Origin of the sequence: Methylobacterium ajmalii (assembly GCF_016613415.1) — a bacterium.
GTDB classification, from domain to species: Bacteria; Pseudomonadota; Alphaproteobacteria; order Rhizobiales; family Beijerinckiaceae; genus Methylobacterium; species Methylobacterium ajmalii.
Window position 1 is genome coordinate 1 of sequence record NZ_JACWCT010000073.1, and the last position, 53,923, is coordinate 53,923.

A 53,923-nucleotide genomic window follows, 5' to 3' on the forward strand; every position below is an offset into this window, starting at 1 on the left:
CGGCGGTGGAGCAGCAGGGTGCGGCGACGCAGGAGATCGTCCGCAACGTCTCCCAGGCCGCGAGCGGCACGAGCGAGGTGACCTCGAACATCGCGGGCGTCGCCCGCGCTTCCGAGGATACCGGCGCGGCGGCCTCCCAGGTGCTCGCCTCGGCCTCCGAACTGTCGCGCCAGTCCGAGCACCTGTCGAGCGAGGTGCAGCGCTTCCTAGCCACCGTGCGGGCGGCCTGACTTGAACGGCCCGCTCGCCCCGGCGGGCCACCGCCGGGCGAGCGGGGTACCGGATCAGAGCGTCCCGTCGGCCACGTCCCGCATCAGCCCCGGCACCTCCCCGGGCAGCTCGCGCGCCAGGAAGCCGATCGGGCCGCGGCTCTCGCCGAGCCGCCGCCCGGCCTCGCCGTGCAGGAAGACGCCCCAGGCCGCAGCCTCGGCCGGCGCCGTGCCGCGGGCGAGCAGCCCGACGATGATGCCGGCGAGCACATCGCCCGAGCCCGAGGTGGCGAGCCCGACGCCGCCACCGGCATAGTGCCAGGTCTCGCCGGCCGGATCGACGATCCAGGTCTCGGCCCCCTTCATCACCACGACGGCGCCCAACTGCTCGGCAGCCTTCCGCGCCGCCGCGAGCGGATCGGCCTCGACGGCCTCGCGGTCGCAGCCGAGGCAGCGCGCCATCTCGCCGGCATGGGGCGTGAGCACCACCCGGCCGGCCCGGGCCCGCACCGCCTCGGCCTGCTCGCACAGGCCCTCGATGCTCGCCGCGTCGAGGACGAAGGGCGCCTCGGCGGGGCCGGCGAGCAGCGCGGCGGTGAGCGCCCGGGTCGGCGCGCCGGCCGTCATGCCGGCGCCGACCAGGATCGCGGCGGCCCGCTCGGTGCGGGGCAGGAGCACCTCGGCGGCGACCCGGTGATCGACATGGCCGTCCGCACCCTCGGGCAGGCGCACCACCAGGGCCTCGGGCACCGCGAGGGCGGCGTGCGGCGCGGTGCCGGCAGCGATCGACATCTGCAGCTTGCCGGCGCCGGCCCGGAGCGCCGCGGTGCCGGCGAGGATCGCGGCGCCCGGAACCTCGACCGAGCCGGCGACCACGAGGGCGCTGCCGCGGGCCTCCTTGGTGCCGGCGCCGGGATCCGGCAGGGGATACCCGCGCAGGGACGCGGCCTGGATCTCGATGGTCATCGGGCGGCCCCCGTGGCGTCGGGCTCGGCGGTCACCGGGGCGCCGGCCTGCCGCAGGGGCGCCACGACATTGTAGCGTTGCAGCACGAGCTTGCCGCTGCTGCCCTGGCGCGGGTCGAAGGCGTATTCGGTGACGCCGCAATTGGCGACGTCGCCCTCCCGGTCGATGGCGAGGATCTCGTCCTCGGTCAGGCCCTCGATGAGGTAGCGCAGGCACAGCACCACGACCTGGTGGCCGACCACCAGCACCCGCCGCCCGCCGTAGTGCAGCGATACGGTGTCGAGGGCGCTGCGCAGCCGCAGGATCACGTCGCACCAGCTCTCGCCGCCCGGCGGCCGGTGGTAGAACTTGCCGAGCAGCTGGCGCAGCTCGGCCTGCTCGGGATGGAGCTGGGTGATGCCCTCGCGGGTGAGCCGGTCGAGGATGCCGAACTCCTTCTCGCGCAGGCGCTCGTCGGCGACGAAATCGAGCAGCGGGTCGGCGACGCCGCCGGCCTCGCGGATCAGCCGGGCGGTGGATTCGGCCCGGCGATAGGGCGAGGTCAGCACCACGTCGGGCCGCTCGGACGCCGGCATCTCGGCGAACCACCGTCCGACCGCCGCGGCCTGGCGCTCGCCGAGCGCGCTCAGCGGCACGTCGACGTCGCGCCCGGCGATGTCGATATGGGTGTGCCCCGCCGCCTGCGCGGCGTCCCGGGCGACGTTGCCGGCGCTCTCGCCGTGCCGCACGATCCAGATCCGGTCCGGCCAGCGCTGCTGCATTGCTCCCCCCGAGTGTCCGGGAGGGTCAGCTAGCGGAGGCGGCAGAGTCAGCAAGCGGCGGTGGCTGCGGCGCTTTCGTTGTCGATCCGTATTGTCGGGATACTAGAGTACTTCACGATCGCGTTGCAATCGTGAAGCTCTCTAAGTCATTGTTTTGTCGCATTTTCTGAGACGAACCGGTTTCCACTTCGTCGGAAAATGCTCTAGGTGGACGCTGCTCCGGCCCGGGTCGCGACCGGCCCGGGATCACCGTCATCCTTCCCAGAGAGCGAGGTCATCGTCCGGAAGCGGTGAGAAGAAGTCCGGGCCGTCACCGAGCCGACCGCGCAGCAGCCCGATCTTGAACGGTGTGCGTGAGCGGGGCGCCGGAACACGATGCTCGATAGTCACGGCCGCCTCACGGTGAGCGGCAGCGTCGAGGCTGATCGCCCGCGGAACTGCGGCTACGTCATCAGGGGGCCTCGTCATGCCGCCATTCCCGAATGCCGTTGGTCGGAGGTCGGGATGATGGTGTCACCGACCAAACGGGCGGTGAACCGGCGCTGCGCCGTCCCGCGGCCTGCCGTCGAAAGGGCTGGCGATCACGCCGACCCCTCGGGTGGCCAGCCTCTTGCAAGCAGCCTCTTGCAAGCGGCACGGTCCAGCGACCGGGTTCCGGTCCGTCCGGAAATCTGTGAGAACAAGGCAACCGGCGACAAGCCGGGTCTCGGGGCAGGACGACGATGCAGGACGAGGGTGGGCCTACAGTCCACGACGCGCGGCTCGCGCCCGCGCGCCACCGGCTCCACGTCAACGGACGCGGCGTGAGCGTGGAGGCGGCGCCCGGCACCCGCCTGCTCTACGTGCTGCGCAACGACCTCGCGCTGAACGGCCCGAAATACGGCTGCGGCCTCGGCCAGTGCGGCAGCTGCACGGTGCTGGTCGACGGGCGGGCGCTGCGCTCCTGCGCGATTCCGCTGCGGGCCGCGGTCGGGCGCCGGATCACCACCCTGGAGGGGCTGGCCGAGGGCGGGCGGCTACACCCGGTGCAGGAGGCCTTCATCGCCGAGAACGCCGCGCAATGCGGCTACTGCCTCAACGGCATGATCATGACGACCGTGGCGCTGCTCGCCGCCAATCCCGACCCGAGCGAGGCTGAGATCCGCGAGGGCCTGCAGGCCAATCTGTGCCGCTGCGGCACCCATGTCGAGATCCTGCGCGCGGTGCGCGCCGCCGCCGCGGGGATGCGCGGGACGGCCCACGCGAGCGCCGCGGCACGGGGGAGCGCCACGGTACGGGGGAGCGCCGCATGACCGACTCGCCCGCCGCGCGCCGGCGCCACTGGCAGGAGGCGGGGGACCTCCTCCTCGTCTACCGCGAGACGATGGGCCGCCCGCCCCGGCTCGGCGACGCGCCGGGCGCCGCGCTGGCCGCGGGGCCGCAGCGCGCGCTCTACCTCGCGGTCGATGCCGAGGGCCGGGTCACCGCCTTCAACGGCCACGTCGATCTCGGCACCGGTATCCGCACGGCGCTGGCCCAGATCGTCGCCGAGGAGCTCGACGTGCCTCTCGCCCGGGTGGCGATGGAGCTCGGCAGCACCGCCACCGCCCCCGACCAGGGCGGCACGATCGCCAGCGAGACGATCCAGATCGCCGCCGTGCCGCTGCGCCAGGCCGCGGCCACCGCCCGCCGGCACCTGATCGAGGCGGCCTCGCGCCGGCTCAACCGCGGCACCGGGGAACTCGCCGTCGCGGCCGGCATAGTCCGGGTCGCGGGGGAGCCGGATCGCGCCGTGGCCTACGGCGACCTCGTGCGGGGCGAGCGCACCGAGCTGACCCTCGATCCCGAGGCACCGGTCAAGCCGGTCGCGGATTACACGCTCGTCGGGCAGCCGGTGCCCCGGGTCGACATCCCGGCCAAGGCCGTCGGCGCCTTCACCTACGTCCACGACGTGCGGGTGCCCGGCATGGTCCATGGCCGCGTGGTCCGGCCGCCGGTTCCCGGCGTCGAGACGGCGTTGGGCACCCTCCTGCTCGGGGTGGACGAGGCCTCCGTCGCCCACGTCCCGGGGCTCGTCGCCGTGGTGACGCGCGGCGATTTCGTCGGCGTGGTCGCCGAGCGCGAGGAGAACGCCGCCGAGGCGGCGCGGGCGCTGCGGGTGACCTGGCGGCCCGGAACGACGCTGCCCGACCTCAACCGGCCCGAGGCGGCGCTGCGCGACAACCCCGCCACGGCGAGGACGCTTCTCGACCGCGGCGACGTCGAGCGGGCGCTCGGCCACGCCGAGGCGCGGCTCGACCGCACCTATGTCTGGCCCTACCAGATGCACGGCTCGATCGGCCCATCCTGCGCCGTGGCGGAGTTTCGCGACGGGGACCTCGTGGTGTGGTCGGGCACCCAGAACCCGCACGTGCTGCGGAGCGATCTCGCCACCCTGCTCGATCTGCCCGAGGACAGGATCGCGATCGAGCGCCACGAGGCGGCGGGCTGCTACGGCCGCAACTGCGCCGACGACGTCGCGGCCGATGCCGCGCTGCTCGCCCGGGCGGTGGGGCGGCCGGTGCGGGTGCAGCTCACCCGCGAGCAGGAGCATGCCTGGGAGCCCAAGGGCGCGGCGCAGGTGATGGACGTGCGCGGCGGCCTCGACGCCGAGGGCGGGCCGGCGGCCTACGACTTCGAGACCCGCTATCCCTCGAACGGCGCGCCGACGCTGGCGCTGATCCTCACCGGCAAGGCGGCGGCGGCCCCCGCCACCTACCCGATGGGCGACCGGACGGCGGTGCCGCCCTACGCCTTCGGCAACGCCCGGGTGACGGTGCACGACATGCCGCCGATCGCCCGCGCCTCCTGGATGCGCGGCGTCTCGGCCCTGCCGAACACCTTCGCGCACGAATCCTACATCGACGAGCTCGCGACAGCCGCCGGCATCGACCCGATCGAGTACCGCCTGCGCTACCTGCCCGATCCCCGCGCCGCCGACCTCGTGCGCGCGGTCGCCGAGCGCGCCGCCTGGGTGCCGCACACCCGGCCCGGCACCCATGGCGGCTCCGGCGACGTGCTGTACGGGCGCGGGTTCGCCTACGCGGTCTACGTCCACGGGCCGTTTCCCGGAAAGGCCGCCGCCTGGGCGGCCTGGGTGGCGGACGTCGCGGTCAACCGGGTCACCGGCGAGGTCGCCGTGACCCGGGTGGTGGTCGGCCAGGATTCCGGCCTGATGATCAACCCGGACGGGGTGCGCCACCAGATCCACGGCAACGTCATCCAGTCGACGAGCCGGGTCCTGAAGGAAGCGGTCGGGTTCGACGCCACCGGCGTCACCAGCCGGGAATGGGGAAGCTACCCGATCCTCGCCTTCCCGCAGGTGCCCGAGATCGACGTGCTGATGGTGCCCCGCCCGCACGATCCGCCGCTGGGCGCGGGCGAATCGGCCTCGGTGCCGAGCGCCGCGGCGATCACCAACGCCCTGTTCGACGCCACCGGCATCCGCTTTCGCGAGCTGCCGCTGACGGCAGACGCCGTGCGCGCCGCCCTCAACCCGCCGCGGATCGCCGGCCCGGACGACCGACCGCGCCGGCGCCGCCGCGGCTTCCTCGCCGGGCTGTTCGGCGCCGGGGCCGGGGCGCTGGCGCTCGCCACCACCCTCCTGCCCTGGCGCCCGACCTATCCGTCGATCGAGCGGCCGGATCCTTCGGCGTACTCCGCCGCCACGATCGCGCAGGGGCGGCTCGTCGCGGCGGCCGGCGCCTGCCTCGTCTGCCATGCCGGGCCGGACGGCCGGAGCTTTGCGGGCGGGCGCGGGCTCGAGACGCCGTTCGGCACGGTCTACGCCTCGAACATCACGCCGGACGTCGGCACCGGCATCGGTGGATGGTCCTACCCGGCCTTCGCCCGGGCGATGCGCGAGGGCGTATCGCGCGACGGGCACCACCTCTACCCGGCCCACCCCTATCCGAGCTTCGCCGGGATCGCGGAGCGCGACCTCCAGGCGCTCTACGCCTACCTGATGGCGCAGAGCCCGGTGGCGGCATCGGCGCCCGAGACGGTGCTGCGCTTCCCCTTCAACCTCCGGCCGCTGATGGCGGACTGGAACGCCCTGTTCCTCCGCCCGGTCGCCACCGCCGACCCGGCCCGCGGGCCGGACTGGAACCGCGGCGCCTACCTGGTCGAGGCGCTCGGCCATTGCGGCGCCTGCCACAGCCCGCGCAACGCGCTCGGCGCCGAGCGCCGGGGCGCGGCCCACCTCGCCGGCGGCTTCGCCGACGGGTGGGAGGCGCCGGCCCTGACCGCCCTGTCCCGCTCCCCCCTGCCCTGGACCGAGGACGACCTGTTCGCCTACCTGCGCACCGGCCGCTCGACCCGCCACGGCAGCGCCGCCGGCCCGATGGCCGACGTGGTCGCGTCCCTGAGCCCCCTGCCGGATGCCGACATCCGCGCCATGGCGGTCTACCTGGCGAGCCTCGCCGGCGCGGCCCCGGCGCCCCGGCCGGTCGCCGCTGCGGCGACCGCGCCCCCGGCCGGCTCCGCCGCCCTGTTCCGGGGCGCCTGCGCGGCCTGCCACGAGGGCGGGGCCGGCGGCGACCTCGTGCCGCTCGGCCTCGTCACCTCAATCCACAGCGCGCACCCCGACAACCTGATCCAGGCGGTCCTCAACGGGGTCGCGGCGGCGGCCGAGCGTTTTCCGGCCCCCGATCCGGCCGCCCCGCCCGCCGCGATGCCGGCCTTCCGCGACACCCTCACCGACCGGCAGGTGGCGGACGTCGTCGCCTACACCCGCGCCCGCTACGCGCCCGACGCGCCGGCCTGGAGCGAGCTGGAGGCAGCGGTGGCGCGCGTGCGGGGCCTGAGGCCGCATGCGGGAGGGTGAAGGCTCGCTCGACCGGGCACCGACGCTGCGGGTCCCCGGGCTCCGCTGAATGTCACCGGGAAGACGCGAAGACCGAAAAATTTCCAGACACAAGATACGTCGTCAGGTAAAATTTCCAATTATAATTCTCACATCGATTTCGATCACAAAGTATGGAAAGTCGAGAGTCGCCGTGGCAACCTGCTGCCGGTCAGGCTGGGCGAGTCTCACCGTGGCGACAACGAAGAAGAGGCCGCCGGTCGATGCGCGTGGCGCCCCCGGCGACCGATCACGCCCGAGATACGCTCGACCGCCCTGCACCCCTGGGACGACCCCGATCATGGGCATACGAGCCGGCCCTAGCCGGCGCGCGACGCCCCGTCCGGCAGGACCGAGGACGACCGGTCGGCGAAGGTCCAGAGCCGGTGGCCGAGGAAGTTCCAGAACACCACAACCCCGGTCGCGACCACCTGGGCCGCGAGGTAGGGTAGGCCGAGGCCGCGGGCGAGACCGGCCATGATCAGCCAGGTCAGGCCGAAGCCGACCGCCGCCACGACCCCGAACCGCCAGGTCGCCTCGGCGTGGGGCCGGTCGCTGGCGTAGGTCAGGCGGCGGTTGAGCCCGTAGGAGACCACGGCGCCGACGAGGTAGCCGGCGAGCGCCGCCGGCACCGGGTCGGCGCGACCGGTCTCGACCAGGGTGGCCAGCACGGCATAGTGGACCGCGAGCGCCGCGAGGCTGACCCCGAGATACGACGCGAACTGGCGTCCCAGCGCGGCCAGCGCCTCGACGGTCCGCAGGTTCGATTCCGGTTCGCTCGCCACGACGCCACTCGACACCACCGGGCGACAGGACTGCGCCCGATCCCTGTCTAGCGCCCGGCACTGAACCGAAGATGACCCGAACCGGGCGAAATCCGGGTCATTCGGCAGGTCCCGGCCGGCAAGTCCGGCCCGGCAAGTCCCGCTCACCCCTGCAGCCGTGCCGCGACCTTCCGGCTGAGCCAGCGCGGCATCAGGCGGGCGGCGATCACCGCCGCCCGGTTGGCCGCGCCCGGGATCACCACGGCCCGGCCGGCGAGATGGCCGGCGACCGCCGCGCGGGCCACCGCCTCGGGGCTCATCACATTGCCGGTGAAGCGCTTCGCCCCGCCGACATCCGCCCGCTGCGAGAATTCCGTCGCGGTGGCGCCGGGGCAGACCGCCGTCACCACGACGCCGTGGGGCCGTGCCTCCTCGTAGAGCGCCTCCGACAGGTTCAGCAGGTAGGCCTTGGTGGCGTAGTAGGCCGCCATGTTGGGACCCGGCAGGTAGCCCACCACCGAGGCGACGTTGAGGATGCCGCCCCCGCCCCGCGCGATTAGGCCGGGCAGCACGAGGCGCGCCAGGATCGTGGGGGCGGCGACGTTGACCGCCACCATCTCGGCCTGGTCGCGCGCCGGCAGGTCGGCGAACCGGCCGCGCAGGCCGAAGCCCGCATTGTTGACGAGGGTGTGGAGAACGACGCCGCGGGCCTCGATCGCCGCGACCAGCCCCTCCGCCCCGCCCGGGGCCGCGAGGTCGGCCGGTACCACGACGGTCGGGACGGGAAGCTCGCCCGCCAGCGCCTCCAGGCACTCGGAGCGTCGGGCAGTCAGCACCAGCGGGCGCCCCTCCCCCGCGAAGGCGCGGGCGAGCTCGGCGCCGATCCCGCTCGACGCGCCGGTGACCAGCGTCCAGCGCGCATCTGGCCCCGTCTGCCCTGCCGTCATGTCCCGGTTCCCGGTCACGCCCTTCCCCTGATCTGCACGCCTATGCTAAGGGCGCCCAACGCAATCCCCGCCGCTTCCGGACGTTCCGCTCCCGCCTCGACGCCACGCGCCCCGAGGACGGGCCTCAGGAACGAGGCAGCGCGCCGCACGAGTCTGAAGCGTCCGATGCCCAAGCGCACCGATCTCTCCTCCATCCTCATCATCGGCGCGGGCCCGATCGTCATCGGCCAGGCATGCGAGTTCGACTATTCCGGCACGCAGGCCTGCAAGGCCCTGCGCGAGGAAGGGTACCGGATCATCCTGGTCAACTCGAATCCGGCCACGATCATGACCGATCCGGATCTCGCCGACGCGACCTACGTCGAGCCGATCACCCCGGAGATCGTCGCCCGCATCATCGAGAAGGAGCGGCCCGACGCGCTCCTGCCGACCATGGGCGGCCAGACCGCGCTGAACTGCGCCCTCTCGCTCAAGCGGATGGGCGTGCTGGAGAAGTTCGGCGTCCAGATGATCGGCGCCACCGCCGAGGCGATCGACAAGGCGGAGGATCGCAGCCTCTTCCGCGACGCGATGACGAAGATCGGGCTCGAGACCCCGAAATCGGCGCTCGCCAACGCCTCGGCCGCCAAGAAGGCGGACCGGGAGAAGTACCTTGCCGAGGTGGCCCGTATCGAGGCCGCGGAGTCCGATCCGGACGCCCGCAAGACGGCGCTCGCCGCCTTCGAGAAGAAGTGGGCGAGCGGAGAGAACGACCGGCGCAAGCGCTACGGCGAGCATGCGCTCGGCCAGGCGCTCGTCGCGCTGGCCGAGGTCGGCCTGCCGGCGATCATCCGGCCGTCCTTCACCATGGGCGGCACCGGCGGCGGCATCGCCTACAACCGGGAAGAATTCCTCGACATCGTCGAGCGCGGCATCGACGCCTCGCCGACCAACGAGGTCCTGATCGAGGAATCCGTCCTCGGCTGGAAGGAATACGAGATGGAGGTCGTCCGCGATCGTGCGGATAACTGCATCATCGTCTGCTCGATCGAGAACGTGGACCCGATGGGCGTCCACACCGGCGACTCGATCACCGTGGCGCCTGCGCTGACGCTGACCGACAAGGAATACCAGCGCATGCGCGATGCCTCGCTCGCGGTGCTCCGCGAGATCGGCGTCGAGACCGGCGGCTCGAACGTGCAGTTCGCCGTCGACCCGGCCACCGGCCGGATGATCGTGATCGAGATGAACCCGCGGGTCTCGCGCTCCTCGGCGCTGGCCTCGAAGGCGACCGGCTTCCCGATCGCCAAGGTCGCGGCGAAGCTCGCCGTCGGCTACACCCTCGACGAGATCGCCAACGACATCACGGGTGGGGCGACGCCCGCCTCGTTCGAGCCGACGATCGACTACGTCGTCACCAAGATCCCGCGCTTCGCCTTCGAAAAGTTCCCGGGCGCCGAGCCGACGCTGACCACCGCCATGAAGTCGGTCGGCGAGGCGATGGCGATCGGCCGGACCTTCGCGGAGTCGCTCCAGAAGGCCCTGCGCTCGCTCGAGACGGGGCTCACCGGCCTCGACGACATCGAGATCGAGGGCTTAGGCAAGGGCGACGACCGCAACGCCATCAAGGCGGCGATCGGCACCCCGACCCCGGATCGCCTGCTCAAGGTGGCGCAGGCGTTGCGCCTCGGCGTCAGCCACGAGGAGGTCCACGCCTCCTGCAAGATCGACCCGTGGTTCCTGGAGCAGCTCCAGGGCATCATCGACCTCGAGACCAAGGTGAAGCGCTTCGGCCTGCCGAAGACCGAGGGCGCCTTCCGCCAGCTCAAGGCGGCGGGCTTCTCGGACTCGCGCCTCGCGGTGCTCGCCGGCATGGACGAGGGGGCGGTGCGCGCCGCCCGCCGGGCGCTGTCGGTGCGCCCGGTCTTCAAGCGGATCGACACCTGCGCGGCCGAGTTCAAGTCGCCGACCGCCTACATGTACTCGACCTACGTCGCGCCCTTCGCGGGCACTGTCGCCGACGAGGCCCAGCCCACGGACGCCAAGAAGGTCATCATCCTCGGCGGCGGCCCGAACCGGATCGGCCAGGGCATCGAGTTCGACTATTGCTGCTGCCACGCCTGCTTCGCGCTGACCGACGCGGGCTACGAGACCATCATGGTCAACTGCAACCCGGAGACGGTGTCGACCGACTACGACACCTCGGACCGGCTCTACTTCGAGCCGCTGACCGCCGAGGACGTGCTGGAGATCATCGAGACCGAGCGCCAGGCCGGCACGCTGCACGGCGTGATCGTGCAGTTCGGCGGCCAGACCCCGCTGAAGCTGGCGCGCGCGCTCGAGGAGGCCGGCGTGCCGATTCTCGGCACCTCGCCGGACGCGATCGACCTCGCCGAGGACCGCGACCGCTTCAAGCGCCTGCTCGACAAGCTGCACATGAAGCAGCCCAAGAACGGCATCGCCTACTCGGTGGAGCAGAGCCGGCTGATCGCCGCCGATCTCGGCCTGCCCTTCGTGGTGCGGCCGTCCTACGTGCTCGGCGGGCGCGCGATGGCGATCATCCGCGACGAGACCCAGTTTGCCGACTACCTGCTCGACACCCTGCCGAGCCTGATCCCGTCGGACGTCAAGGCGCGCTACCCCAACGACAAGACCGGCCAGATCAACACGGTGCTGGGCAAGAACCCGCTCCTGTTCGACCGCTACCTGTCGGACGCGATCGAGGTCGACGTCGACGCGGTCTCGGACGGCAAGGACGTCTACATCGCCGGCATCATGGAGCACATCGAGGAGGCGGGCATCCATTCGGGCGATTCCGCCTGCTCGCTGCCGCCGCGCTCGCTGTCGCCGGAGACCATCGCCGAATTGGAGCGCCAGACCCGCGGGCTGGCGCTGGCGCTGGAGGTCGGCGGCCTGATGAACGTGCAGTACGCGATCAAGGACGGGGTGATCTACGTCCTCGAGGTCAACCCGCGCGCCTCGCGCACCGTGCCGTTCGTCGCCAAGGTGATCGGCGAGCCGATCGCCAAGATCGCCGCCCGGGTGATGGCCGGCGAGCCCCTGGCCTCCTTCGGCCTCAAGCCCAAGACGCTGCCGCACATCGCCGTCAAGGAAGCGGTCTTTCCCTTCGCCCGCTTCCCCGGGGTCGACGTGCTGCTCGGACCGGAGATGCGCTCGACCGGCGAGGTGATCGGCCTCGACCGCGGCTTCGGCGTCGCCTTCGCCAAGAGCCAGCTCGGCTCCGGCACCCAGGTGCCGAAGAGCGGCACGGTCTTCGTCTCGGTGCGCGACGACGACAAGGCGCGCATCCTGCCGGCGATGAAGCTGCTCGCCGAGCTCGGCTTCACGGTGCTCGCCACCGCCGGCACCCAGCGCTACCTCGTCGACAACGGCGTCGCCTGCACCCGCATCAACAAGGTGCTGGAGGGCCGCCCGCACGTGGTCGACGCGATCAAGAACGGCGACATCCACTTGGTGTTCAACACCACCGAGGGCGCGGGCGCGCTGTCCGACTCGCGGTCGCTGCGCCGGGCCGCCCTCTTGCATAAAGTGCCGTACTACACCACTCTCGCCGGAGCGATGGCGGCCGCAGAGGGGATCAAGGCCTATCTCGAGGGTGATCTCGAGGTCCGGGCTCTGCAGGAATATTTCGCGGCTTAAGTCGTAACGCCGCGGACGAGCCCTATCTCATCCCCTCGCGCCCGCGCGAGACATTCGGAAACAGGCCCGGTCGGGAGGCTCACCCTCCCGCCGGGCCGATTATTTGTGACGCGAGACGACGACGATGGACAAGGTTCCGATCACGGTACGGGGATTCGCGGCGCTCGAGGCGGAGCTGAAGCGCCGTCAGCAGGAGGAGCGTCCGCGGATCATCCAGGCGATCGCGGAGGCCCGCGCGCTCGGCGACCTGTCGGAGAATGCCGAGTACCACGCCGCCAAGGAAGCGCAGTCCCACAACGAGGGCCGGGTGCTGGAGCTGGAGAGCCTGATCTCCCGCGCCGAGGTCATCGACGTGTCGAAGCTCTCGGGCACGAAGGTCAAGTTCGGTGCCACCGTCAAGCTGATCGACGAGGACACCGAGGAGGAGAAGACCTACCAGATCGTCGGCGAGCCCGAGGCCGACGTGCATGCCGGGCGGGTCTCGATCACCTCGCCGATCGCCCGCGCGCTGATCGGCAAGGGCGTCGGCGACACCGTCGAGGTCGTCACCCCGGGCGGCGGCAAGTCCTACGAGGTCGTCGGCATCCAGTTCGGCGCCTGAGGCCCCGAAGGCGGACGCCCGGAAGGGGGCCGACGGGCCGAGCCGCCCCGGCCGACCGGCGAAGCGTTGCCGGAGCGGCAGCCGGGGGCTATCTCGACCGTGACGAGGCGGCCCCGCCGGGCGCCGTGGAGACGAGGCCGATGCTGCGCTGGTGCAAATCCCTGCTCGCGGCCGCCCTGGTGGCGGCCGCCCTCCCCGCGGCCGCGCAGGACGCCACCCTTCCGCCGGCGACCCGCTTCTCGTCCATCCAGGTCGACGTCCGCCCCCTGCTCGCCACCGGCTTGAGCGTCTATGCCGAGGGGGTGCGCGGCGAGCTGCAGGCGGCGCTCGCGCAGGCCTTCGCCGGCCGGGTCGGCGGCCCCGGTCCGACGCTGGTGGTGCGGGTGACCGGCCTCTCGCTCAACCCCTATGCCGGAAGCGAGAACCGCGGCGGCCGGGGCGGCAACGCCACCAACACCGACTACCTCGAAGGCGAGGCCCTGGTAGTCGATCGCGCCGGCACCGTGCTGCTGCGCCACCCCCAGCTCTCGGCCACCAATGCCAGCTCCGGCGGCGCCTGGTACGATCCGGTCTCGGAGCGTCGCCGCGTCGCCTACATCGCCGGTCATTACGCGCAGTGGCTGCGGCGCGGGCTGGGGCTGGATTGAGGCTGCGCGGGCCCGTCCCGGATGGTGCCGGCCGCCCGGCGCGAGCCTGAAGGCGCAGGAACGGGACCGTGCGGCTTTGCCCCGTCGGGGGCGAATGGCGAGCGCCGGGCCGCCGCGAGGCTGCCACTGGCCCCCACCGCGCGTCCGCGCTAGCACGGGATCCCTCCCCTCAGCCGGAGCCTGCGCCTTGCCCGAGACCCGCCAGCCGCCGCCCCGCTTCAACGGCGCCCGCTACTGCCTGGAGGCCAATGCCCGGGAGCGCGGCGACAAGCCGGCGCTGATCATGGTGGGCGACGAAGGGCACACCGACGTCATGACCTTCGCGGAGGTCGACCGCGCGGTGCGGGGCGTCGCGGCGGGCCTGCGCGGTCTCGGCCTGCCCGCGGGCGCCCGGGTGATGATCCGCATGGGCAACGACGCGGATTACGTCATCGTCTACTTCGCGGCGCTCGCCGCCGGACTGGTGGCGCAACCCTCCTCGCCCCAGCTCACGGCCGGCGAGGCGGCGTTCCTGATGCAGGATTCCGGCGCCGCGGTGATCGCGGCGGCCGACGACTGCCCCCTCGACCCGGAGGCCAGCCGCGGCCGGATCGTGCTGCGGCGCGACGACATCGCCCGCCTGCGGGCCGGCCCGCCCCTCGAATCGTACGCCGACACCGCCGCCGACGACCCGGCGACGCTGGTCTACACCTCCGGCACCACCAGCCGGCCGAAGGGCGTGCTGCACGCCCACCGCACCCTGTGGGGCCGGCGGCCGATGCACGATTTCTGGCTCGGCCTGCGCGAGGACGACGTGGTGCTGCATGCCGGCACCATGAACTGGACCTACACGCTGGGCGTCGGCATCCAGGATCCCTGGGCGCGGGGCGCCACCACGGTGCTCTACAACGGCCGGCGCAATCCCGCCCTGTGGCCGGCGCTGATCGCGCGCCACCGCGCCACCCTGTTCGCCGCGGTGCCGAGCCTCTACCGCCAGATCCTCAAATACGCCGATCTCTCCGCCCACGACCTCTCCTCGCTGCGCCACGGCATCACGGCGGGCGAGGCGCTCTCGCCCCAGCTCCTCGCCGAGTGGCGGGCGGCGACCGGCACGCCGCTCTACGAGGCGCTGGGCATGAGCGAGATCTCGACCTACGTCTCGACGAGCCCGCTGACCCCGATCAAGCCCGGCTCGCCGGGCAAGCCGCAGCCGGGGCGCCGCGTCGCGATCCTGCCCGTCGAAGGCGCGCCCGAGCCGCTGCCGGCGGGCGAGGTCGGGCTTCTCGCCATCCACCGCTCCGACCCGGCCCTGATGCTCGGCTACTGGAACCGCCCCGAGGAAGAGGCGGCGGTGATGCGCGGCGAGTGGTTCACCGGCGGCGACCTCGCCTCGCTCGATTCCGACGGCTACGTGTGGTTCGAAGGCCGCAACGACGACATCATGAACGCCTTTGGCTACCGGGTGTCGCCGAACGAGGTCGAGAGCGTGCTCATCGGCCATCCCGACGTGCAGGAGGTCGCGGTGACCGAGTTGCCCGTCCGCGACGACGTCCGGGTGATCGCCGCCTTCGTGGTGCCGAAGGCCGGGGCGGAGCCGGCGCGCGACGCACTGATCGCCTGGTGCGGCGAGCGGCTCGCCGCCTACAAGTGCCCGCGGGAGGTGGTCTTCGTCGAGACGCTGCCGCGCACCCCCAACGGCAAGGTGCAGCGCAAGCGGCTGGCAGCGGCCTGACCGGTGCCGCGGCCGCCCTGCGCCGCGGCGCCCCCTCACCCCGCGACGGCCTTTCTCGGCGCCGCGCTGCGGGCCAGCACTACGAGCGCCCGCCCGGGCAGGTGGAGCGTGCCCCCGGCCTTCAGCGCCTCCCGGGCGACGGGCCGTCCGTCCATCGCCGTGGTGTCGAAGAGCGGCGTCCACGGCCCGCCGACGACCCGGGCGAGCTGGAAGTCGATCGCCGCCTCCCCCGCATTGGCCAGAACGAGGAGGCGGCGCCCGTCGGGCGCGTCGTTGCCGATCTGCATCCCGAAGGTCCGGCGCTCGGCGTCGCCCCAGGCGGCCTCGTCCATCTCGGCGCCGCAGGGCGAGAGCCAGTGCACGTCCTTCAGCCCCCCCGGCGCCACGGTCTCGCCGGTGAGGAACTTGCGCCGCCGCAGGGCCCGGTGGTCGCGGCGCAAGCCCAGCAGGTTGCGCACGAAGGCGGTCAGCGCCGGGTCGCCGCCGTCGTTCTCCCAGTCGACCCAGGACGTGGCGTTGTCCTGGCAATAGGCGTTGTTGTTGCCGCCCTGGCTGCGCGAGCGCTCGTCGCCCATCAGCAGCATCGGCACACCCTGCGCGATCAGGATCGTGGCGAGCAGGTTGCGCTTCTGGCGCGCGCGCAGGGCCAGGATGTCGGGATCGTCGGTCGGCCCCTCGACCCCGTAGTTGCGCGAGACGTTGTGGCCGTGGCCGTCGCGGTTGCCCTCGCCGTTGGCCTCGTTGTGCTTCTCCTCGTAGGCGACGACGTCCGCCAGCGTGTAGCCGTCGTGCGAGGTGATGAAGTTGATGCTGGCCGACGGCCCGCGCCCGGAGGCGGAAAAGATCTCCTTGGAGCCCGTCAGCCCCTGCGTCAGCTTCGGCAGCTGGCCGGCATCGCCCCGCCAGAAGCCCCGGGCGGCGTCGCGGAACTGGTCGTTCCAGTCGCTCCAGCCGACCGGGAAGCCGCCGAGCTGGTAGCCGCCCATGCCGACGTCCCACGGCTCGGCGATGAGCTTGACCCGCGACAGGAGCGGGTCCTGGGCCATCGCCTGCAGCACCGCGGCCCGGGGGGTGAAGTCGTGCGGCGAGCGGGCGAGGCTCGAGGCGAGGTCGAAGCGGAACCCGTCGATCCGGTAGGCCTCGACCCAGTGGCGCAGGGAATCGAGCACCATCTGCATCACCCGCGGCACCGCGACGTCGAGGGTGTTGCCGCAGCCGGTGCAGTCGATGTCGCGGCGCGGGTCGTCGGGGTTCAGCTTGTAGTAGCTCGCATTGTCGATGCCGCGGAACGACAGGCTCGGCCCGGTATGGTCGCCCTCGCAGGTGTGGTTGTAGACCACGTCCATCAGCACCTCGATGCCGGCGGCATGGAGCTGGCGGATCGCGGCCTTCAGGCCGGCGGCCCCGGTGGCGCCGTAGAAGCGCGGCTCGGGCGCGAAGTAGTTGAGCGGCGAGTAGCCCCAGAAGTTGGTCAGGTCCTTCTCGACCAGGAAGCGGTCGTCGACGAAGGCCTGGATCGGCAGGAGCTCGACCGCGGTGACGCCGAGCCGCACGAGATGGTCGACGATCGCGGGGTGGCCGAGCGCCGCGTAGGAGCCGCGCCAGGGCAGCGGCACGCCCGGATGGGTCTGGGTCAGGGCCCGGACATGCGCCTCGTAGATCACGCTGTCGACCAGCGGATGGCGCAGCGGCGGGTCGTCGTGGACCGGCGCCTCGGGCGCGGTGACGATCCCCTTCGGCATCATCGGGGCGCTGTCGCGCCGGTCGAGCACGTCCTCGCGGTGGCTGCCGCGGCGAAACGGGTAGAGCGCGTCGTGCCAGCGCACCCGCCCGTGGATCTCGCGGGCGTAGGGGTCGAGGAGGAGCTTGTGCGGGTTGAAGCGATGGCCGCGTGCCGGCTCCCAGGGACCGTGGACCCGGTAGCCGTAGAGCTGGCCCGGCAGCACGCCCGAGAGATGGCCGTGCCAGACGTCGTCGGTGCGGCGCGGCAGGCGGACCACGTCGGTCTGCACCCGGCCCGTCGGGTCGAACAGGCACAGATCCACCGCCGTGGCGAGGGCGGAGAACAGCGCGAAATTGACCCCGCGCCCGTCGAAATGGGCGCCGAGCGGCGCCGGTGCGCCGTCATCGAGTGCGATCATCCGGTCCGTCTTTTCCTCGGGCGCGAGCCTGTCTCGCCCCGACCATGCCCGTGGAGCGGCCGGCTGCCAAGCTGACGCCGGGCCCCGCTCTGCCTCGGCGCCCTCAGGCCGCCGCGCTCGCCGGCTCGCGGGAGACCAGGGCCACCGCCTCGCGCAGGGTGTGAAGGCCGGCATCCGGCCGGGTGCCGGCGACCGAGAGGTGGCGGCGATAGGGCCGCGCGCCGGGCCGGCCGTTGAACAGGCCGAGCATGTGGCGGGTCATGGCGTGCAGGCGCAGGCCCTCCTGGAGCTGCGCCGCGATGTAGGGCTCGTAGGCCTCGATCGCCGCGAACGGGTCGGCCACCGGTGCCGGCTCGCCGAACAGCACGGGATCGACGCCGAGGAGCAGGGCCGGCTCGGCATAGGCCGCGCGACCGAGCATCACCCCGTCGAGGGCGATCCCGTCCCGCGGCGCGAGTTCGGCCGTCGCGGTCGCCAGGTCCTGCAGGCCGCCGTTGAGGGCGACCGGGAGGTCGGGATTGGCGGCCTTGAGCCGGTGGACGCGGCCGTAATCGAGGGGCGGGATGTCCCGGTTCTCCTTGGGCGACAGGCCCTTGAGCCAGGCTTTGCGGGCATGCACGACCAGCGCGTCGACGCCGGCCGCCCGCACCGACGCGGTCAGCGCGTCGAGCGCGGCTTCCGGATCCTGGTCGTCGACCCCGATGCGGCACTTCACCGTGACCGGCACCGAGACCGCCGCCTTCATGGCCGCCACGCACTCGCCGACGAGGGCCGGCTCGCGCATCAGGCAGGCGCCGAAGCGCCCGTCCTGCACCCGATCGGAGGGGCAGCCGACATTGAGGTTCACCTCGCGGTAGCCGAAATCTTGCGCGATGCGGGCCGCCGCCGCGAGGTCAGCGGGATCGGACCCGCCGAGCTGGATCGCCACCGGATGCTCGGCGGCGTCGAACCCGATCAGCCGGTCCCGCGGCCCGTGCAGCACCGCTCCGGTCGTCACCATCTCGGTGTAGAGGAGCGCGCGGGCCGAGAGGGTGCGGTGGAACGCCCGGCAGTGGCGGTCGGTCCAGTCCATCATGGGTGCTATAGAAAATCGCCAAGCGCTGAAATTGCTCGTTTTTTCAACCATGGCAGGCACCTGCTGAACTCCTCATGCTGTACGATTTGAGGCCGTTTCCGGCGTTTTGAGCCGTTTTGTTGTCGAAAGTACAGCAATGCTGTACGTTCGGGACCCATGCTGTACCGCGCATGGGGGCATCGTGGGAACCATCGTCGAACGCAAGCGCAAGGACGGGTCTGTCGGGTACCACGCTCAGGTGGTGATCAGGCAGGATGGCGCCACCCATCGCGAGACGAAGACGTTCGATCGCAAAGCGGCGGCCAACTCGTGGATCGCGAAGCGAGAACGCGAACTTTCCGCGCCCGGAGCGGTGTCGGGCAAGAAGGCCGAGGACCCGACGCTGGGCGCGGCGATCGACCGGTACGTGGCCGAGAGCCGCCGGGCGCTGGGCCGCACCAAAGCCCAGGTGCTGAAGACGATCAAGACGTTCGACATCGCGGACAAGCCCTGCTCGACCATCACCAGCGCCGACGTCGTCGCCTTCGCCACCGAACTCTCCGCCGGACGGCAGCCGCAGACCGTCGCGAACTACCTCGCCCACCTCGGGAGCGTGTTCTCGATCGCACAGGCGGCTTGGGGCTATCAGCTCGACCCCGCGAGCATGCAGGACGCCCGGAAGGTCACGTCCAAGCTGGGTCTTGTTGCCAAGTCGAGGATGCGCAGCCGCCGGCCAACGCTCGGCGAACTCGACACGCTGATGGAGCACTTTGGCGGAGTCCGACACCGGCGGCCTGGCAGTGTGCCTATGCAGGCGATCGTAGCCTTTGCCCTCTTCTCGACTCGACGCCAGGAGGAGATCACCCGCATCGCGTGGGTCGACCTCGACGAGGAGGGATCGCGCGTACTCGTCCGGGACATGAAGAACCCCGGGCAGAAGATCGGGAACGACGTCTGGTGCGAATTACCGCCGGAGGCGCTTCGGATCATCCAGGCGCAGCCGCGCGCCGCCGAAGCGATTTTCCCCTACACCACGGACGCGATCTCGGCCGCTTTCACCCGGGCCTGCGCCTTTCTGGGGATCGACGACCTCACATTCCACGATCTACGCCACGAGGGTGTCTCACGGTTGTTCGAGTTAGGACGGACGGTACCACTGGCGGCATCGGTTTCAGGCCATAAAAGCTGGTCATCACTTCAGCGATACACACACATCCGGCAGGGCGGGGATAAATATGATGGCTGGCGCTGGCTAGCTTCGGTCGCGCCGAGGGATTCAGATGTGTAGACATGTCCGTCTCGCCCAAGGTATGCTGCCGCCACGATCATACTAGCGTGAAATCCATGCGCATATTTCCAATGTTGGTCGCTGTCTGCGCGAGCATGCTGATCTCGACAGGGACATGCCTATCTGCGTCACAAGATAATATTCCAGATCTAATCCAATCCATCATCGCAAGCGTCTCGTCCGAAGATGGTACGATATCAAATACTATGATTGATAGACCGACGCAGAAAGCGCTAAGGAAAATCAAAGCTAAAATTGATAGTCGGACGAAGACTTCAATTACTGCAGCTCGAGATGTAAAAGAAGTTTATGTACGCCTATCTCCAGGTAGAAATTGGAACATCGTCAGTGCCATAGCAAAGCACGATAATGGTCAATCCGATTGGAAATTTTATCAGAATAAAGAAAATGGTATAATTCTGCGCGCTGAATTATTAGAATTTACTCTGAAAAAGCTGCCAGAGCAGATTCGTGTAAAGGTTCGTCAAGTCAGCCGTAAAACTAAATCCGATTACAAAGAGGCAATGGATAGCCCTGATGTCATCGACTATGACAAAACCATTCGGCATAAAAACGGCTATACAAGCAGAAACTATCAGTATGCCCCGCCATCAGACTCTATCAAGCACATAGGTGCGCCATCCAAACGCGGGAAAGAAAGCGCTAGTATCGGAACGAAAATCGATGATAGCGCATCAACAAAGGAAGAAAAGCGGCAAAAAGAGTATGCCGATTTTTTAGCCGGTGCTCAGAAGCCCAAAATAGATATAAAAGTCGGTTCCGCACCGCTTCCTCCTCAAGCCTTAGCGTATGCTCCTGATGAGACAATAGATAAATCTACAGGGCAATCTCAGCGCATTATAGAAATACCCTTTGTCACGACGCGCGAACGCGCTCCTACCAAATCAGATGCCTATTTTAGCGGCAGTAGAGGTAAAGATAATATATATGGCTTAGCACGAGTACGCATTCCAGAAGATCATAAAATCGGCAAGGTTGAACTTCCGTCATACTTTTCCATATTTGGCATAAATCTCCGTAACGAAGAATTAGATGAACGTAAGCACTTCTCATTGAAATCAGTCTACGACGTTCCAATAAGCGAATTCGATAAATATGTTAACAATAAATTATTCGAAAAACCGGGCGGAAACGCACTTGTATTTGTGCATGGATTCAATACAGATTTTCGGTCTGCTATATATAGGACTGCACAAATTGCATGGGACGTTCACCCCGATGGACTCGTGTTTCTGTTTTCTTGGCCGTCAAATGGGCAAACGACTGACTATCTCTATGATAAGGACAGCGCTTATGGTGCGCGCGATGCTTTTATCCAATTTCTGAGACACCTGCGTAACGATCTTAAAATCGATAATATCAATGTAATTGCACATTCTTTGGGAAATGTTGTTGTTCTTGATGCATTAGCAAATTATTCACTATCGCACGAGTCGCTGCACATCGATAATCTCATTATGGCCGCGCCAGATATCGATAAAGACCAATTCATATCGCTCGTTCCGAAGGCAAAAAGCATTGTCTCGAAGATGACTCTATACGCCTCCTCTTCCGATAGGGCACTTACCTTGTCTAAAATGCTCACTAGAGGGATCGCAAGAGCAGGAGATATAATAGACGACAAACCAATTATACTTCCAGGCCTAGAGTCAATCGATGTGACCGCTATAGGGGAAGAATTTTTAGGACTGAATCATAATACTTTTGCTTCAACGAGATCAGTCATGAATGATATTGGACTTCTGCTGAGGGGCCTATCAAGCCCCAGACTTAGTGAAGTGCGCGGCATGCCTCTTAACGTACCACCACCTCAGTTTTTTCGATTCATGAGATAGTAATTAGCCACAGAGTTGACGACACTCCTTGCGCGCAGCTTCAGCCCGGTCATCGACCCAGCGCGCTAGGTCGTTGAGGTGCACGCCCTTAGCCGATTTCTGACTCTCCTCAATGCGGACCAGCGGCAGCGCGATCTCGCCGGCCGAGATTTTCCGGATCAGCTTCTCGGGCGTGAGGTGTGAGAAGTAGTCCCGGCACACGAGGCTGATCGGGATCACGGCCGCGCCGCCGTACTGCGCCAGCAGGAGGAACGACGTGTTCATAGGCTCGGTCCTCGCGGTGGGTTGGACGATCCGGGGGTTGGGAGCACGCGGCATCTACCCCTCCTCTTGTTCTGTGGCCGGGGCGGTGGGGCGGGGGCCTCGCCACTCAATGAGCGGCATTTCGAGCGGCACGCGGCTGCGGCCGCGGGCCAACGGGTGGATCGGTGCGCCATCGCCGGTCAGAGCGAAGGCGTGCAGCGGGTGGGTGCGGTTGAGCGACAACGCCGCGATCACTCCGGCGTGGAGCCCGAGCGCGAGCAGGTTGCCCCAGGCGACGATCCGCACGTCAGTCGGCCCGAGCCATGCAATCTCGGGCTTCGGGGTAGCTGGTTGGCCTGGGTGGACCTCGGCGAGGATCAGCGCGGCGATCGGGCGGCGGTTCGTCACTGCGCCCTCGCCGATGAAAAGACGTGTGCGGACGCTTGCGGAATCAGGGATACAAGCTGCTGATCTGACGCAGCTTTTGTCGGCAAGCGACCCGAAATCAGGGCAGTGGAATCACTGCCGCGCAGGGCGGCCGCGAGGTGCTGCAGGTACTGACCGCCCGCACACATCGGCTCGAATTCCTCGCTCTCCCGGGCGTAGAACTCGGCCAGGGCGAACAGTCCGGCTCGCGTGGTCGGCAGGATAGTGGTCAGCGTCTGGAAGGCCGCCGAACTCGCATCGGCCGCGGCGTTGGCGCGGCGCACCTGCCCATCGTCGTTCTCGTCGAGGCCAGACAGCGCCGCGGTATGGGCCGCCTCCGCGGTCTCGGCCGTGGCGATGGCCCGGTGGATCGGATCATGGCCCACCGCCGGCCACCACGCGCAAGCGAGTACCGTGAGATCTGCGACGCGGACCTGCGCGGCCCTATAGGTCGAGCCGTAGCTGTCAGCGAACGCAACCTCCTCGGCGAGCCACCAGCGCAAGTGCTCGAGGAGCGCCATCGCGCCAGCCGACGTAGTGCAGGCCGTCGTGACCAGGGCGTCGCCGGCCTCGCGGTAGGCCTCCTCGGCGAGGATGGATGCCTCGCCGTCGGGCGCCACCTGGAACGCGTCGTAGGCCGCGCGGTGGGTGGCGATGGCCGCGAGGATGGGATCGGCTCCGGTCATGCCGATCCTCCCGACGCCATGCCGTCCACGAACAGGTCGGGCTTCATCTCGGCCGCGCGTGCCCAGACCTCCGTCACGACCTCGTGGCTGAGGAGTTCCTGGGCGGCGAGGATGAAGGCGCGTCGCCGGCCGTCCTTGGCGGAAGAGGCGGCCAGGGTGTCGGCGGCATGCGCCTGGTCCCGCTCGGCTCGCCGAAGGGTGCCGATCCGTTCCTGCAGCCGCGGGCGGATGCGACGCTTGCGCTTGTGCGCGGTGGTGGCGCGTCGGCGCCACTCCGGGTCCGCGCCGCGCAGGTCGGCGGCGGACAGCTGGTCCTCGATCTGGGCGATCTCGCCGTCGAGGACCGCCAGCAGCTGGCGCCCCTCCTCGGCGGTCGGGATGTCATCGAGGTGGATGGCGCGTCCATCGATCAGCAAAACGTCGATCCCGACGAGGCCGCGGGTGGGAGGAATGCGACCGATCGCGTTCATGCCCGCGCCTCCACCATGAAGTCGGCATCGTCCGGCGCGACCTTGCCGGCCTGGGCCCAGGCGGGCAGCGATCCGCTGCCGGTCCAGGCCGCACGGTCACGGTCATCGTGACCCGGCTCGTCGCCGAAGCCGGTGAACCCCGGCGGCAGGCTCTCCCCGGTGGCGCCCAGGATCGCGCGGGCCGCAAGGGTCAGGTACAGGCCCGCGTCGCTGTCGGCGGCGCGCCCCTCGGCCGCTATCGCCATCGCCAGGCCGGTGACGCGCAGACCGTCCGGGGTGACCGGGGCCGGCAGGGCGAGGATGCGCAGGACTTCTTCGCGCCGCGCCTCGTTCACCGCCAGCGCGGATTTGTGGGCGGAAGAGGTGGGATTCGAACCCCCTTCGATCGGCCGGGCAGCCACGAACCAGGCATAGGCGGTCAGGAGGCGATGCCGGCAGGCGACGTGCGGGTCGGTGATGTGGGTGGTGATCACGACAGCACCCCTTCGTTCGAGATGGTCAGGCGTCCGGCGCGGTAGTCCTCGACCCAGGCCGGGTTCTCGCCGGCCGGGCCGAACAGCGCCGGCAGGGCGGCGGCGACGTCGTCGTAGATCCGGTTCAGCAGGCCCTCGGCCCGCTCAATGGCGGCGCTGCGCTGATCGTCGTCGATGAGCACCCGGTCCTCCTCGGCGTAGGCGGCCCCCGAGAGGAAGTCCTGGAACACGAGGTCGACGAGCGTGGTGCCGAGGGCGTCCCGCGTCTCGCAGGGAAGGCCGGCCCAAGCCGTGGCCGGGTGGAGCGGCGGGACGTTCGAACGCGATGATTGGGGTGTGTCAGTAGTAGCCCGCCGATCGACAAGGGTCATGCGGCTTCTCCTCGGTCAGTCGTGACAGTTGAACGCTGATCGAATGTCTCGAAGCCGAGGTCCCTGCGCAGCAAAAGCTCGATATACTTGGATCGTGAGAAGCCGATGCGTGTTGCCTTCTCATCGGCTGCGAGCACGACGTCACGAGACAACCATAGCGATGACTTGAACGTCTTACCCTTATCCACTGGACGCGTCATACCAATCTCCCGAGTGATGCACCTATTGTAGGGCGATTGTAGGGATATGTCGAGTTAAAAACAGACAAAAACGACATGTGAGATCGGGCGTGTCTGCGCCTCAGAGCGGGCGCGAGGAGCCGCATCATATCGTCGGCGGCGTCGCGCAGCTAACGATGGTCAGTCGCGATATGATCGGAGCGCAAGTCGTGCGCCGACGGCCAGTTGAGATCGGGCGAAGGCTAGGGCCAAGTGGCTAGCCGAGGTGCTCGGGAAAGGGCGTATGATGAAAGTTACGGGTGAAGGGTCCGAAGGGATTGTTCTAGATGTCGAGGCTGGGGACCGCGTTCTGTTACCCTTAAATGCTGACGAGCGCACCGCAGCGTTTGAGGTTTTAACGGACGCACTCGCTTCTCTGTCAGGTATTATGCTGTACGACGTAAGGGCAGCAGATCAAGATTAGTTCTTGAAAGCGAGCCAGTTATCCGCCGGGCGCCAAAAATCAGGCGACGTTGCGCACCGCTCGCATGCATCATCGCGAGAGAGCGGTCGGGGTAGGCCCGGGGAAGAGCGAGGGGGTCTCGCCGGCATGGAACGCGCCTTAATGCTCAGCAATCTCGGTAACAGCGATAGCGCCGTCGAAACTACGCTTGAACATGCTAGTGCACTGACACCGACATTCGCAACAGGCTCTCGCTAGCCAACATACTGTGGCAGCTGCAGAAATTTTCGCGTGAGGTGCACCTTTTGAGGGCGTCAGTGCACTAGCGGAAAGGGTACCTCAGCTGGTACGGCGCCGCCTTGATACAGCGTTGGTTATGGCAGCGATGAGTCGCCAAGAAAATTTTTATAAATTTAATATTTGTTGTAAATTTCTTCAAGTCTATCTATGTCCATCTGAGAATAATCTGGCACGGCGTTCTCATCATCAGGTGCATATTCTTCTAATATATCAGGAGCATCAAAATATAATATACATAGTTTATACTCATCATCAAGCAATAGATGGCCAGCGCGAGAAATAGCCTTTAAAATGAATGTTTGTATGTAATTATCTAATCCGTTATCATATATGACCTCGTTATCTATTGCGCCCCGGCAGATTTTTGCCCAATCATCAGATAAAAGTCCGCCATCTAGAGCGTCAAGCATCTCTATAGCATGGCAAACATCGTCAAAATCTTTTGCATTTTGAAATTCTTCAAAAGCTTCATACTTTTTCCTCGAGTAATCAAAGATTAGTCTTAGATTATCTATATCGACTTGATGTGAGTAGGTAGCAATTTCATTTTCGATAGCAAATTTTCCTCTTTCCACCACTAAAGAAACATAAAGACTTAAAAAGCTGCGTATTTCTGAATGCAGATAGACCCCGAAGCCTGTTCTGCTTTTCCACTCATGAGAAAGCACAACATGAGGCTTGCCAGGCTCTAACACAGAACTAAAATCTCCATCTTTGGTTATCAAATGCAAATCGCATCCAGATGTCGCATGCGATAAAATTATTTCCCAATTTAATCTATCGCCAAACGAATCTGATTTACCAGGAGGCTCTCCAAGCTTCAGTCGCAAATCAGTCTTACGGATAATTTCGTCGGTCTCGGCATAAACGCCTGCTAATTGCATAATTTTTCCGATAAAGATATCTGCATTTGTTGCAATATTAGCAGCTTCTGATTTTGCTTTTTTCAGAGCGGCTGTTCGAGCTATCCTTGCGGCGGTTAGATATTTTTTAAAATCTTTAGTTTCTTGATAGCCCATCATGAACCTCGGAATTGATGGTTCCTTGAGGGAAAACTTCTCAAAATCAGTGAGGGCGGAAGCGATTTTGTTATCTCTGTTTCTAAACCACTCTCTCTCAACCTGCGAAGTAACTATGAGCTTGATTTGTTTGTCTGCGACAAGCTTATAAATTCCTTCAAGCTGAGCTGTATCATCGTGCGTCGTCGCGTAAAAGCTTAAAAATATACTTGTATCGATAAACACGCAAATTGACATCGCGGTCGCCTTTAATTGCTTTACCGGAGTCTATCAATCACCTCTGGCCGCGAAAAGATCATTCCGGACTGAGTGGCGCCAGGTGTTGCTCGTTCGTCCGCTCCACCTCCAAAGCGAAGGTCACAAGGGCTCGGACGGCTTCCGGCTGCGAAGGCTTGGGATCCGGCTGACCGCATACCGGTGTCCGCGTGCTCACTTCAGGTAGCCCTTCGCCTTTAGGTGATCCGTCAACAGCTTCTCGACAAGCGAGGTAAGCGAGCGCTGGTCCTCGGCCGCAGCCTTGTCGGCAGCCGCTTTGATCGCCGGATCGATCCGGAGATTGAGAGTCGCGGTCTTTCTGCGTTGCTCTGCCATCTAAAATGTAACGCCAGTGGCTTGACATCGATGCGGCCAAGCGTAACGTAAGTGGCGTTACAAGGCAACGGCTCGGCCGGAGGATCCTACCCCTCCCGCCGAGCCTGACCCCAACCGTCTCGTGAGGACGATCATGGCTACCCGTCATTCTACAGCACCGGCCCGCGCCGGTGAACGCGGCCCCGCGCGTTGTTCGCTGCCCGTCACCTCTCAGCCACCCAAGGCCCGCAGCTATTTCTCTTCGCACGGCTACAAGCGCGCCGACCGCCAGCCGCTGCAAGGGCTCGACGTGTCCGATCAGATCGACCCGTGGGATACTATCTTCGGCGCCTCTGCGACGCGGCCGGATACACCGCATGTCCGCGCCCTGCGCTTCCTGAATAGCACCGGCGAACTGCTGTCGGCCGTCATCCTCGTGGCCGGCACCATCGCCGGTTACGGCGTCCTACACCCGTTCTGAACCGAGGGAAGATCGACGATGGCGAGCCACCGTAAAGCCTCTCCCGTGGCGCCCCAGGGCAATGCGTCCGGCGTCCCTCTCCGCGAACGTGCTGCGAGAACCCGCGAGGCGACCGAACGAGTCTGCAATTCGCGTAAGGCCAGCGAAACCACGGGCGACAAAGTATCAGCGTCTGGACCTTGTGAAGAGAAATATGAAGCACATCATGCCCCCCTGCGGGCAAATCCGGGCAGGCGCAGCAATACTGCTGACGCTAAAGGGGTGCCTCGCAAGGGGGATGTCATGTCAGTGCACGCAGTCTCGCGAGCGAACTTTGCGTCTAGGGTGAGGCAAGGTGGCGTTTTGTCGGTCGACAAAGCCGACGCAGCTTCTTCATCGCCGGAGAAAAGGCGGATGCGGATGGATCTGGCGGCTAAGACGCTCCTGGACCTGATCGCCCTTTATGACGTCTACGAGCATGCCCGAAAAGGGCTTGCGATGAGCACCAGTCGCGGGTTCGGCCGGTCGTGCGAGATCATGGTGGCCGACGAAGGCGAGCGCCTGGGATCGGTGCGTGAAGCGATCTACGATGAGCTTAAACGCCGCAACCCTGCAGATGTCTACGAGGCGGAGCAGCGGGGAACATGTCTCGCCCGCTTCGCTGCTGACTGCTGCGAATGGGACGAGGTCGCGGAGATCGCCGCCGAGACAAAGGCGTGGCTTCACCGGCTGTCTATGGAGGCGGCCGCGTGAGCAACGTGATCCACTTTCCCCGCACAGCGGCCGGGATCCCGGCCGCGCCCATTCTCCGCGAGCAATTCGAGCGTCTGGCTGGGCTCGCCCTCGATGTCGTCGATCAGATCGTTCTCTTGCTCGACGAGGCGGACGACAATCCTGATGCAATGGACGTCGAGAACCAGCCGGCGGAAGCTGTCCGGCAGCACCACCATGACAATTTCACCGCGGATAGGGGCGGTGAGAGCCGATCATAGGCTGCGAGTGTTGGGCGGATATAGCACCGGCGGCCGACCCCGCCGGACGTCACCCACCCTAGCTGCACGGCGGGCGATCACGCCAAGCCCGCGTCTTGTTGTGTACGGCTGTATGACCTACAAACGCCATACAGAGCCGAACGCGTCTTGCGGTGCGATCGGCGCCCGGCCGAGACCCAAACCTCATGACCTCGAAGAGCAAAGAAGCGGCTTCCGCAACTCCCCTTGACATCGTCAAGGAGCAGTTCGGTCGCCGCCTCTACGAGCTCATGCTTGAGAAGGGCTGGACCCAATCGGAGATGGGTAGGCAGGCAGACATCCCTCGGGACGGCATATCGAGCTACGTTCGTGGCCGGGCCTTGCCCACCCGACAGAATCTGACAAGGCTCGCGCGGGCGCTCAGCGTGCCAGAAAGCGATCTGCTCCCGAGTCGCATCAGAAATGCGAGTGACCCGGATGGGTCAGAAGTGTCGGTGCGCATCAGCCCGGACGACCCGACGCGAGCATGGCTGCGCGTCAACCAGCTCGTTTCACGTGAGGCGTCGACCCGCATCCAGGAGATCTTGGCCAACGATCGCGCGTTCCTGGCGGAACAGGATCGGCAGCGGTCATCCTCGTGATCGACCGCGCCGTCAGTACAATCATATCTATCTCACCCAGCTGATCCGCATGGCGCGGTAGACTGAACGACGCCGAGCGGCCGCACGCCCGTGTCCATTTTGTAGGTTTTGTCTGGTGTTGTCGGCCTACGCCATGCTACGGTGCAGGCCCTTTCGACGCGGAGCTGTGTCGTGAAGCCCCACAATCCCCGCCCCAGTTGAAGAGATGAAAAAGCCGGCCCTGCTGTGCGCGGAGCCGGCTTTTCTGATGCCCACCCGCAGCGAACGGGTTGAGCGAAATCCCTTGGCAGGACTGGCATATGTATAGCGCAAATCTGCCCCAGCAACAACCGTCAACCTCAGCGATTTTGTGGATTTCTACGGCCGCTGTCGACTGGTTGGTGCTGCCATGAACATGCACCGCCCTTCCGGTGTGCAGGAAGCGATCGCGTTCCTGAAGCTGATCGACCCGATCGGCCGGCACCACCTCGACGCCTTTCATCCCGAAACCGGATCGACCGAGGGCCGGACCTTCGAACCCGGGGCCTGGGACGAGATGGCGGATTGGATCCGCCCGCGGATCGGCCAGCGAAATCTCTATTTCAGCGTCAACGAGCCGAAGCTCGGGGCGCCGCACAAGAAACTGACGAAGGCCGACATCGCGGCGATCCGTTGCGTGTTCGTCGACGCCGACCCGCACGGCGATCGGGAGACTGCCCGGCACGAGCTGGCGCAGCGCGCCGAGGAAGTCGAGAGCGGCCCCCTACCCGCCACGGTATCGATCGACAGCGGCAACGGCCAGCAATGGTTCTGGAAGCTCGACGAGAAGATCGGGGCGCTGACCGGCGGGCAGTGGGCCGAGGATCAGAGCCGGACGCTGGGTCGGCTGTTCAAGGGCGATGCGGTCCAGAACATCGACCGCATCATGCGGCTGCCGGGCACCGTCAACCTACCGACGCCGAAGAAGCTCGCCAAGGGGCTGATGGGCGGCGTGGTGCGGGTCACGCACAGTAGCGGCGTCACCTACACGCCCGAGCGGCTGGCCGCCTATTGCGCCCCGACCGGCCCGCTGGAGCGCAAGGAGGCCGCTGCGGCGGTCCGCGCCGCAATGGACGACATCGACGTTGACGAGGCCCATTCCTACGGCGACTTCGACGTCCTGCCCGATGCGCTCAGGGCGCGGCTGGTGACCGCCGGGGCTCGGGATGGGCGCTTACGCGGCATCCTGGACGGCACGATCGACCCGCCCGACGATGGGTCCGGGTCGGCTTGGCGGGCGGTGCTTGCCGCAGCTCTGGCTCGGCATGGCTTCTCTGCGCAGGATTATGCCAACGTCGTCTGTGCCTGGCCGCTCGGGTATCCGCAGCACAGCGGGCTCGACGGGCTTACCCTGCGGGTGCTGTCACGGGACTGGGGCCGCTGCGGCGCGCCGGCTTCGCAGGATACCACGGCTGAGCGCTGGTTCGACGCGGAAGCACCAGGGGCGCAGGCGGCGCAGACGAGCGACACGGATTGGCGGAAGGACTGCCTGCGGAACGATAAGGGCGAGGCGCTGCCCGTCCTGGCAAACGCCATGGCGGCGTTGCGCTCGGCGCCCGAACTCGCCGACGTCTTCAGTTACGACGAGATGCAGTGCGCCACGATGATCAGTCGTGTCGTGCTGGCATGGGGCTCGCCGCCGGGTGAGGCGATGCCGATGCGGCTCGCGACCGACACGGACATCAGCCAGGTGCAGGAGTGGCTGCAGAAGGCCGGCCTGCCCCGGCTCGGCAAGGAGATCACCCACCAGGCCGTCGATTACCGCGCCGTCGAGCGCGCCTTTCATCCGGTCCGCCAACACCTCGAAGGGCTGGCCTGGGACGGACGGGAGCGCCTGTCAGAGTGGCTGTCGACCTATCTCGGCGCCGAGCAGACGCCGTACACCGCCGGGATCGGGGCGATGTTCCTGATCGCCATGGTGGCGCGGATATTCGAGCCTGGCTGCAAAGCCGACTACATGATGGTGCTCGAAGGCCCGCAGGGTGCCAGGAAATCGACGGCGTGCGCCATCCTGGGTGGAGAGTGGTTCTCCGACAGCCTGCCCGACGTCACGGCCGGCAAGGATGTATCGCAGCATCTCCCGGGCAAGTGGCTGATCGAGATCGCCGAGATGTCGGCCATGTCGAAGGCCGAGAACGCGGCGCTCAAGGCCTTCATCAGCCGACCCGTCGAGCGATACCGCCCGAGCTACGGTCGCAAGGAGGTGATCCAGCCGCGCCAGTGCGTGTTCGTCGGGACGACCAACAAGAGCGCATACCTGCGCGACGAGACCGGCGGGCGCCGGTACTGGCCGGTCAAGGTCGGCCGCGTCGATACGGATGCGCTGGCGCGGGACCGGGATCAGCTCTTCGCCGAGGCGGTGCGCCGTTACTGCGCTGGTAATCGGTGGTGGCCTGACGAGGCCTTCGAAGCCGAGTACATTCGGCCGGAGCAGGAAAGCCGCTTCGAGGCAGACGTATGGGAGTCTCCAATTCGCAATTACGTCGCCGAATTGTCGAGTGTTCTTGTGGGTGATGTGGCCCGTTGGGGGTTGATGATCGAAACCCCAAGGATCGGTCGCGCAGATCAGAACCGCATCACCGCGACACTTCAGCGGTTGGGCTGGAAGCGGGCCGACCGCAAGGACACCAAAGGAAACATCCCATGGGTCCGCGAGCAAGCTTAGCCACCGGACGACCGGACGACCCGGACGACTTTCCAACGAGCGGTAATGCGCACGCGCGCGTGTGTGCGCGCATACACCTTCTATTGAAAGTCGTCCGGGTCGTCCGGTCGTCCGGTAATTCGATTAAATCAGAGAGGAGTTATGCCATGAGCGTGACCACGAAATCCGTTGCCATCGACCAACTGCCTGCCATCGACAAGGCGCTCGACACGCTGCTGAGCGCGATCATCGCACATGATGCCAAGCGAGATGCGCAGCCGAGTGAAACCCCGCTGCGCGCGAATTTTGTCAGCTTCGATGATTTGGCGAGCTTTCCCCCTCGGCAGGCGGACTTGGGCGAGATGCTCGCCGACCCAATCCGCTACGGCCTGCGAGAGACGGTGATTCATCTTGGCCGGCAGATCTTCCGCTTGAGCGGCAGCACTGACGCGATGCGCGATGCGCTTGAGCGCGTCGCCGAGATGGATCCCCGCCACTACGGCTACCGCGCGACCATCATGGACAAAGCCTGGGACGGCATTGGCGACGACAAGGACCGCTGGTGGAGCTGACGGGCTGCCGCTCTCCCTTCGTACAACCCAGAGGTCTTCCTGATGTCCCGCCGCTCAATCGCTCTTGCCCAGGCCGCCGGTGAAGCGACGGACGCGCCGGTGCTGCCCGCCACACCTGCTCTGCGGCTGGGTGACCGCTGCCGCTGGCCCCGGGATAGCCGCCGGGAAACAGCGATGGCTCAAGCCGCCGGTGAGCCGAACCCGGTCCGCTGGCATGCTGGCGTGACCAATCCGGGCTGCGAGGTCATGGTGCGCGACGCCATGGCCCGCAGGGGCGTGGACACGGTGCTGCCGATGCTCAGGTTCTGGCGGGTGCGGAACCGCAAGCGGATCATCGCCGAGCGCCCCCTGATGGCCCGCATCGTGGTGTTCGGCCTCGACCGCTCCACGCAGCACATCGCCGGCATCTACGGCCTGGAGCGCATCGTGAGGGGTGCGTCGGACCGGTGGGCGGTACTGGCCCAAAGCGAGGTGGAAGACCTGCGCCTGCGCATCCTGCGGGGCGAGTTCGACGCCACGCTCAGGCAGACCGACCCGCAGATGGAGGTGCCGCCCCTGATCCGGCACTTGGTCGCGATCGGGGCGCTACCGTACTCGGCGACCTGCACCCACAAGGCCGCGCGGAACTTAGGCTTGAAATTCAAGGACGTGGCATGATATTCGAAGACGTCCGTACGGTAGGTTGCTCTGCACCTGCCGTGCGTTAGCTTTGGCAGCTCGCAGCAGGTCGGTCTCAGGCGCAGCCCGGGACTTGGGATCTCGGCGCCTTTCAGCAGCATTAAAAAAAGGCGGGTTGGACTCTGGAAAGGACGTCCGCAGGATGTCGGAGCCCAACCCGCCAGCCACTCGGGGAGGCTGAATTCCAGAGTGGATGGCAAACCCTAACGGGCCTGTGGATATCCGCATCATCTTAGGATTGTTTTCTGATGCCTCAAGGCGGGGTGATGAGCCATACCGCCCTGGTGAGGGGGCTCAGTTGAGCCCCACCCCCTGCCAGCCCGCCGGCACCACCACGAAGACCGAGACCTTGAGCAGGTCGTTCAGCTGAGCGGCCATCGTGTCGGCCAGGGTGCGGGAAGTGGGCTGGCTCTGCTTCTGGTTGGTCAGGGTGTTGATGACGAGGTGGGTGCGGGCCGGGTTGGTCTTGGTCATCTGCGTCTCTCCTCTGTCTGTGCTTATGTTGTACTTCTCATTACTTGTGGCGTCAAAAGTAAAAGCGCAGATGAGGTGAAATTTGTCGAAGCACAGGCGAGGTCGTCATGTTCGGCTGGTTCAGCAAACGGCGACGTGAGGAAGAGCAGAGGCGCCGGGAGCAGGAAGACAGGCTCCGCCGCGCAAGGCTGCCGGACGCGCCCGAGTCTCGCACCTCCCGCTCCTCATGGGACGACAGCCCGATGAACCCCGCCTCGCCCTCGGGCATGATCCTCAGCCCGCTCAGCCCCCTGTCGCCGCTCTACGGTGGGCATGCCGCCCCCGACACCTCGTCCTGTCACAGCCACCACGACAGCGGATCGTCCTGGGGTGGGTCGAGCGACAGTGGGTCGTGCTCCTCGGCGTCGGACAGCGGCGGGTCGAGCGGCGGTGGTGGGGACTGACCTGCCCCGCCCCGAAGTGTCAGGGCCCCTGGGGCCTCCGGACCTATACGGGTGGTCGGGGCCCCCGAGTTTCCTAGCGCCAGGGTGCCAAAACCCGTGAACGGTGAACGGTGAACGCCCCGAGTGAACGCTCTTCGACGATGACCCAGGCCGAGTTCGCCCGGCACCGCGGCGTCTCGAAGGCGATCGTCACCAAGTGGAAGGGTCAGGGCCTGCTGGCGGTCACCGCCGATGGCCGGGTCGAGGTCGAGGCTACCGAATGGAACCTCGACCAGAGGCCGGCCACGAACCGGGGCGGCACGACACACCGCCCGATCCGCGCCATCCCGAGGGCCGAGCCCGATCCCCGCGAGCGCCCGGCGCCGCAACCGAGCAAGGCGAGCCAGGGCGCACCGCCCCGGCAGGCGCCCCCGCCCGAGCCTGACGATGAACCGGGGGATCCTCCGGAGTTCGACCCGGAGAACCCGAACCTCTCGCTCGCCGCGGCGGCGCAGCGGAAGGAGAACCACCTCGGCCTGCTCCGCCGGCAGGAGTACCTGACCAAGCAGGGCAAGCTAGTGGACCGCGCCGAAGCCGAGGCCGCCTTCTTCGACGAGGCCCGGGCGATGCGCGACGCCTGGCTCGCGTGGCCGGCCCGGGTCGGCATCGAGATGGCGGACGCGCTGAAGGTCGATGCCCGGACGCTGACCCAGGTCCTCGCCAGCTATGTCCAACAGCACCTCGCCGAGCTTGGCGAGCCCAGCAGCCCCGATCTCGGCTCCCCTGAGACCGGCTGACGTCGGCAGCCTGCGCCGGTCCTGGCGGCGCGGCATGACCCCGCCGCCGAACCTCGACGTGGTGCAGTGGGCGGAGCGGTACCGGAAGCTGAGCAAGGAGAGTTCGAACGGCGGCAAGTTCTTCGTGTCGCGGGTCGAGGTGGCCCGCGGCCCGATGCTCTGGGCGACCGAGCCCGGGGTCAGCAAGATCACGCTGATGGCGTGCACGCAGCTGCTCAAGACGACGCTCATCGAGAACGTCATCGGCCGCTTCGCCCACGTCGATCCCTGCCCGATGCTCGGGGTGTTCCCGAAGGACGACGCGGCCGAGACCTTCTCGAAGGACCGGCTGGCGCCGATGATCCGGGACACCAAGGTGCTGACCGACCTGTTCGGCGAGGCCAAGTCCCGGGACGCCGGCGCGACCCTGTCGCACAAGCAGTTCCCGGGCGGGCACATCACCCTGGTGGGCGCGAACAGCCCGACCAACCTCGCGATGCGGCCGATCCGGCTCCTGGTCTGCGACGAGATCGACAAGTACCCCCTCTCCGCTGGTGGAGAGGGGCCACCGATCGACCTCGCCGAGGAGCGGCAGGCCGAGTTCAAGGCGAACAGCCTGACGGTGGTGGCCTGCTCGCCGACGATCGCCGGGCGCTCGGCCATCGAGGCGAGCTACGAGGAGAGCGACCAGCGCAAGGCCTTCGTCCGCTGCCCGCACCCGGGCTGCGGTGCATGGCAGTCGCTGGAATGGGAGCGGGTCCGGTTCGAGAAGGACGAGGCCGGCAAGATCGATACCCACACGGCGCGGTATGAGTGCGAGGCCTGCGAGCGGCCATGGACCGAGGCCCAGCGCCTCGTCGCGCTGAAGCGCATCGAGTGGCGGCAGACCCGGTCGTTCACCTGCTGCGGTGAGCCGCAGACGCCGGAACGGTGGGCGCCCCTGGCGCACGGGGTGCGGCGGGCGCTCTGCCGGCACTGCGGCGGGCAGGCCGTGCCGAACGACCATGCCGGCGGCGTCGCCTCGAAGCTCTACGCGCCGAAGCAGACGATCCGGGAGACGGTGACGAAGTTCGCGAGGGCGCTGCGACGCGGGCCGGAGACGTTGCGGACCTTCTTCAACACCCAGCTCGCCCGCACGTGGAAGGAGGGCGCCGACGCGCCGGACTGGCACGACGTCTACGCCCGGCGGGACACCTTCCTGTCGGGAACGGTCTGCCGGGCAGCGCTGATCCTGTTTGCCGGGGTCGACGTCCAGAAGGACCGCCTCGAGGTCGGGGTCTGGGGCTTCGGCCGGAACCGGGAGCGGTGGCTGGTCGAGCATCGGGTGCTGCCCGGACCGACGAACCGGCCGGAGGTCTGGGCCGACCTCGAAGCCATGTTCGGGGAGACGTGGCAGCACGAGGCCGGCGCCGAGATGGCGGTGCGAGACTGGGGCATCGATTCGAGCGGCTTCACCGCCGAGGTCTACGCCTTCGTCCGCTCGCAGGGCGGGCGCGGCAACGTGCACGCGGTCGACGGTCAGGACAGCTACGCGTCGGCCTTCCTCGGCGTGGGGGCGAAGGACACCACCCCCGCCGGCAAGAAACTGCGGCGCGGGCTGAAGACGATCCGGGTGGGCGCCTCGTTCGCCAAGCAGGAGCTGATGGGCTGCCTCGCCCTGCAGCGCCCGGCCGAGGGCAATCCCTTCCCGGCCGGCTTCGTGCACCTGCCGCGCGACGTGCCCGAGGATCAGGTCAAGCAGCTGACCGCCGAGGAACTGGTTACCCACGTCACGCGCGGCCGCACCCGCCGGGAATGGGTGCCGATCGGCGGCCGGCGCAACGAGGTGCTGGACTGCGCGAACTACGCCCGCGGCCTCGCGGCGATGCGCGGCTGGGACCGGTGGCGGGAACTGCACTGGCGCGATCTCGAGGCGGCGCTGGGCATCGAGCGGGCCCGCCCGACGATCGACGAGGCGCCGCTGCCGCCCGCGGTCTCCGCCGGCACGCTGGCCGCGCGGAACCTGCAGCGACGCGCCGTCCGGCGCAGCCGGGTCAACAACAGGCCCACGAGGTGAGCATGGCCGACACGCCGGAACAGGAACTCGCGAAGCTGCGCGCCCAGCGGGTGAAGCTGCGCGCGGCGATGGCGAGCGGCGTGCTCACCGTCGAGGGCGCCGACAATACGGGTCGCGTGACCTACCGCAGCTACGACGAGATGAAGAAGGCGCTGCGCGACCTGGACCGGGACATCGCCGCGCTGGTGGCCGCGACCGGCGGCACGGTCGTGCGGCGCACCACCCAGGTCGTGATGACGGGGCGCAGCGGGTGGTGAGCGTCGCCCCGCCGGTCCGATTCCGGGTCAAGGGCACCGGCCAGTACGTCGCGCCGGTCGCCATGGACCTCGACGGCGAGCCGGCCGGCATGCTCGAGGCCCCGGCCTACGATGTCGCGGGCGGGCGCGGTCGCCGCTCGCGCTCCTGGCGCGTCGGTAGCTACGGCCCGAACAGCGCGATCACCTACGCGCTCGACGAACTGCGGCGAAAGAGCCGCGACCAGACCCGGCGCAACCCCTATGCCGGCGCCGCGGTCGAACGCCTGGTGTCGAACATCGTCGGCACCGGCATCGTGCCGCGCTCCACCGCGGCGCGCGCGACCGAGGGCCTGTCGAAGGCCGAGGCCCGCCGGATCAAGAAGGAGGATGCCGCGTTCCGGGCTGGGTTGCAGGCACTATTCCTGGCCTGGACCGACGAGGCCGACAGCATCGGCGCGCACGACTTCTACGGCCTGCAGGCCATCGCGGTGCGCGGCATGGTCGAGGGCGGCGAGACCTTCACCCGCCTGCGCACCCGTCTGCTCTCGGACGGCCTGTCGGTGCCGCTCCAGCTGCAGGTGCTCGAGGGTGACCACTGCCCGCACCTCAAGACCGAGCCCGGCAGCAACATCCGCCAGGGCATCCGCTACAACGCGATCGGGCGGCGCCAGAGCTACTTCCTCTACCGGGAGCACCCGGGCGACGGCGTGATGGTGCCGGCCGGCCTCGAACTCGCCGAGGTGCCGGCGGACGACGTGGCGCACCTCTACAGGGCGATGCGCCCCGGGCAGGACCGCGGCGAACCCTGGCTCGCCCGAGCGCTACGCACGCTCTACGACCTCGACGGCTACCTCGACGCCGAACTTGTCCGCAAGAAGAACACGACGCGCCTCGTCGGCTTCATCAAGCGGTCCATGGAAGAGGGCGCGGACAGCCCGGCCGGCTCCGGCCCGCTCGGCACCGACGGCGCGGACGACGATGGTGCCGTGTCGCTGGAATTCGAGCCCGGCACCCTGCAAGTCCTGGCCGACGGCGAGGAGGTGCAGTTCTCCGACCCGAAGGACGTCGGGCCGAACTTCGACATGTTCGTCCGGGAGGCCAAGCGGCAGATCGCGGCGGCCTGCGGCCTGCTCTACGAGATCCTGAGCGGCGACTACAGCACGCTGGACGATCGCACGCTGCGCGCCGCGCTCAACGACTTCCGCCGCGGCGTCGAGGCGCTGCAGCACCACCAGGTCGTGTTCCAGTTCTGCCGCCCGGTCTGGCGCCGGTGGATCGACCTCGCGATCATGTCGGGCGCCCTCAAGCCGCCGGCCGGGATGCCGCGTGCTGCGGTCTACGCCGCGAACTGGGTGCCGCAGGCCTGGCCGTACATCCACCCGGTGCAGGACGTCGAGGGCAAGACGAAGGAGATCCAGGCGGGTCTCTCCTCGCGCGCTCGCAAGGTCGCCGAGGGCGGCTTCGACGCCGAGACGATCGACGCCGAGAACCAGGCGGACAACGAGCGGGCCGACGACATGGGCCTCGCCTACACCAGCGACGGGCGGAACGCGGTCAAGCCGGCGTCGCCGGCCGACGCCGCGCCTGGCGGCAGCGAGCCGCCGCCGAAGCCGTCCCCCGCGCCGACCCAGCCGGAAGAGTGACCATGATCAGCGCGCTCCACGCCCTGACGGCCGAGCCGTGGGCGATCCGTCCCGACTACCTGCACTTCATGGCGAGCCTCGCGAGCCTGGACCGGGCCGGCCGTGCCGATCGCCGTGCCGCCGAGGGCGAGGACTGGTTCCGCCTCGACCTGCAGGCCGCCGCCGGCCCGACCGCGCAGCGCCTCGACGGCGCCCGCTATGCCATGCTCACCCGCGAGGGTGTGGCCGTGATCCCGATCGTCGGCCCGATCTTCCCGCGCGCCAACTTGATGACCGAGATGTCCGGCACCGGCGCCTCCACGGCGATGCTGGCCCGGGACTTGTCGCTCGCCCGCGACAGCGCGGACGTCGGCGCCATCATGCTCCTAGTGGATTCGCCCGGTGGCTCGCCGACCGGGATCAATGCCCTGGCCGATCAGCTCTACGCCCTGCGGGGCGTCAAGCGCGTGGTCGCTCACGTCTCGGGCTCGGCGGCCTCGGCGGCCTACTGGATCGCCTCGTCCGCGGGCGAGCTCGTGACCGACAAGACCGGCATGCTCGGCTCGATCGGCGTGGTGGCGGCGCTTTCGAAGCAGGTCGAACCGGACGCCACCGGCAGCCTGTCCATCGAGATCGTGTCCTCGAACGCGCCGAACAAGCGGCCCGACCCGCAGTCGGAGGACGGTGCCGGCCAGGTGCGGGCGCTCCTCGACGGCATCGAGGCGCAGTTCATCGCCGACGTGGCGCGCGGTCGGAAGACCACCCCGGCGCGAGTCCGCACCGACTTCGGCGCCGGCGGCATGAAGGTCGGCGCCGATGCCGTCGCCGCCGGCATGGCCGATCGCGTCCGGACCCAGGACGCCACCCTCAAGGATCTGAGCCGGACCGCCGCCAACGAGCGCGCCGTCCGCGCCACGCGGCGGTAGCCGCGCCTCCCATCCCGGCCGAGCCGGGCCAGGGCACATCGCCCGCCCATCCGCCCACCCCAGGAGTACCGAATGCCGCGTGATCTCGCGGGCCTTCGCCATGATCGCGCGAAGGCCTCCTCCCGCATGACCGAGCTTGCCGCCGCCGCCCGCGGCCGCTCGATGACCGACGACGAACAGCGCGAGTTCGACACCGCCGCCGGCAAGGTGACAGACCTCGATCGCGACATCGCCGCCGCCGAGGCCGAGGCGGATCGCTCGACGTCGAGCGCCAGCACCCGCGCCGACGCGGCGGAGATCGCCAAGCTCTGCGTGAACGGCGGCGTGCCGTCGATGGCCTCCGCCCTGATCGCCGAGGGCGTCTCGGTCGACGAGGCGCGGACGCGCATCAACGCCGCCGGCGAGATGAAGACGGTGGTGGAGCACGCCCGCCGCGTCGATCCGACGATCCCGGCCGACGCCGCCGACAAGCTCCTCGCCGAGGGCAAGACGGTCGAGCAGGCCCGGGCGAGCTTCTTCGAGCGCTTCGTCGCGGCCGAGGAGAAGACCTCGATCCGCTCCCACATCCCGACGGCCCAGGGCAACGCCGGCCTCACCGCCTCCGCCAGCAGCATGGAGCGCGAGCTCCGCCGCGCCGGCCTGAAGAAGGACGCCTGACCCATGGCCCTCCTCGAGACCGCGATCGTCGCTTCCGACTGGCTGAAGGCGGAGGACGGCTCCTACCGCAGCCGCGACACGGCGATCATCGCCTCCGGCGCCGGCAAGCTCGTTTCCGGCACCGTGCTCGCCAAGGTCGCCGCGACCGGCAAGTATGTGCCGGCCGCTGCCGCCGGTTCCGACGGCTCGCAGACCGCCGTGGCGGTGCTGCTGTTCCCGGTCGACGCGACGAGCGCCGACGCCAAGGCGGTGATCGTGTCCCGGCACGCCATCGCGAGCCATAACGGCCTCACCTACGGGGCCACCATCAACGATGCTACGAAGCGCGCAGCGGCGAACGCCCAGCTCGGCGCGGTCGGCATCATCGTCCGCCAGGGGGCCTGATCCGCGATGCCCGAGATCCTCGACATCTTCAACCAGGACGCCTTCTCGGCGTCCGCCCTCACCGGCAACATCACGCTGGTGCCGAACGCCTACGGGCGCATCAACGCGCTCGGACTGTTCCGGCCCGAGCCGATCGCCACCACCACGGTGACGGTGATCCTCGAGAACGGCGTGCTGAACCTGCTGCCCACCCGGCCGCGCGGCGCCCCGGCGTCGCTCGGCACCCGCGGCCGGCAGAAGCCGAAGGCGTTCCCGGTGCCGCACATCCCGCACGAGGACAGCGTCCTGGCGACCGACGTCCAGAACATGCTGGCGCTCACGCCGAACGGCATCGCCGGCCTGGAGACCGTGCTGGGCTTCCTGAACCGGAAGCTGATCGTGATGCGCAACAAGCACGCGATCACGCTGGAGAAGCTGCGGATGGACGCGCTGAAGGGCGTGATCCGCGACTACGACGGCTCGGTCATCCTCGACCTGTTCGCCGCGTTCGGCGTGACGCAGCAGGTGGTGGACTTCGCCCTGGGCACCTCCTCGACCGACGTGCTCGGCAAGTGCCAGGACGTCACCGGCTACATGGAGGACAACCTCCTCGGCGAGACCATGACCGGCGTGCATGCGCTCGCCTCGCCCGAGTGGTTCCGCAAGTTCACCTCGCACGCGAGCGTGAAGGAGGCTTTCAAGTACTACCAGTCGGGGCCGCAGATCCTGCGCGAGGACGTCCGCAAGGGCTTCACCTTCGGCGGCATCACCTTCGAGGAATACCGCGGCTCGGCCTCCTACGTGCAGGAGGACGGGACCACCAGCGTGCCCGAGCGGTTCGTGCCGGCCGGCGACGTGCGGTTCTTCCCGCTCGGCACCACCGACACCTTCACGAACTACTGGGCGCCGCCCGACTTCTGGTCGGCGGTGAACCAGGCGCCGGCGATCGGCGACGCCGAGGTGTTCGTGGCGCCGCTCGAGCCGAAGAAGTTCGGCAAGGGCATGGACATCCACACCGAGTCCAACCCGCTCCCGCTCGTGAAGCGCCCGGCGCTGCTGGTGCGCGGCACCACCTCGAACTGACCGGCACAGCGTGCGGCCCGCCCGCATGTTCGTCACCGACGAGGTCGACCACTGGCCGCCCGGCATCCTGGGCGGCTCCATCGTCCTGACGCCTGCACAGCAGGCCTTCATCGAGAGGATGCGCCATGAAGCTGCGCGAGAAGGGCAAGACCGACGCCGAGCCCGTCACCATGGGCTGGGACGAGGCGCAGGCGGCGCTCGCCGCCGGCACCCACGAGGTCGCCGAAGGCTCGGACGCCGGCGCCGGTGTCGATGCCCCGGTGGCCGATAGCGAGGGCGGCCCGGGCGCCGACCAGGGTAAGCAGGTCGGCGATAACTCGAAGGCGAAGACCGAGGCCGACGCCGGCAAGGGGCAGCGCGCCGCACGATGAGCGTTCTGTCGATGGCGGTGGACGCCCTCTTCGACGATCCGAACCTCAGTCGTGACGCCGTGTGGCGCGCGGGCGGTGCCGGCAATGGCCGGCTCGTCCGCATCCGCCGGCGCTCGCCGGAGGCGGTTATCGGGGTGGGCGACAACCGCTTCGACCTCGACGCCATGCTGATCGACGTCCGCCTGTCCGAGGTGCCGGCCCCGGCCAAGGGCGACACCTTCCAAGTGGAAGCGGAAGACGGCGAGCCCGGGGGCCTGTTCGAGGTCATCGGGCTCGCCACGATCGACAGCCACCGGCTGGTGCGGACCTGCGAGGTGGCGCCCATCGCCGAGGACGATCCGGAGGACGAGGGGCCGTGAGGCTCACCGCCGGAGCGCCGGACATCCGCGGCGCGCTGTCTGGCGCCGAGGTGCAGATCGCCCGCTCGGTCACCGCCGGCATGCGCCAGGTCACCGACGGGCTGAAGGAGGACCTGCGCGCCGAGGTGCGCGACGCAGGGCTTGGCCCGCGCCTCGCCAACACCTGGCGCGGGCAGACCTTCCCGAAGACCGGCGAGAGCGCGGACGCCGCGTCCTACGTCTCCTCGAACGCCCCGAAGCTGATCGACGCCTTCGATCGCGGCGTGACGATCACCGCGAAGGGCGGCAAGTACCTCGCGATTCCGACGCCCAATGCCGGCGTCCGGCAGCTGTCGAAGCGGCGCACGAAGGGCTCGACCGACAACACCCTGTCCCCCGCAGCGTGGGAGCGGGAGACCGGCACGAAGCTGCGGTTCATCCCGACCCGTAGCGGCGGCGTGCTGGTCGCGGATGCCTTCTACCGCCGGCAGGCCGCGCGCTTCCAGCGCCGCAAGGGGTTCCGCCCGATCCGCGAGGCCGGCCCGGCGAAGGGGCGCACCTTCGTGGTGATCTTCGTCCTGGTGCGCCAGGCCAAGCTCCGCAAGCGGCTCGACATCGACACGACGGCCAGGGCCTGGGCCGAGCGCGTGCCCGCCGCCATCGCCGCCAACTGGCAGGCCTGATCCGAGGACGTCGCCATGGCGCGCTTCTCTCCGTTCGTCGCCCTGCTCCTGCTGCTCATCGCGCCTGCCTTGGCCGAGCCGCCGCCGACCGTGGCGCCCGGCGCGGCGCAGAGCGTGCAACTGCAGCCGGTCGCGATCTACGGCGCCGACGGCCGCGTGGTCTCGTTCCCCGATCCGAACCGGACGATGGTCATGCCGTTCGTTCGGGCGACCGGCAGCGGCTTCATCTTCCCGGCGACCTCGTCGCCGCAGCAGTTCCTGGTCACCCAGCCGGCCGGCACCACCACCTATCGGGCCTACAACCCGTGCGCCGCGGCGGACGTCCGGATCACCAGCGTGTCGGCGATCGAACCGCTGGTCGCGGTCGCGACCGAGTACCCGGGCGTGGCGCGGGTCACCTCCCGCACGGGGACGATCGACCGGTTCAGCGGAACGCGATTCGGCCGCGGCGCAGAGACCCTGGGCAGCGCCGCTAACCCGATGGGCGGCCCGAACCGAATCGTCTCCATCATGATCGTGCCGATCCCGGGTTACCCGGCTGACCTGACCGGCATGACTTGCGAATTCGAGCTCATGTACGGGAACGGTGGCTGATGCGTGCGCTCCACATCGCGCTCTGTGCCGCGTTCCTGGCGACGCCCGCCGCGGCCCGGGTGCCCGGCACCGCCGGCCCGCCGGGGTTGCACGGCGAAAAGGGCGAGCCCGGGGTACCTGGCCCGAAAGGAGATCCTGGTGAGCGAGGACTTCCGGGAGCGCCTGGACCGAATGGCGAGCGCGGCCCCGCAGGACTTGCTGGTCCACAGGGCAACCCTGGACCTCAGGGCGTGCCTGGTCCGGCCGGGGCCGCAGGTCGGGCGGGCGACACTGGCCCCGCCGGTCCGGCTGGCCCCACGGGCGCCGACGGCAAGCCGCGGCGCGTCGAGCGCTACACCCAGCCCGCTAACGCGAGCGGCGTCGCCACCTTCACCTGGCCCGCCTGTACCGCGACGCCCGACGTGGACGTGATCCCGGGGTGGATCACGATCGGCGGCGTGCAGCAGATGGTGACCGGCGGTGTCACCTCGCAGACCGCATCGGGTGCGACGGTCGCGGTGAAGATTTCGCAGGGCACGATTGCCCTCTCCGGCACGCCGTTCCGGCAGGCCGACACCGGCACGGCCTCGACCGTGCGCGTGATCTGCAACTGACCGGACGCCCATGCCGAGCAAGCGTGAACAGGTCCTGCAGGGCGTCTCAGACCTGCTGAAGGCCGCCCTGCCGAAGGCCTCCCACTTCCGCAACGAGGTGAAGCCCGAGGCCATTCCGGCGAACGGCTTCGTCAACATGGACGACGGCGACCCGGGCGAGCCCGAGGTCACGCTGAATCCCACCACCTGGATCTACGAGCACGCCATCCCGGTCGACGTCGCTGCGCTCAAGAGCCGGACCGTCAGCGCCGAGCTGCGGCTGGACGCCATGCTGCAGGCCATCGGCGCGGCCGTGGCGGCGGATCGGACCCTCCGCGGCCTCTGCGACTACCTGATGGTGCAGGCAGCCACCACCGAGCCCCTGACTGCGGAAGGCGCAGCCGTCTCGCGCCTGGCGCTGGTCGAGATCGTCGCCGTCTACGGCACCACCGATCCCCTGAACTGAAACCCGAGGAGAAAACCATGGCTCGCGCCCGCGGAGCGAACGCCATCATGGCGGCTGCCTTCGAGACCACCTACGGCGTCCCGCCCACCAGCGGATTTCGCAAGCTGCCCTTCGTCTCGTCCAACCTCGGCGAGGAGCAGGGCCTGATCGCCAGCGACCTTCTCGGCTACGGCCGCGAGCCGCTGCCGCCGACCCGCGACGTCGTGAACAACGACGGCGACGTGGTCGTGCCGATCGACCTGCGCAACTTCGGCAACTGGCTGAAGCTGTTCATGGGCGCGCCGTCGAGCACCGATGCCACCGGCGTGCGCACCCACGTGTTCACGTCCGGCGCCGTCGCCCTCCCTTCGATGACGGTGGAGGTCGGCCTGCCGGAGGTGCCGAGCTACGGCCAGAACTTCGGCGTGCGCGGCAACACCATGCGGGTGCAGATGCAGCGCTCCGGCCTGCTCACCGCGACGCTCGGCCTGATCGCGCAGGGCGAGAACAAGCTGGTGGCGTCGGCCGCCGGCACGCTCGCCGAGGCCAGCGTGGAGCGGTTCAGCCCGTTCCAGGGTGCCATCACCCGGGGCGGCCAGCCGCTCGGATCCGTCGTGTCGGCCGACTTCACCTACACCAACAACCTCGACAAGGTGGAGGTCATCCGCGGTGATGGCCGGATCGAGGACGCCGACCCCGGCATGGTCGGCATGTCTGGCAACATCGCGGTGCGGTTCCGGGACACCACGCTACTCGATCAGGCGACCTCGGGCGCGCCTGTGGAGCTCACCTTCGGCTGGGTCACCGACGCGGCGCGCTCGCTCGTGTTCACGGCGCACGCCGTCTACCTGCCGCGCGCCAAGACGCCGGTGACCGGCCCGAATGGGGTGCAGGCCACCTTCGCGTGGCAGGCGGCGAAAGATATGACGCTCGGCAAGACCGTCACCGCCACGCTCATCAACAACGTCGCGACATACTGAGCCTGGTACGGACCGCGTTCCGGCCGGCAAATCCCTTGCCCTCCGGGCGCGGCCCTCGGTACAACGGCATGACCCCGCTCGTGCGGGGATGGATCGCACGGCAGTGGCTTCGCACCTGCCGTGCGTTAGCTTTGCTCGCCACTCTGAGCGAAGTTCCCCGCGGGCCTGGGGATCGTTGCGAACCTGCCGACCGGCAAGATGATCGTACATCAGCGTCCGATCGCTTCTTTCTCCGCGAGAAAAAATGCTCAAGCTCTCCCAGTCGGTCGAGCCGTTCTGGCTCGACATCTTGCCGGGCGTCCGGATCCGCTTCCGGCCGATCACCGTCGCCTCGATGCTGGTCGCCCGCGAGGCGGTCGGCAAGGTGTTCCGCGACGAGGATCAGGACGACGTCGGCCCCCGCGCCAACATCGCTCTCGTGCGCGAACTCGCCCACCGCGGCATCATGGAGTGGGAGGGCGTCGGTGATGCCGACGGTCAGCCGATTCCAGTCACTCGTGAGGCGGTCGATCTCTTGATGGAGAACTGGCCGGCTTACGACCAGATCGACAACCTCTACGTCGCGCCGGCCCTCGCGAGGGACGCGGAAAAAAACGCATCGTCGAGCTCGTCCGGTGGCACTTCGGTGGCGGCGCCGGATACTGCGACGCCTGCGGCGTAGAGTGTGAGGCCTGCCCGTACCGCGAGCACGCACCCGCCACGGATGAGGGCCTGACGGCCTGGGCCGTGATTCGTCGCTGCGGCGGGCAGGTCCGGGCCGGCATGGGCGCTCCTTACGCCCTCGACTTCGGCGCCGTGCTGGCGCTGGCCGACGCCATGGGCGCGACTTCCGCGCTCCTCGCCGACGTCCTGCCGCATGTCGAGCCCTTCATCGTGAAGGCCTACCAGGAGCAGAGCGAGAATGCCGACTAGCGTCGCCATCCGCCTCGGCATCGAGGGTGGAGCCGAGGTCAAGCGCGTCCTTACCGAAACCGGTCAGGACGGCCAGGCCGCCTTCCAGAAGATCGCAGCCGCGAGCGACGCGGCCGGCGCTGCCGTCGACCGGCAGACCGCGAAGTTCCAGCGACTGGCGGCGGCTGCGCGCGAGGCGGAGACGCAGGCCCGGGCGCAGGCGAACATCAACGCCGTGCTCGGCATCGGGCAGGGCTCGGTCGGGGCCGCGCGCGATTCGGCTTCCGTGTTCGAGCTGCAGGCCCGGGCCGCCGACGAGGCGGCGCGCCGGGCGGAGGTGCTGTCGCGCGAGGTCGCGACGCTCCAGAGCCGCTTCGATCCGATGGCGGCGGCAGGCGCCCGCTACTCGGCCGCGCTGGCGGATATCGCCCGGGCGGAGGAGATCGGCGCCCTCTCGGCCAACAAGGCGGCCGCGGCGCGGCTCGCGGCGGTGCGCACGTTCGAGGACAGCACTCAGCGCCTGGAGCGTGCCGGCCTCGCCCAGAAGGCCAGCGCGCAGGCAGCGATCGCCGGCCAGATGATCGTGCCGAACCGCGGCGCCGACGTCGTGGCCTACGGCGACGAGCTCGACCGGCTGCGGGCCAAGTACAGCCCGCTGTTCGCCGCTCAGCGCGAATATCTGGGGCAGCTCGCCGAGATCCGGCAGGCGGTGCGGACCGGTGCCCTAACGCAAGCCGAGGGCGCGGCGGCGATCCAGTCCACCAAGGATGCCTTCGCCCGGCAGGTGACCGACCAGCGCGCCCGCGGCGATGGCCGGCTGACCGGCTTCCAGGCGCAGAACCTGCTCTATCAGGGTACGGACATCGTCGCCTCGGCGGCGAGCGGCATGTCCCCGCTCACCATCCTGCTGCAGCAGGGCGGGCAGATCGCGCCCGTGTTTGCCGGGCCCGGCTCAGCCAGCATCAAGGGTGCGCTCGGGCAGGCGAGCGAGGCGGTGACCGGCTTCGTCTCCCGCATCGGCTTCGTCGGCGGCGCGCTTGGTGTCGTGACCACCGCGGCGGTCGCCGGCACGGCCGCGGTCCTGTCCTATCAGAACTCGATGCGCGAGACCGAGCGCGCGCTGTCCGGTGTTGGCCGGGCCTCCGGTGCGAGCGCGACGCTGATCAACGCTGCGGCCCAGGCCGCAGCGGCCTCCGGCGAGGTCTCGGTTCGGCAGGCACGGCAGTTCTCGGCCGAGTACGCCTCGACCGGCCGCATCGGCGTCGAGATGTATGCCGGCCTCGCCCGGACGGCACGCGACTATGCGGCCTCAACCGGTCAGGACGTGGGCGACGCCAACACCGACCTCGCCAAGGCGTTCGGCAATCCGGATCTGGTCCGCGGGCTCGACACCCTGAACGAGAAGCTGGGTTTCCTGGACGATCGCACCCGGGAAACCGTCCGTCGGCTTTCCGAGCAGGGTGACCGGCTCGCCGCCCAGCGTGTGGGGTTCGACGCCTACGCTGCGGCCCTGACCAAGGCGAGCGAGCTGACCGGGGCCTTCGGCGACAAGACCTCGGCGTTCGGCCGCGTGTTCGGCAACGTCTGGGACATGGTCGGCGAGAAGCTGGACAAGGTGCTGACCGGCGGCTCGCTGGACGAGCGGATCAAGGATCTCCAGGCGCAGCTTGAGCAGACCGAGAGCCTGCGCGGCCGGTTTGGCGGGCTCCTCGACTACAGGGTAGACGCCCCGGCCAATGAGCTGCGGGAGGAGATCGCACGCCTGCGCGGGATCCAGGCCCGGCAAGCGCAGCAAACCGAGCGGGCGCAGACGGCACAGCGGTCGCGAGAGATCGGTGACCTTGTCCGCTCGCTCGATCCCGAGCAGACGCAACTCGACAAGCTCCAAGGCACGGCGGAGCGCCTGCGCCGCGCCCTCTCCGACCCGATCACCTTCGGTCTCGGCCCGCGGGCCCTGGCGGAGACCGAGGGCGCCTTCGGGCGCGTGTCGGCGCAGCTGCGCACGATGACCGAGGATATGGAGCGCTTCGGCAGTGCCACCATCGCGGCACAGGTGCGTGCGTCGGAATTTGCCAACCGGGCCGCGACCCAGCGCCTGAACCCTGTCGATCGCGCACTGGCCGATCGTCAGGAGCAGTACAACAACGAGGTGCGCAAGCTCGGCATTGACGTGACCGGGCCATCCTCGGCGCAGGTGCGCGCCGATTACGAGGCCCGCATCGGCAACGCCGACGCCCGAGATCTTGTCGGCATGACAGCCGCGCGGGACGCTGCCTTGAAGAACGCCTTGGCGAGAGAGGGATTGCAGCGCTCCCTCAACCTCGACACCGACACGATCCAGAAGGAGACTGCCGTCCGGGCCGAGCGCTCGCAGAACGTCAGCTCCTACATGGACCGCGTCATCGGTGCCGAGAGCGGCGGCGATCCGAATGTGCGCAACAGCCGCTCGACGGCGACCGGCCTCGGCCAGTTCATCGAAAGGACTTGGCTCGCCCTGTTCAAGGAGCGGTTCCCCGAGCGGGCCGCCGGCATGTCCCGGGACGAGATCCTGGCGCGCCGGACCGACCGCAGCGACAGCATCGAGCTGATCCGGGCCCTGACCGAGCAGAACTCACGAGCCCTGGAAAAGGCCGGCCTCGCCACCACCGACCGCAACCTCTACCTCGCGCACTTCGCCGGCGCTCAAGGGGCAGTCGATCTCCTGCGGGCGGATCGCGGCGCCTCGGCGGCATCGATCCTCGGCAGCGACGCGGCGCGTGCCAACCCGACCATCGTCGGCGGCGGTCGGACGGTCGGCAACGTCCTCGACTATGCCGAGAGGGTCATCAACAAGAGCGCGCCGAACATCCGGGCCTCGGACCGTGAGACCGCGGACGTGCGCAGTCGGACCACGCTGACGGAGCAGACGACGGAGGCGGAGGCGCGCCGGCAGAAGGTTCAGGAACTCCTGAACGATGAGATCCAGCGTGGCACCGCCATCGGGCGCACCTTCGCGACGGCGCAGGACCTGGTCAAGGCTTCGGCCAGCCAGATGACCCCCGAGATGGAAGCGCAGCGCAAGGTCATCCTGGAAACCGCCGACGCCTACGCCAAGGCGCAGGCGAACCTGCAGCGCAGTCAAATTGGCAAGGACATCCTGTTCGATCGCGCTCAGATAGGCCGCACCCAGTCCGAGCAGGCGGTTGCCTCTCGGCTGCGGGGGACCGGGCTCGGCCTCGACTCGCAGGAGGCAGACGGGCTGCGCCTCAACGACAATCTGAAGCAGACCAAGGATCTTGCCAGTTCCGCTTTCTCGGGAATGCTTGGCGATCTGCGCCAGGGCGTATCGCTCACTTCAGCGCTCACAAACGTGACCGGGCGCTTCGCCGACAAGCTCCTGCAGACCGCATCGGATCGCACGATCTCGGCGTTCTTCGACGCCTTCACCAAGGGCGGAGCAGCCAACAGCAACGGCTTCCTGGGCACGATCGCCTCGGTGATCGGGGGCGGGAAGTTCGACGTCGGCGGCTACACCGGCCCTGGCGACCGGTACGACGTTGCTGGCTTCGTGCACCGCGGTGAGGTGGTCTACTCGCAAGACGACGTTGCGCGGCATGGTGGCGTTGCGGTCGTTGATGCCATCCGCCGGGGCGGTCTGCGAGGCTATGCTGATGGCGGCGTTGTCGGCCGCGGTACCTTTACGATGCCGAGCCGGGCGATGATGGGACCCAGCAACGACGCGATCCCCGGCATCGCCTTCATCAACACCGGCACGCCCCAGGAGCAGAAAGCGCCCGCGCGCTGGGGCACCGATGAGCAAGGCCGTCGCCGCATCGAGATGACGATCGGCGACACCTTCGTGGCCGGCGCCGGCACTCCTCAGGGTCGCGAGGCGCTGGCGCAGAGCGGGCGGAGGATCCAGCGTTGATCGTCTGGCCTGCCGAGCTGCCGCAGCGCGTCCTCGCCTCAGGCTACAGCGAGAGCCTGGGCGATGGCCGGCTGCGCACGCAGATGGAAACCGGCCCGATGAAGGTGCGCCGGCGCTTCTCCGCGGTGGCGCGCCCGATCGCGGCTTCGTTCCGCGTCTCGCCCGATGGCAAGGCGCGGATTGAACGGTTCTGGTGGGAGGAAATCGGGGGCGGCAGCCTGCCGTTCCTGATGCCCGACCAGACGCATGATGCGCTGGCTTTGCTGGCTGACGATGGGCTGCAGCTGCTGGACGATCAGGGCCGGCCGCTGATCAACACCGCCTGGTGGTTGGTGATGGCCGGGGACGCTCCGCCCTCCTTCACTCCGCTTCAGCGCGGCATAGCCTACACGGCCGCTTTCCCGCTGGTGATCATGCCCTGATGCCTCGGCTGATCTCCCTCAACGCCCGCACGGCCGCGAACGCGGCGCAGACGGACCAGATCCCCGTCATGCTGACGACGATCCGGCATCCCGAATTACCGGAGCCGATCCTGCTCTCAAGCGACCCCACGGTGCGGATCACCACCGACCCGCTGGTCTACGGCACCAGGCACCAGGGCGAGGACTACCTGTTCGTGCTGATGGGCGCGGTCTGGCCGGACGATCAGCGCGGCTCGGCGCCGAAGACCACGCTGGTGTTCGAGAACGTCACCTCCGGCATGATCGAGCCGCTGCGGTCCATCCTCTCGCCGCCGTCGGCCGACCTCACCATCGTGATGGCGGCGACTCCTGACGTGATCGAGGCCCGATACCTCAACCTCAAGGGCACGCTCGGCACCTGGGATGCCGGGCGGATCTCGCTGGACGTGTCGCGCGAATCGTTCGCCAACGAGCCGATGCCGTCCGGGCGGATGAGCAAGGCCCGGTTCCCGGGGCTGTTTCGATGATGCACTGGTCTACCCCCTACGTCGGCCTTCCCTGGGCCGAGACCGGCGACACGCCCGACGGCGTGTCCTGCTGGGGCCTCTGCGTCCTCGTCTACCGCGAGGTGCTGGGGATTACCCTGCCGTCCTACGCCGGTCTCTGCGCCTGCCCGGCCGAGCGCCAGCAGATCGCGGCGACCATCAGCGGCGAGGCTGCCGGCGCTCTCTGGCGCCCCGTGCCGGTCACGGCTGCGCGTGAGTTCGACGTGGCGGTGTTCCGCGTCGGCGAGCTCGACTCGCACGTTGGCCTCGTCTGCACCCCCACCCAGGCGCTGCACATCACCCAAGGCCACGACAGCGCGGTGCTCGACCTGCGCGCGCGCCGGTGGGCCTCGCGCTTCTCCGGCCTCTACCGGCACGCCGAGATGATGGACCGCTCCTGTGCAGCGTGACGTCTCGGTCCTCGCCCTCGATAGCCTGTTCGACGCCAGCCGTCGGCGCGAGATGGTCTCGCCGCCCGGCTGCAGCATCGCGGAGATCGTCGCGCTTGCCTTCCCGGGCCTCGCCGAAGAATTGCGCGACCGCCTCCGGGTGACGATCGACGGCCGGGTGGTGCCTATCGGGATGTGGCGCAGCACCCGCCCGCGGGCCGGGACGCACCTGCTGATCCAGCCGATCCCGGCCGGCGACGCGGCGCGCAACGTGCTCACCATCGCGGTGACGGTGGGCGCCCTCGCCCTCGGGCAGTTCTACGGGCCGCTCCTCGCCGGCAGCTTGCTCGGCCTGCCGGGCGCCGCCAGCGGCTCGCTCGCCACGCTGCTATCGGCAGGCATCACCGGCACGACGTTGCTGGCCGGCACGCTGCTCATCAACGCGTTGATCCCGCCGCGGGCCGATGCGAAGGACAAGCCGAGCTATTCCATCCAGGGCCTGCAGAACCAGCTGACGCCGGATGCGCCGGTGCCGCTGGTCCTGGGCAAGGTGCGGTTCGCGCCGCCCTACGCCGCCACGCCCTACACCCAGGCCGTCGGTGATGAGCGCTACGTCGTGGCGGCTTTCCTCCTCGGCTACGGTCCCCTCGCGGTGCGGAACTGGCGCATCGGTGAGACGCCGGTCGAGCGCTTCACCGACATCACCCTCGAAACGCGCCTCGGCGGCGTGGACGATGAGCGGCTGACTCTCTACCCGCAACAGGTGCTCGAGGAGGCGTTGTCGGTCGCGCTCAAGACGAGCGTGGTGCCGACGGGCGGCCCGCAGATCCGCACAACGGCCTCGGACTGCACCGGCTGCGAGATCGACATCACAAGTACCGGCATCTACCAAGTCAACAAGGACGGCGCCTACCAGAATTTCACAGTCAATATCGGTGTACGCTACTGCAAATCCGGCACAAACAATTGGGTGAACGGCCCCGCGATCAGTATCACATCGAACAAGGCGAAGGCGCTTACCCGCACGACGCCGATCATCTTCCTGGAGCGCGGCCGATACGACATCGAGTTGACCCGCTCCACCACCGATTGGGACGAGGCTGACCAGTCGAACAAGACGATCCAGCGCCACGGCGCCACGGTATGGTCGGTGCTGCGCTCGTTCCGCCCCGAATACCCGATCGACTTCCCGCAGCCGCTGGCGCTGGCCGCCTGCCGGATCCGGGCGACGGGGCAACTCAACGGCACGCTCGACGCCCTGAACGCCGACGTGACCTCCATCTGCCCGGACTGGGACGAGGCCAGCGGCACGTGGATCCCTCGCGAGACCAACAACCCGGCCTCGCTGTTCCGCTACGTGCTGGCCGGCCCCGCCATCGCCTATCCGCTGACGCTGGCCGAGATCGGCGCGCTCGAGGACTGGCACCGGTTCTGCTCCGCCAAGGGACTGACCTACAACCGCGTGCACGACTACGAAGCCAGCGTCCTTGAGGTGCTGGGCGATATCGCCGCCGCCGGCAGGGCAAGCCCGCACGATACCGGCGAGGTCTGGCAAGTGGTGATCGATCGGGCACTGTCGGTGGTCTCGGCCCACATCAGCCCGCGGAACAGCTGGAGCTACCAGGGCAAGAGGCCCTATGCTGTCTTCCCCGATGCCTTCCGGGTCAGCTTCCTCGACGAGACCAACGGGTTCGCCAAAGCCGAGCGGCTGGTGCCCTGGCCGGGCCACAGCGGCGACATCCGGATCACCGAGAAGCTGGAGATGCCGGGGGTCACGAACCCCGACATGGTGTGGCGCGAGGCCCGGAAGCGCCAGTACGAGCTGATCCACCGGCCCGACACCCACACGGTCAACCTGGATTGGGAGGCGCTGACCATCCGCCGCGGCGACCGCGCCCAGCTGAGCCACGACGTGCTGGAGAGCACGATGGTCTCGGGCCGGGTGACGGCGGTCACGTCGGTGGGCGGCAGCGTCATGGTCTACCTCGACGAGGCCGTGACCATGGTGGCGGGCCAGTCCTACGCGCTCCGGTTCCGACGCGCCGACGGCGCCAGCCTGCTCCGGACTGTCGCCACGTTGCCCGGGACGACGCACGCAGTTCGTCTGACCGGCACCGGTGATGTGCCGGCCGGGCCGACCGACGACGATCCATCGGGTGAGCTCGCGATGTTCGGCCCCGCCGCTCGGGAGAGCTTCCCGGTGACGGTGAAGGGGTTCGAGGCAATGGAGGACTTCGCGGCCCGCCTGACCCTGATCGACCACGCCGCCGAAATCGAGGCCCTGGTGGATGCCGAGGTGCCGCCGCCGTGGAGCGGCCGCGCCGGCGGGCCGGCGCAGCAACAGACCGGCACGCCTCTGGCGCCGATCATCGACAACGTGGTCTCGGGCGTGCTCGCGTCGGACGCCATCACCCCGACCAACCCGGTGCCGGTCGTCGTTCTCGTCCGAGCCTTTCCGCTCGAGACCCTGACCAGTGCCTCGTTCGAGGTGCGGCACCGCAAGATCGGGTCCGGCACGTGGATGTCGGCGCCCGGTGCGGCTGCCGCCGGCGCGGTGATGCTGCCCGGTTACCAGAAGGGCGAC

Annotated in this window: 52 protein-coding genes and 1 pseudogene; 38 read left to right on the forward strand and 15 right to left on the reverse strand. The window is 68.3% G+C overall.

Annotation, left to right across the window (positions count from 1 at the left end; translation table 11 throughout):
- Nucleotides 1-230 (forward strand): annotated as a pseudogene (locus HPY23_RS13970) (methyl-accepting chemotaxis protein); the annotation flags it as partial.
- Nucleotides 231-284: 54 nt separating this feature from the next.
- Here HPY23_RS13970 and HPY23_RS13975 read toward each other — a convergent pair.
- Both HPY23_RS13975 and HPY23_RS13980 read right to left on the reverse strand, forming a co-directional pair.
- Nucleotides 285-1,175 (reverse strand): NAD(P)H-hydrate dehydratase, encoded by an 891-nt coding sequence (locus HPY23_RS13975; protein ID WP_060849825.1) that lies wholly within the window; start codon nt 1,173-1,175, stop codon nt 285-287.
- Entirely contained in the window at nt 1,172-1,936 is a 765-nt protein-coding gene (locus tag HPY23_RS13980; protein WP_060849824.1) for a histidine phosphatase family protein, read from the reverse strand. The genes HPY23_RS13975 and HPY23_RS13980 overlap by 4 nt, the downstream gene beginning before the upstream one ends.
- 722 nt (nt 1,937-2,658) lie before the next feature.
- Between HPY23_RS13980 and HPY23_RS13985 the strand changes: the two genes are divergently transcribed.
- Nucleotides 2,659-3,228: a (2Fe-2S)-binding protein gene (locus tag HPY23_RS13985; protein WP_091890143.1), complete on the forward strand. Its 570-nt coding sequence runs from the start codon at nt 2,659-2,661 to the stop codon at nt 3,226-3,228.
- Nucleotides 3,225-6,779, forward strand: coding sequence for a molybdopterin cofactor-binding domain-containing protein (locus HPY23_RS13990; RefSeq protein ID WP_236017672.1), 3,555 nt, complete (start codon nt 3,225-3,227; stop codon nt 6,777-6,779). Before HPY23_RS13985 ends, HPY23_RS13990 begins: the two co-directional genes overlap by 4 nt.
- Nucleotides 6,780-7,117: 338 nt before the next feature.
- Here the strand turns inward: HPY23_RS13990 and HPY23_RS13995 are convergent, their stop codons facing one another.
- Entirely contained in the window at nt 7,118-7,582 is a 465-nt protein-coding gene (locus tag HPY23_RS13995; protein ID WP_244533707.1) for a GtrA family protein, read from the reverse strand.
- A 143-nt stretch (nt 7,583-7,725) separates the two neighbouring features.
- Complete coding sequence (locus tag HPY23_RS14000) at nt 7,726-8,508, reverse strand: SDR family NAD(P)-dependent oxidoreductase (protein ID WP_091890137.1); 783 nt, start codon at nt 8,506-8,508, stop codon at nt 7,726-7,728.
- A 165-nt stretch (nt 8,509-8,673) separates the two neighbouring features.
- Here HPY23_RS14000 and carB point away from each other — a divergent pair, with 165 nt between their 5' ends.
- The 4 genes from carB (at nt 8,674) to HPY23_RS14020 (ending at nt 15,106) form a co-directional block, all read left to right on the forward strand.
- Complete coding sequence (gene carB / locus HPY23_RS14005) at nt 8,674-12,147, forward strand: carbamoyl-phosphate synthase large subunit (RefSeq protein WP_091890133.1); 3,474 nt, start codon at nt 8,674-8,676, stop codon at nt 12,145-12,147.
- Nucleotides 12,148-12,271: 124 nt separating this feature from the next.
- Nucleotides 12,272-12,748, forward strand: a complete 477-nt coding sequence (gene greA, locus HPY23_RS14010; RefSeq protein WP_060849819.1) for a transcription elongation factor GreA — start codon at nt 12,272-12,274, stop codon at nt 12,746-12,748.
- A gap of 140 nt (nt 12,749-12,888) precedes the next feature.
- Entirely contained in the window at nt 12,889-13,395 is a 507-nt protein-coding gene (locus tag HPY23_RS14015; RefSeq protein WP_091890129.1) for a hypothetical protein, read from the forward strand.
- A gap of 187 nt (nt 13,396-13,582) precedes the next feature.
- Nucleotides 13,583-15,106 carry an acetate--CoA ligase gene (locus tag HPY23_RS14020; protein WP_236013022.1) on the forward strand — a complete coding sequence of 508 codons (1,524 nt, stop codon included), beginning with the start codon at nt 13,583-13,585 and terminating at the stop codon, nt 15,104-15,106.
- Nucleotides 15,107-15,141: 35 nt separating this feature from the next.
- Here HPY23_RS14020 and glgX read toward each other — a convergent pair whose 3' ends face one another.
- Together glgX and dusA are read right to left on the reverse strand one after the other, a co-directional pair.
- The gene (gene glgX / locus HPY23_RS14025; protein WP_091890124.1) at nt 15,142-17,247 is read right to left on the reverse strand and encodes a glycogen debranching protein GlgX; all 2,106 of its coding nucleotides are present in this window, start codon (nt 17,245-17,247) and stop codon (nt 15,142-15,144) included.
- 103 nt (nt 17,248-17,350) lie between these two features.
- Entirely contained in the window at nt 17,351-18,373 is a 1,023-nt protein-coding gene (dusA, locus tag HPY23_RS14030) for a tRNA dihydrouridine(20/20a) synthase DusA (RefSeq protein ID WP_091890121.1), read from the reverse strand.
- A gap of 130 nt (nt 18,374-18,503) precedes the next feature.
- On the opposite strand from dusA, the gene HPY23_RS14035 reads away from it, so the two are divergent.
- Together HPY23_RS14035 and HPY23_RS14040 are read left to right on the forward strand one after the other, a co-directional pair.
- Nucleotides 18,504-19,589, forward strand: coding sequence for a tyrosine-type recombinase/integrase (locus HPY23_RS14035; protein ID WP_091890158.1), 1,086 nt, complete (start codon nt 18,504-18,506; stop codon nt 19,587-19,589).
- Between the two features lie 56 nt (nt 19,590-19,645).
- A complete protein-coding gene (locus HPY23_RS14040; protein WP_236013024.1) occupies nt 19,646-21,445 on the forward strand; it encodes an alpha/beta hydrolase in 1,800 nt (599 codons plus the stop codon).
- 3 nt (nt 21,446-21,448) lie between these two features.
- On the opposite strand, the gene HPY23_RS14045 is transcribed toward HPY23_RS14040, so the two are convergent.
- From HPY23_RS14045 to HPY23_RS14080, 8 genes are all read right to left on the reverse strand, one after another.
- Nucleotides 21,449-21,709, reverse strand: coding sequence for a pyocin activator PrtN family protein (locus HPY23_RS14045; RefSeq protein ID WP_091890152.1), 261 nt, complete (start codon nt 21,707-21,709; stop codon nt 21,449-21,451).
- Nucleotides 21,710-21,763: 54 nt separating this feature from the next.
- Complete coding sequence (locus HPY23_RS14050) at nt 21,764-22,096, reverse strand: DUF1643 domain-containing protein (protein WP_091890118.1); 333 nt, start codon at nt 22,094-22,096, stop codon at nt 21,764-21,766.
- Nucleotides 22,093-22,800 (reverse strand): hypothetical protein, encoded by a 708-nt coding sequence (locus HPY23_RS14055; RefSeq protein WP_200602168.1) that lies wholly within the window; start codon nt 22,798-22,800, stop codon nt 22,093-22,095. Before HPY23_RS14055 ends, HPY23_RS14050 begins: the two co-directional genes overlap by 4 nt.
- On the reverse strand, nt 22,797-23,270 hold the full coding sequence (locus tag HPY23_RS14060) for a hypothetical protein (protein WP_091890112.1): 474 nt from the start codon (nt 23,268-23,270) through the stop codon (nt 22,797-22,799). The genes HPY23_RS14055 and HPY23_RS14060 overlap by 4 nt, the downstream gene beginning before the upstream one ends.
- Nucleotides 23,267-23,743: a hypothetical protein gene (locus tag HPY23_RS14065; protein WP_091890109.1), complete on the reverse strand. Its 477-nt coding sequence runs from the start codon at nt 23,741-23,743 to the stop codon at nt 23,267-23,269. Before HPY23_RS14065 ends, HPY23_RS14060 begins: the two co-directional genes overlap by 4 nt.
- A complete protein-coding gene (locus HPY23_RS14070; protein WP_139235043.1) occupies nt 23,740-24,114 on the reverse strand; it encodes a hypothetical protein in 375 nt (124 codons plus the stop codon). The genes HPY23_RS14065 and HPY23_RS14070 overlap by 4 nt, the downstream gene beginning before the upstream one ends.
- Nucleotides 24,115-25,148: 1,034 nt before the next feature.
- Nucleotides 25,149-26,279, reverse strand: coding sequence for a PIN domain-containing protein (locus HPY23_RS14075; RefSeq protein ID WP_139235042.1), 1,131 nt, complete (start codon nt 26,277-26,279; stop codon nt 25,149-25,151).
- A 204-nt stretch (nt 26,280-26,483) separates the two neighbouring features.
- A complete protein-coding gene (locus HPY23_RS14080) occupies nt 26,484-26,645 on the reverse strand; it encodes a toxin-antitoxin system HicB family antitoxin (protein WP_175540055.1) in 162 nt (53 codons plus the stop codon).
- Between the two features lie 133 nt (nt 26,646-26,778).
- Here HPY23_RS14080 and HPY23_RS14085 point away from each other — a divergent pair, with 133 nt between their 5' ends.
- The 7 genes from HPY23_RS14085 to HPY23_RS14115 all read left to right on the forward strand — a co-directional run bounded on the left by HPY23_RS14085 (nt 26,779) and on the right by HPY23_RS14115 (nt 32,587).
- A complete protein-coding gene (locus HPY23_RS14085) occupies nt 26,779-27,105 on the forward strand; it encodes a hypothetical protein (RefSeq protein ID WP_091890149.1) in 327 nt (108 codons plus the stop codon).
- 393 nt (nt 27,106-27,498) lie between these two features.
- Nucleotides 27,499-27,837 (forward strand): hypothetical protein, encoded by a 339-nt coding sequence (locus HPY23_RS14090; protein WP_091890103.1) that lies wholly within the window; start codon nt 27,499-27,501, stop codon nt 27,835-27,837.
- Entirely contained in the window at nt 27,834-28,076 is a 243-nt protein-coding gene (locus HPY23_RS14095; protein WP_200649629.1) for a hypothetical protein, read from the forward strand. Before HPY23_RS14090 ends, HPY23_RS14095 begins: the two co-directional genes overlap by 4 nt.
- A 185-nt stretch (nt 28,077-28,261) precedes the next feature.
- Nucleotides 28,262-28,696: a helix-turn-helix domain-containing protein gene (locus HPY23_RS14100; RefSeq protein ID WP_091890097.1), complete on the forward strand. Its 435-nt coding sequence runs from the start codon at nt 28,262-28,264 to the stop codon at nt 28,694-28,696.
- Nucleotides 28,697-29,084: 388 nt separating this feature from the next.
- Nucleotides 29,085-31,379, forward strand: coding sequence for a virulence-associated E family protein (locus tag HPY23_RS33075; protein WP_236013019.1), 2,295 nt, complete (start codon nt 29,085-29,087; stop codon nt 31,377-31,379).
- 146 nt (nt 31,380-31,525) lie between these two features.
- Complete coding sequence (locus HPY23_RS14110) at nt 31,526-31,930, forward strand: hypothetical protein (protein WP_091890093.1); 405 nt, start codon at nt 31,526-31,528, stop codon at nt 31,928-31,930.
- A 174-nt stretch (nt 31,931-32,104) separates the two neighbouring features.
- Nucleotides 32,105-32,587: a transcription termination/antitermination NusG family protein gene (locus HPY23_RS14115; RefSeq protein WP_091890090.1), complete on the forward strand. Its 483-nt coding sequence runs from the start codon at nt 32,105-32,107 to the stop codon at nt 32,585-32,587.
- 315 nt (nt 32,588-32,902) lie between these two features.
- On the opposite strand, the gene HPY23_RS14120 is transcribed toward HPY23_RS14115, so the two are convergent.
- Complete coding sequence (locus HPY23_RS14120; RefSeq protein WP_091890087.1) at nt 32,903-33,082, reverse strand: hypothetical protein; 180 nt, start codon at nt 33,080-33,082, stop codon at nt 32,903-32,905.
- A 583-nt stretch (nt 33,083-33,665) separates the two neighbouring features.
- On the opposite strand from HPY23_RS14120, the gene HPY23_RS14125 reads away from it, so the two are divergent.
- From HPY23_RS14125 to HPY23_RS14230, 22 genes are all read left to right on the forward strand, one after another.
- Complete coding sequence (locus tag HPY23_RS14125; RefSeq protein WP_091890084.1) at nt 33,666-34,301, forward strand: hypothetical protein; 636 nt, start codon at nt 33,666-33,668, stop codon at nt 34,299-34,301.
- A 34-nt stretch (nt 34,302-34,335) separates the two neighbouring features.
- Nucleotides 34,336-36,336 (forward strand): phage terminase large subunit family protein, encoded by a 2,001-nt coding sequence (locus HPY23_RS14130; RefSeq protein ID WP_236013018.1) that lies wholly within the window; start codon nt 34,336-34,338, stop codon nt 36,334-36,336.
- Nucleotides 36,337-36,338: 2 nt separating this feature from the next.
- A complete protein-coding gene (locus tag HPY23_RS14135; RefSeq protein WP_060850539.1) occupies nt 36,339-36,593 on the forward strand; it encodes a phage head-tail joining protein in 255 nt (84 codons plus the stop codon).
- A 62-nt stretch (nt 36,594-36,655) separates the two neighbouring features.
- Nucleotides 36,656-38,215, forward strand: coding sequence for a phage portal protein (locus HPY23_RS14140; protein ID WP_175540057.1), 1,560 nt, complete (start codon nt 36,656-36,658; stop codon nt 38,213-38,215).
- 2 nt (nt 38,216-38,217) lie between these two features.
- Nucleotides 38,218-39,120 (forward strand): S49 family peptidase, encoded by a 903-nt coding sequence (locus HPY23_RS14145; RefSeq protein WP_091890075.1) that lies wholly within the window; start codon nt 38,218-38,220, stop codon nt 39,118-39,120.
- 126 nt (nt 39,121-39,246) lie between these two features.
- Nucleotides 39,247-39,777, forward strand: coding sequence for a hypothetical protein (locus tag HPY23_RS14150; protein ID WP_236013017.1), 531 nt, complete (start codon nt 39,247-39,249; stop codon nt 39,775-39,777).
- Nucleotides 39,778-39,780: 3 nt separating this feature from the next.
- Nucleotides 39,781-40,161, forward strand: a complete 381-nt coding sequence (locus HPY23_RS14155) for a head decoration protein (RefSeq protein WP_091890070.1) — start codon at nt 39,781-39,783, stop codon at nt 40,159-40,161.
- Nucleotides 40,162-40,167: 6 nt separating this feature from the next.
- Nucleotides 40,168-41,223: a major capsid protein gene (locus HPY23_RS14160; RefSeq protein WP_091890067.1), complete on the forward strand. Its 1,056-nt coding sequence runs from the start codon at nt 40,168-40,170 to the stop codon at nt 41,221-41,223.
- Nucleotides 41,224-41,348: 125 nt separating this feature from the next.
- The gene (locus HPY23_RS14165; RefSeq protein WP_091890063.1) at nt 41,349-41,594 is read left to right on the forward strand and encodes a hypothetical protein; all 246 of its coding nucleotides are present in this window, start codon (nt 41,349-41,351) and stop codon (nt 41,592-41,594) included.
- Entirely contained in the window at nt 41,591-41,953 is a 363-nt protein-coding gene (locus tag HPY23_RS14170; protein WP_091890060.1) for a head-tail joining protein, read from the forward strand. The genes HPY23_RS14165 and HPY23_RS14170 overlap by 4 nt, the downstream gene beginning before the upstream one ends.
- The gene (locus HPY23_RS14175) at nt 41,950-42,615 is read left to right on the forward strand and encodes a DUF6441 family protein (RefSeq protein WP_091890057.1); all 666 of its coding nucleotides are present in this window, start codon (nt 41,950-41,952) and stop codon (nt 42,613-42,615) included. Before HPY23_RS14170 ends, HPY23_RS14175 begins: the two co-directional genes overlap by 4 nt.
- 15 nt (nt 42,616-42,630) lie before the next feature.
- Nucleotides 42,631-43,209 (forward strand): hypothetical protein, encoded by a 579-nt coding sequence (locus tag HPY23_RS14180; protein ID WP_091890054.1) that lies wholly within the window; start codon nt 42,631-42,633, stop codon nt 43,207-43,209.
- Between the two features lie 230 nt (nt 43,210-43,439).
- Nucleotides 43,440-43,802 carry a hypothetical protein gene (locus tag HPY23_RS33080; RefSeq protein ID WP_236013016.1) on the forward strand — a complete coding sequence of 121 codons (363 nt, stop codon included), beginning with the start codon at nt 43,440-43,442 and terminating at the stop codon, nt 43,800-43,802.
- 10 nt (nt 43,803-43,812) lie between these two features.
- The gene (locus HPY23_RS14190; RefSeq protein ID WP_091890047.1) at nt 43,813-44,247 is read left to right on the forward strand and encodes a hypothetical protein; all 435 of its coding nucleotides are present in this window, start codon (nt 43,813-43,815) and stop codon (nt 44,245-44,247) included.
- 17 nt (nt 44,248-44,264) lie between these two features.
- The gene (locus HPY23_RS14195) at nt 44,265-45,206 is read left to right on the forward strand and encodes a phage tail tube protein (protein ID WP_091890043.1); all 942 of its coding nucleotides are present in this window, start codon (nt 44,265-44,267) and stop codon (nt 45,204-45,206) included.
- A gap of 244 nt (nt 45,207-45,450) precedes the next feature.
- Nucleotides 45,451-45,867 carry a hypothetical protein gene (locus HPY23_RS14200; protein ID WP_091890040.1) on the forward strand — a complete coding sequence of 139 codons (417 nt, stop codon included), beginning with the start codon at nt 45,451-45,453 and terminating at the stop codon, nt 45,865-45,867.
- Nucleotides 45,868-45,968: 101 nt separating this feature from the next.
- Complete coding sequence (locus HPY23_RS14205; RefSeq protein WP_210344697.1) at nt 45,969-46,118, forward strand: DUF7697 family protein; 150 nt, start codon at nt 45,969-45,971, stop codon at nt 46,116-46,118.
- A complete protein-coding gene (locus tag HPY23_RS14210) occupies nt 46,108-50,004 on the forward strand; it encodes a phage tail length tape measure family protein (RefSeq protein ID WP_091890034.1) in 3,897 nt (1,298 codons plus the stop codon). The genes HPY23_RS14205 and HPY23_RS14210 overlap by 11 nt, the downstream gene beginning before the upstream one ends.
- Nucleotides 50,001-50,426: a hypothetical protein gene (locus HPY23_RS14215; RefSeq protein WP_091890031.1), complete on the forward strand. Its 426-nt coding sequence runs from the start codon at nt 50,001-50,003 to the stop codon at nt 50,424-50,426. Before HPY23_RS14210 ends, HPY23_RS14215 begins: the two co-directional genes overlap by 4 nt.
- Nucleotides 50,426-50,932: a hypothetical protein gene (locus HPY23_RS14220; protein ID WP_091890028.1), complete on the forward strand. Its 507-nt coding sequence runs from the start codon at nt 50,426-50,428 to the stop codon at nt 50,930-50,932. The genes HPY23_RS14215 and HPY23_RS14220 overlap by 1 nt, the downstream gene beginning before the upstream one ends.
- The gene (locus HPY23_RS14225) at nt 50,929-51,360 is read left to right on the forward strand and encodes an NlpC/P60 family protein (protein WP_091890025.1); all 432 of its coding nucleotides are present in this window, start codon (nt 50,929-50,931) and stop codon (nt 51,358-51,360) included. The genes HPY23_RS14220 and HPY23_RS14225 overlap by 4 nt, the downstream gene beginning before the upstream one ends.
- A gap of 139 nt (nt 51,361-51,499) precedes the next feature.
- The coding region (locus tag HPY23_RS14230) for a host specificity factor TipJ family phage tail protein (protein ID WP_200649630.1) at nt 51,500-53,923 on the forward strand (2,424 nt) is incomplete at its 3' end.

What these genes read in the sequence shown, in the direction of transcription:
- HPY23_RS13975 (WP_060849825.1), bottom strand. Translation starts at nt 1,175, where the DNA reads ATGACCATCGAGATCCAGGCCGCGTCCCTGCGCGGGTATCCCCTGCCG.
- HPY23_RS13980 (WP_060849824.1), bottom strand. Translation starts at nt 1,936, where the DNA reads ATGCAGCAGCGCTGGCCGGACCGGATCTGGATCGTGCGGCACGGCGAG.
- HPY23_RS13985 (WP_091890143.1), top strand. Translation starts at nt 2,659, where the DNA reads ATGCAGGACGAGGGTGGGCCTACAGTCCACGACGCGCGGCTCGCGCCC.
- HPY23_RS13990 (WP_236017672.1), top strand. Translation starts at nt 3,225, where the DNA reads ATGACCGACTCGCCCGCCGCGCGCCGGCGCCACTGGCAGGAGGCGGGG.
- HPY23_RS14000 (WP_091890137.1), bottom strand. Translation starts at nt 8,508, where the DNA reads ATGACGGCAGGGCAGACGGGGCCAGATGCGCGCTGGACGCTGGTCACC.
- carB (WP_091890133.1), top strand. Translation starts at nt 8,674, where the DNA reads ATGCCCAAGCGCACCGATCTCTCCTCCATCCTCATCATCGGCGCGGGC.
- greA (WP_060849819.1), top strand. Translation starts at nt 12,272, where the DNA reads ATGGACAAGGTTCCGATCACGGTACGGGGATTCGCGGCGCTCGAGGCG.
- HPY23_RS14015 (WP_091890129.1), top strand. Translation starts at nt 12,889, where the DNA reads ATGCTGCGCTGGTGCAAATCCCTGCTCGCGGCCGCCCTGGTGGCGGCC.
- glgX (WP_091890124.1), bottom strand. Translation starts at nt 17,247, where the DNA reads ATGATCGCACTCGATGACGGCGCACCGGCGCCGCTCGGCGCCCATTTC.
- dusA (WP_091890121.1), bottom strand. Translation starts at nt 18,373, where the DNA reads ATGGTTGAAAAAACGAGCAATTTCAGCGCTTGGCGATTTTCTATAGCA.
- HPY23_RS14040 (WP_236013024.1), top strand. Translation starts at nt 19,646, where the DNA reads ATGCGCATATTTCCAATGTTGGTCGCTGTCTGCGCGAGCATGCTGATC.
- HPY23_RS14045 (WP_091890152.1), bottom strand. Translation starts at nt 21,709, where the DNA reads ATGAACACGTCGTTCCTCCTGCTGGCGCAGTACGGCGGCGCGGCCGTG.
- HPY23_RS14055 (WP_200602168.1), bottom strand. Translation starts at nt 22,800, where the DNA reads ATGACCGGAGCCGATCCCATCCTCGCGGCCATCGCCACCCACCGCGCG.
- HPY23_RS14060 (WP_091890112.1), bottom strand. Translation starts at nt 23,270, where the DNA reads ATGAACGCGATCGGTCGCATTCCTCCCACCCGCGGCCTCGTCGGGATC.
- HPY23_RS14070 (WP_139235043.1), bottom strand. Translation starts at nt 24,114, where the DNA reads ATGACCCTTGTCGATCGGCGGGCTACTACTGACACACCCCAATCATCG.
- HPY23_RS14080 (WP_175540055.1), bottom strand. Translation starts at nt 26,645, where the DNA reads ATGGCAGAGCAACGCAGAAAGACCGCGACTCTCAATCTCCGGATCGAT.
- HPY23_RS14085 (WP_091890149.1), top strand. Translation starts at nt 26,779, where the DNA reads ATGGCTACCCGTCATTCTACAGCACCGGCCCGCGCCGGTGAACGCGGC.
- HPY23_RS14090 (WP_091890103.1), top strand. Translation starts at nt 27,499, where the DNA reads ATGCGGATGGATCTGGCGGCTAAGACGCTCCTGGACCTGATCGCCCTT.
- HPY23_RS14100 (WP_091890097.1), top strand. Translation starts at nt 28,262, where the DNA reads ATGACCTCGAAGAGCAAAGAAGCGGCTTCCGCAACTCCCCTTGACATC.
- HPY23_RS33075 (WP_236013019.1), top strand. Translation starts at nt 29,085, where the DNA reads ATGAACATGCACCGCCCTTCCGGTGTGCAGGAAGCGATCGCGTTCCTG.
- HPY23_RS14110 (WP_091890093.1), top strand. Translation starts at nt 31,526, where the DNA reads ATGAGCGTGACCACGAAATCCGTTGCCATCGACCAACTGCCTGCCATC.
- HPY23_RS14115 (WP_091890090.1), top strand. Translation starts at nt 32,105, where the DNA reads ATGGCTCAAGCCGCCGGTGAGCCGAACCCGGTCCGCTGGCATGCTGGC.
- HPY23_RS14120 (WP_091890087.1), bottom strand. Translation starts at nt 33,082, where the DNA reads ATGACCAAGACCAACCCGGCCCGCACCCACCTCGTCATCAACACCCTG.
- HPY23_RS14125 (WP_091890084.1), top strand. Translation starts at nt 33,666, where the DNA reads ATGACCCAGGCCGAGTTCGCCCGGCACCGCGGCGTCTCGAAGGCGATC.
- HPY23_RS14130 (WP_236013018.1), top strand. Translation starts at nt 34,336, where the DNA reads ATGACCCCGCCGCCGAACCTCGACGTGGTGCAGTGGGCGGAGCGGTAC.
- HPY23_RS14135 (WP_060850539.1), top strand. Translation starts at nt 36,339, where the DNA reads ATGGCCGACACGCCGGAACAGGAACTCGCGAAGCTGCGCGCCCAGCGG.
- HPY23_RS14140 (WP_175540057.1), top strand. Translation starts at nt 36,656, where the DNA reads ATGGACCTCGACGGCGAGCCGGCCGGCATGCTCGAGGCCCCGGCCTAC.
- HPY23_RS14145 (WP_091890075.1), top strand. Translation starts at nt 38,218, where the DNA reads ATGATCAGCGCGCTCCACGCCCTGACGGCCGAGCCGTGGGCGATCCGT.
- HPY23_RS14150 (WP_236013017.1), top strand. Translation starts at nt 39,247, where the DNA reads ATGACCGAGCTTGCCGCCGCCGCCCGCGGCCGCTCGATGACCGACGAC.
- HPY23_RS14155 (WP_091890070.1), top strand. Translation starts at nt 39,781, where the DNA reads ATGGCCCTCCTCGAGACCGCGATCGTCGCTTCCGACTGGCTGAAGGCG.
- HPY23_RS14160 (WP_091890067.1), top strand. Translation starts at nt 40,168, where the DNA reads ATGCCCGAGATCCTCGACATCTTCAACCAGGACGCCTTCTCGGCGTCC.
- HPY23_RS14165 (WP_091890063.1), top strand. Translation starts at nt 41,349, where the DNA reads ATGAAGCTGCGCGAGAAGGGCAAGACCGACGCCGAGCCCGTCACCATG.
- HPY23_RS14170 (WP_091890060.1), top strand. Translation starts at nt 41,591, where the DNA reads ATGAGCGTTCTGTCGATGGCGGTGGACGCCCTCTTCGACGATCCGAAC.
- HPY23_RS14180 (WP_091890054.1), top strand. Translation starts at nt 42,631, where the DNA reads ATGGCGCGCTTCTCTCCGTTCGTCGCCCTGCTCCTGCTGCTCATCGCG.
- HPY23_RS14190 (WP_091890047.1), top strand. Translation starts at nt 43,813, where the DNA reads ATGCCGAGCAAGCGTGAACAGGTCCTGCAGGGCGTCTCAGACCTGCTG.
- HPY23_RS14195 (WP_091890043.1), top strand. Translation starts at nt 44,265, where the DNA reads ATGGCTCGCGCCCGCGGAGCGAACGCCATCATGGCGGCTGCCTTCGAG.
- HPY23_RS14200 (WP_091890040.1), top strand. Translation starts at nt 45,451, where the DNA reads ATGCTCAAGCTCTCCCAGTCGGTCGAGCCGTTCTGGCTCGACATCTTG.
- HPY23_RS14205 (WP_210344697.1), top strand. Translation starts at nt 45,969, where the DNA reads ATGGGCGCTCCTTACGCCCTCGACTTCGGCGCCGTGCTGGCGCTGGCC.
- HPY23_RS14210 (WP_091890034.1), top strand. Translation starts at nt 46,108, where the DNA reads ATGCCGACTAGCGTCGCCATCCGCCTCGGCATCGAGGGTGGAGCCGAG.
- HPY23_RS14220 (WP_091890028.1), top strand. Translation starts at nt 50,426, where the DNA reads ATGCCTCGGCTGATCTCCCTCAACGCCCGCACGGCCGCGAACGCGGCG.
- HPY23_RS14225 (WP_091890025.1), top strand. Translation starts at nt 50,929, where the DNA reads ATGATGCACTGGTCTACCCCCTACGTCGGCCTTCCCTGGGCCGAGACC.